This is a genomic window from Paenalicyclobacillus cellulosilyticus (genome assembly GCF_014647315.1).
Lineage (GTDB): Bacteria > Bacillota > Bacilli > Alicyclobacillales > Alicyclobacillaceae > Alicyclobacillus_J > Alicyclobacillus_J cellulosilyticus.
Map to the genome: position 1 here is coordinate 1 of NZ_BMOY01000013.1, position 57,671 is coordinate 57,671.

The window sequence follows — 57,671 nt, forward strand, 5'->3', positions numbered from 1 at the left end:
CGGCGGGGGCCGGTGCGCCATCCGCGGGGACCGGTGCGCCCGCACCTGCGGCAGGCGCTTCGGCGCGCGCGGCGTCGGCTCCGCCCTCCGTGCCGCCGCTTGCCGCGGAGCCGCCGCGGGAGGAGCGGGTGCGCATGTCGCGCCGGCGCCTCACCATCGCCCGCCGCTTGGTGGAAGCGCAGCATACCGCCGCCATGCTCACCACGTTCAACGAGATCGACATGAGCGCGGTCATCGAAATCCGCAAGCGCCGGCGGGATGCCTTTAAGGAGAAGTACGGGGTGAGCCTTGGCTTCATGTCGTTTTTCACCAAGGCGGTCGTCGGTGCGCTCAAGCAGTTCCCGCGGCTCAACGCCGAAATCGACGGCGAGGACATGATCATCAAGCACTACTACGACATCGGCATCGCGGTGGCGACCGAAAACGGCCTGGTTGTGCCTGTGGTGCGCAACGCAGACCGGCTCACGTTCGCGGAGATTGAACAGGAGATTGACCGCCTGGCGAAGAAGGCGCGGGCCAATGAACTGACCCTTGCCGATCTCGCCGGGGGCACGTTCACCATCACCAACGGCGGGGTGTTCGGGTCCCTGTTCTCGACGCCCATCCTCAACGCACCGCAGGTGGGCATCCTCGGCATGCACAAGATCCAGGAGCGCCCGGTCGCCGTCAACGGACAGGTCGAGATCCGGCCGATGATGTACGTGGCGTTGTCGTACGACCACCGCATTGTCGACGGGGCGGAGGCGGTCAGCTTCCTGGCGAAGGTGAAGGAGCTGATTGAGAATCCGGAGACGCTGTTGCTCGAAGGTTGACCGCTGCCGCGACGCCGGCGGTTGCAGCGCGCAGCTGCTCTAGGGCGCGCTGCACTTCCGCAATCACGCTCTGGTACTGTGCTCTGTCCCACGCGTTGTACGACGGGTGCGGCACGCCGTGGATGACCTGCCAGCGCGGCCCCATGACCCCCGCAAGCCGGAAGAACTTCTGGGCGAACCGGCCGCACGGCACGACCACGCACGGCCGTTCCGCCAGCGCCAGCAGCTTGTCCCGCAGGTACTCGACCATCGCCGCCTGGACGGCGTTGAGCAGCGGATCGCGGTAGTCGTCGCGCTGGTTGTCCTCCCGGATGCGGGCCAAGGCGGAAAGCCAGTCGCCGTACTGCTCGTGGACCGACCGGTCCCTGTAGGCCGCGGGTTGCAACGGGATGTTGGAGACGTTCATGAGGCCGATGCAGTCGAGGCTCGGCCGGTTTTTTTGCTCGAGGAGGTTCTTTTTCACCAACAGCCCGACCGGGAACTTGGCGTACGCCTCGCCGAACAGGTGTTTGGACATGGTCGCGCCGGACGCGCCGGCCACCGGCGCGCGGTACTTGAGCTCTTGCACATGGGGCGATTCAAGCAGAAAGATGAGCCGGGACTTAGGCCCAATGAGGTCAGGGACCTCGTACGACTGCATCAGGTGCTGGCGCACCTCGACAAACAGAGACTTCAAGTCTTCCGCCGCGCGTGCGCGGCCGTCTTGGACTGCCATGCCGTGTACCTCCCGTTCAACGACATTGTAGCAGACGACGCCGCGGCGTGTGCGGTTTTTTGGGTGACCGCGCGCAGTGTTTCTGCGCGTTGCGGTCTGCGGTGAGCCGTGCTATCGTAATCATGGAGCCGCGCGGCGGGTTGCCCCGGCGCGGCACCGCACCACCCCATCGTACGGGAGCTCGCGGAAGCGGGCTGAGAGGATAGCTAATCCGCTATCGACCGTCGCACCTGATCTGGGTAATGCCAGCGAAGGGAACGCACATGCCAATGGCTACACCTTGTGTGCACGGGCGTGTCGCTGTAGCGGATGCTTGCGGCGGCAGCCTATCCCTCCCTGCTCGCGGTCTGTCCAGGTCCCAGGTGCAAAACACGACCTAGGGAGGACGGATCCGAATGTCTCACTCCACGCGCGACGTATCCCCGTCTTCGGCAGCGTTTGCATCCACTATCCCGGCCGACACCGCGGACGCACCGCACCTGTCCGTCGGCGTCGAAGACCGGTTGCCACCATGGCGTACCCTGTTGCATGGGATCCAGCACGTGCTCGTCTCCAACTGTTGGCTCGATCCGGTGTTCGTCGCGGCGATGATTGGCCTGCCGGCGGCCATCGCCTCCAACATGGTGAACGCCATCTTCATCGCGGCCGGCATCGTCACCTTGACGCAGGCGACCCGTCTCGCCCGCCTGCCGATTGTGCAAGGCCCGTCGGCGGCGTTTGACGCCCTGATGATCGCCGCCGGCAAGGCGAACAACCTGGCTGCGGCGGCCGGCGGCATTTTGGTGAGCGGCGCCATCATCTTCCTGCTCGCGGTTGCAGGCGTCATCCACCGGTTGCGCCGCCTGTTCACCCCCGTCGTCTCGGGCAGCGTCATCACGGTGGTGGGCCTTGCGCTCTCCGGCTTCACCCTGTCCGAGTTTCTCGGCGGATCGCCGGGGACGCCCGGCTTTCTGTCGGCGCAAACCCTCGCCATGTCCGTCCCGACGGCGCTCGTCGTGCTCTTGTTGTCGCTGTTCGGCCGCGGGGCCTGGCGTTCGTATGCATTCCTCATCGCCCTCGTCGCGGGGGATGTCATCGGTGCCCTGCTCGGCCGCACCCACTTCAACGCGGTGGCCGGCAAGGGATGGCTCGGCTTGCCGCGCGTGTTCCCGTACGGTTGGCCACAGTGGCACTGGGCGACATTCGTGACGTTTTTCATCGCGTACATCGTCGCGGTGATTGAGGCGCTCGGCGTCTATCAGGCGGCCGCCGAGATGACCGGGGTGGATCTCGACGCCCGCCGCATCCGCAACGGGTTTGCGGGCGAAGCGGTCGGGTCGCTGCTCTCGACGGCCATCGGCGGCTTTCCCACCACCGCTTATGCGCAGAACGTGGGGCTGTTGCGCATCACCGGCGTCGGATCGCGCCATCCGGTGGTCGTCGCCGGCGTCCTGTTTCTCATCCTCGGCCTGGTGCCCAAGGTGGGGGCGGTGCTGGCCGCCACGCCCGATCCGGTCGTCGGCGGGGTGTTTCTGCCGGCGGCGGCGTCGCTTGTCTACTCGGGGATCTCCATCCTCTTGCGCATGGAGCGGACGGAGGTCAACTACACCATTGCCGGCTTGAGCATTCTGTTGGCTGTGGCCCTGCCGCAGAGCGTGGCGGGCATGTCCGGGGCGGCCGCACAACTGTTGTCCAACAGCGTCCTGGTCGGTGCCGTGACGGCCATCGGGCTGCAGGTGCTCTTGGTCTACGTGCCGCGGGCACTCGGTTGGCGAGGGGGGAAGGGCGGTGCGTCCCGAGTCGCAGCGCGTGGTTGACGAGGTGCTGGCGTACATGCATCGCTTCGCGGGTGAAACGAGTCTTTCCGCTGTCTGCGACGAGGCGTTCGATGCATTGGCGCGGCGCATCTTCGCGTATCAATTCGAACACAACCCCCTCTACCGCCGCTATTGCCAGGCACGGCGGCGCACGCCCCATACCGTGCGGCGTTGGCAGGACATCCCGCCCGTGCCCATCCAGGCGTTCAAGGAGGGCGTGATGTCGGTCGAACCGCCGGAGGAGGCGGTGGCGGTGTTCATGACCAGCGGCACCACCCGCCCGGACCGGCGCGGACGCAACTTCCATCCGTCGCTTGCGGTGTGGGAGGCGTCGATGCGGACCGGCTTCCGGCGCTTCGTGCTCCCAGAGTCCGCCGTCCCGGGCGGGCGGATGACGATGTTCGTCCTCTCGCCGGGGGACGACGAGATGCCCAACTCCTCGCTCGCCCACTACTTCACGGTGGCCGTGCAGACGTTCGGCCGCGCGGACAGCCGCTTCTTCTTCCGCGCCGGCCGGTTGGACGTCGATGCGTTCCTGGACGCCGTCGCGGCAGCGCACGCGGCGGCGCAGCCGGTGATGGTGCTCGGGGCCACCTTCGCCTATGCCCACGTCGTCGACGCCCTGCGCGCGCGGGGCGTGCGGGCCGTGCTGCCGCCGGGGAGCCTCGTGTTCGACACGGGCGGCATGAAGGGGCATGGCCGCGAGCTTCGCCGCGAAGCGTTTCACGCCTGGATGGCAGAGTGGTTCGGGGTGACGGCGGATCGCTGCATCAACATGTACGGGATGACGGAATTGAGCTCCCAGTTGTACGACCAAACCCTTTGCACGAACGGCACGGTGCGTGACAAGACCGGCCCGGCCTGGGTGCGCACGCTCATCCTCCATCCGGATACGCTTGTGCCGCTGCCGGAGGGGGAGACGGGCGTCATCGCCCATTACGATCTCGCCAACTGGAACGCGGCGGTGGCCATCCTCACGGAAGACCTCGGCGTGCGCACGCCGCACGGTTTCGAACTCATCGGCCGCATTGCGGGCAGCGAGGCGCGCGGGTGTTCGGCGGCCATCGACGAGGTCCTGCAGGCGGCGCGGGAGACGGCGGGGGATGTTCGTGGCTGAGGGACGCGCAGGCTGGCTTGCCGCCGAGGGGGTCATCCGCCTGCCCTTGTGGGTGGTGCCGCCCGGCGTGGATCTGACACCCGGGCGCACGGTGGCCGTGTCCCTGCCTGGATCCGGGGCGGGAGGGGATGCGCCTGTGCGCGTCGAACTGGTGTATCCGGAGGTCACGCCCGCCGCGATGGCTGGTTTGGCGGCTGCCGTGCGCAAAGCCTGTGCCGCGTCGCTGGCGCGGCTGAAGACGGCCGAGGTGGTCGATTGGATTGACGCGGCGGTCGCCCGTTGGCTCGACCCGGATTACCTGCCGCGCCAGTGGGCGGAACGGCTGCTGCCTCTGCTCACCGGATACGACGCGGAGACGGTGCGGCTGGAATTGAAGCGCTTGTTGCGCACCTTTCGCCGCAAAGAGCTGTGGCGGTTCCTCGACGCCGACTTTGCGAATCCGGATGTGCTCGACGCGTTCCGGCCCGGACCGGCGGGGGGATGGGTGCGCGCCTTGGGGCCGCGTCTCTTGGTCCACTACCTGTCCGGCAACGTGCCCGGGCTTTCGGTGTGGAGCCTGGTGATGGGCTTGTTGGTCAAGGCAGGAACCATTGCCAAGCCGGCGTCGGGCGAGCCGCTCATGGCCGTCTTGTTCGCGCGCACCCTCGCCGACATCCGCCCGGACCTCGCCGGGGCACTCGCCGTCGTGCCTTGGCGCGGCGGGGACGAGGCGGTGGAAGCGCCGCTGTTGGCGCAGGCGGACGCGGTGGTGGCATACGGTTCCGATCAGGCGGTCGCCGCGATTGCCCGGCGGGTCCCGCCGCACGCGCGCTTTCTCCGCTACGGCCATCGGATCAGTTTCGCCGTGATCGGCCGCGAAGCGTTGGCACCCGACCGGTACGCCGACACCTGCCACCGCCTGGCGGACGACATCTGCGTCTACGATCAACAAAGCTGCATGTCGCCGCAGGTGGTGTTCGTCGAGCGCGGCGGGGCGGTGGCGCCGGCGGCGTTCGCGGCGCTGCTCGCCGCGGAGATGGAACGATACCAGGTGCGGCGGCCGCGCGGTCCTGTCGCGGCGGAAGAGGCGCTCGCCATCCAGTCGTTTCGCGGTGCGTTTGCGTTTTCCGGTGCGGAGGGCACGCGCGTCTTCGCGAGCACGGACGACACGGCATGGACGGTGGTGTACCACGAGGAACCTGGTTTCGCACCCACCCCGCTCAACCGGAGCGTCCACGTCCATGCGTGCGACGATGTCGTGACCGCGGTGGAGGCTGCGGCGCCGTACCGCCCGTACCTGCAATCGGTTGGGGTGGCCATTCATCCTGCGCGGCTCTTTCCCCTCGCCGAGCGGCTTGCGGAGCTCGGTGTCAGCCGGATTGCGGCGGTGGGGGAGATGACGCGGGCGATGGCCGGATGGCACCACGATGGGCGGCCCAATTTGGCGGACTTGGTGCGGTTTGTGGATATCGAGCCGTCGGCAGAACGATGGGCAGAAAGGCTGGATGCGGATGTCGAATGGGACGGTGCATGATAAGATGGCGCACGAAGCCACGGAGATGGCGCATGAGCCGGGGATGGCGCATGAGCCCACAGTGCAGTCCGCAACGAGTCAAGGTTTTATGGCGCCGGGATTGCGCGGCAAGGTTGTGTTGGTGACCGGAGCGAGCCGCGGCATCGGGCGCGCGGTCGCGTTGGCGTTCGCGGCGCACGGCGCGTTCGTCGCCGTCAACTACCTGTCGCGCGCCGATCTCGCCGCCGCCGTGGTGGACGAAGCACGCCGCCTCGGCGGGGACGGCATGGCGGTGCAGGCGGACGTCCGGCAACGGCACGCCGTGGCCCGCATGGTGGCCGAGGTGGTGGCGGCGGCCGGGCGGATCGACGTCGTGGTCAACAACGCCCTCACCAACTACCGGTTTGATCCGAAACAACGCCAACTGGCCTGGGAGACGGGATGGCCGCAGGTGGAGGCCCAGGTGGCGGCGAGCCTTGGCGCGGTGGTGCATATGGCGGAGGCGGTGCTGCCGTATATGCAGGCACAGGCGAGCGGGCGCATCATCCATATCGTCAGCAACCTGGTGGACTTTCCGCTGGTGCCGTACCACGATTACACGGCGGCGAAGGCGGCCGTCGTCGGGTACTCGCGGTCGCTCGCGGCGGAGGTCGGCCGGTTTGGCATCACCGTCAACTGTGTGGCGCCGGGTTTGACGGTGCCGACCGACGCCAGCCGTCCGACGAAGGAAGACGTGCGGGAACAGGTGATCCGCCTGACGCCCATGGGCCGCCTGGTCACCCCGGACGACGTGGCGGGCGCGGTGTTGTTTCTCGCCTCCGACTGGGCCAGGATGGTGACCGGCCAGTGCCTGCGCGTCGACGGCGGATTGGTGATGCGGGACTAGCCCCGTCGTGTCCCGGCGCGTCGCTTCTATGCGTTCTTCACAATCACTGACTCCAACACGTCCGAGACGTCCTCGCAGCGGTCGGTCACGTCCTCCAGGATCTCGTACAGTTCTTTGTATTTGATGATGGTGACGGCGTCCCGGGTTTCCGCGAACAGTTCGCGCAACGAGTGGCGCAACAGCTGGTCCCCGTGTTTCTCCAATTCGTTGAGCTTGCGCGTATGCTGCTGGATGTCGAGGAGCTTGCGGGCGCGCAGCTTGTCCATGGCGGCCAGGATCTCGGCGGCCGATTCGCGGATGGTGGCTGCAAACTCTTTCATCACCGGCGTGGCGCTCGGGATTTGGTACAGGTCGAAGCGGACGGTGCACGCTTCCAACCCGTCGACGATGTCGTCCAGTTTCACCGCGAGTTGGAGGAAGTCTTCCCGCTCGAGCGGCGTGATGTACGTGCTGTTGAGCAGCGTGACCAACTCCGCAATCAGGGTGTCCCCTTTGGTCTCGTGCTCCTTCACCGCTTTGGCCAACGCGGCGGCGTGCGAGAGGTCGGCGAGGTTTTGCTCGAACAGGACCGCGGTCTGGCGCAGGTTGTCCGCAATCCGCACCAAGTAGTCGAACAATTGATCGCTCCGCTTTGCCACGGCAGACGGCTCCTTTCCCCACGGCTGGAGGTGCATCCAAGGTCTACAGTATACTGGTCTTTATCGGAGAAGTCATGTGGAGGGGACGCGGGTGGACAGCCGTGCGCAGGCCATCACCGACATGACCTTGGTCGACCTGGTCTCTGCAGTCAAAGCGCGTCACATCTCGCCCGTGGAAGTGGTGGCGGCGGTGTTGCGCCGCATCGAGGCGTGGCAACCGCGGGTGAACGCGTTCATCACCGTCTGCGCAGAGGCGGCCGTCGCCAAGGCCAGGGTGCTCGAGCAGCAACTGATGCGGGGCGGCGCCCACGGCGCTCTGTTCGGCGCGCCGGTGGCGGTCAAGGACATCGTCTACACTCGCGGCGTGCGCACGACGATGGGATCGCGCTGGTATGAAGACTTCATCCCGGACGACGATGCGGCGGTGGTTGAGCGCATCCGGGCCGCGGGCGGCATCGTCATCGGCAAGGTGAACACGCATGAGCTGGCGTACGGGCCGACGGGCGACTGTTCATGGTTTGGGCCGGCGCGCAACCCGCATGACCCCGCGCGGATGACGGGCGGGTCGAGCAGCGGATCGGCCGCGGCGGTGGCGGCCGGGCTGTGCCATGCTGCGGTCGGGACGGATACGGGGGGCTCCATCCGCATCCCGTCCGCGCTGTGCGGGGTGGTGGGCATGAAACCTACGTTCGGCCGCGTGAGCACCTACGGTGTCCATCCGCTGGCGCCGTCGCTCGATCACGTCGGTCCGCTGACCCAGTCGGTCTTGGACAACGCGGTCTTCCTCAGCGTGTTGGCCGGGTACGACCGGCGGGATGGGCAGAGTGCCCGCCGGCCGCCGGAAGACTTCACCCGCGGCGTGGGTCGGCCGGTGGCAGGTTGGCGCGTGGGATTGCCGGAAGGCGAATGGTTCGAGTGCCTGCACCCTGATGTGGCGGGTGCGGTGGACCGGGTGGTGCGGATACTGCAAGACCTGGGCGCCCGCGCGGTCCCGGTGGCGTTGCCGCCGCTTGCCGAGATGGTGTGGGCGCTGGATGTGGTGCAGCGGGCGGAGGTGTTCGACCGGTACGAATCCGTGCTTGCGGCGCGCGGCAGTGACCTTCATCCCGAGGTCCGTGCGCGCATGGAACAGAGCGCCCACCCGCGCGGCTATGAATACGTACGTGCCAAGCGTATGCAAGAGGTGTTCACGGCGGCAGTGGAAGAGGTGTTCGCTGCGGTCGACGTCCTTCTCATGCCGGCGGTGGCGGTGCCGGCGCAGCCGCTGGGTGCGCGGGAGGTGGAACTTTGCGGCGAACGACGGCCGCTTGTGGCGACGCTTTTGCTGCGCACCCGTCCATTCAATCTCACCGGGCATCCGGCATTGGCGCAGCCGTGCGGATGGACGGCGGACGGACTGCCCGTGGCCGTACAGTGGGTGGGCCCGCGTTTTGGCGAAGCAAGGTTGTACCAAGTGGCGCACGCTGTGGAACAAGCGTTGCCCCAACATGGACGGAGGTTGCCGTCATGCCTGGACCTGCCGACACCATGACGGTGCTCATCGTGGACGACGAACCGGCCATCCAGACCTTGGTCGCTTACAATTTCACACGCGCCGGGTTTGTCGCCGAGACGGAAGCGGATGGTCTCCGCGCGTACGAGCGGATCCGGGAGGAACCGAACAAGTATCGGATCGTCATCCTTGACGTGATGCTGCCCGGCCTTGACGGCATGGAGGTGTGCCGCCGCCTGCGCCAGGACCGCATCTACGTGCCCATCATTCTGTTGACCGCGCGGGACGAGGAGATTGACCGTATCTTGGGCTTGGAGATTGGCGCCGACGACTACGTGACCAAGCCGTTCAGCCCGCGTGAGCTCGTGGCCCGCGCCAAAGCGGTGCTGCGCCGGGTGGAGGCGCCACCGGAACAGGCATCGCCCCGGGATGAGTTGGTCATCGGCGAGGTGCGCATGGACTTGGCCCGCCACGAGGTATGGGTGCGAGGGCGGCGGATCAACCTGACGCCGAAGGAGTACGAGTTGTTGCAGTATTTCATGTCGAATCCGGACCGGGTGCTCACGCGGGACCAGCTGCTCGACCGCATCTGGGGGTACACGGTCGCCACCGACACCAGGATGGTCGACGTGCACGTGTCGCACCTGCGGGAGAAAATTGAGGCGGATCCCAAGTCGCCCGTCTACCTGCGCACGGTGCGCGGGGTCGGGTACAAATTCAGCTCGGCGGGCCCGGACGGCGACTGAGCGGGGGATGAGGCATGGGGGTTTGGGTGGCGCTGTGCGCCGGCGCGGCGTTGGGGGCGCTGGCTGCAGGGGCGGCGTGGTACGGGGTGTGTCGCGTTCAACGCGGTGCTTTCGCGGCGGCGCTCACGGCGCTCTGGGCTGCGACGGGCGGCCAGGCGCGCGAAGACGGAGCCGTCTCCGGCGGGCGGGCGTTTTCGAACCGGTTCGCATGGCTGCGGATGGGTGCGCGCGCGCGGCGGTTGGCGGAGTTGGCGGCCGCCGCGCAAGAGCAGGTGGACAGCCTGCGGCGGGAAAGGGACGTATTGGTCGAGATCCTGCAGCGCATGACCACCGGGGTGGTATACCTGGATGCCCACGGCCAGGTGCGCTTGATCAATCATGCGGCGGAACGCATGTTCCGGCGGCCGGCGGCCCAGTGCGTCGGCGCGGAGCACTGGGCGGCCATCGGCCATTACACGCTGTGCACCATGGTCGACCGGGCGCTTTTGTTCGGCGAGCCATGGCAAGGGGAGCTCCAGCTGCGGGACGACCTGCGGGTGATGGCGCACGTGGTGCCGCTGACGCTCGATGCTTCTCCGCACCCCCTGGCCCGCCATGCGCTCGTCCTCGTCAATGACGTCTCGCAATGGCATCGGCTGGAGCGGATGCGCAGCGACTTCGTCGCCAACGTGTCGCATGAACTGAAGACACCGATTACCGCCATCCGCGGCTTTGTGGAGACACTGTTGGAGGGAGACGTGGATCCGGAAGCGGAACAGGAATTCCTGCGTGTCATCCTCGACGAGGCGGTGCGGATGGAAGCGCTCGTCGCCGACTTGCTCACCCTCTCCAAGCTGGAGGCGGAGGACGCACGGGTGCAACTCGAACCGGTGCCGCTCGCGGAAGTGGTGCAATCGGCGCTCGTCCGCGTCCAAGGCGAGGCGGCGCGGCGGGGGCTCGCGGTGCGTGCGGAAGGCGTCGAAGGGATCACGGTGTGGGCGGACGAGGGCCAGTTGCTGCAGGTGTTGCTCAACCTGCTCACCAACGCCATCCACTATACACCGGCCGGCGGCGAGGTGCGGGTGTACGCGGAGCGGTTGGTCGACCGGGTGAAGGTCCACGTGGTCGACACGGGCATCGGGATTGCCCCGGAGCACCTGCCGCGGATCTTCGAGCGGTTTTACCGGGTCGACAAGGACCGCAGCCGCCTGACCGGCGGTACAGGGCTTGGGCTGGCCATCGTCAAGCACATCGTCTCGCTCCACGGCGGCGAGGTGGGGGTGGCGAGCGAGCCGGGGAAAGGGTCGGATTTTTGGTTCACCCTCGCGGCGCTGGACCCGGCGTGAAGCGCCACATGCTTCCGACCTGTCGCTCGCGGCTCCGTCTCAGCCGCGCGGCGCCGTCACCGGTGTTGGGTGTACACCTCCGCCTTGATCCAGCTGCGGATCTGGGCCAATTCTTCCGCGGTGAGTTCTGGTGCGCCGGCCGCGCCGAGGTTCTCCTGGAGTTGTTCGATCCGGCTCGCGCCCGGGATGACGGTCGCCACCGCCGGGTGTGCCAGGGCGTAGCGGAGAGCCGTCTGCGCAAGCGTCCGGTTGGGCAGGGTCAATCCCTGCAGCCGTTCCACCAAACGCAGAATTTCCTCTGGCGTGTGCCCGAGATACGCGGGCACATCCACGTCCGGCTGCAAGGTGCGCGCGGACAAAAGACCGCGTGCGACCGGGCCGCGGGCGATGACCGCGATGCCGTGACGGGCCAACAGGTCGAGCATCTCTTCCTCCGGTCGTCTGTCGAGGATGCTGTATTGCATCATCACGCTGACCATCCGGGATTTTGCCACCCAGGTGCGGATGACGTTCGGCCGGATGGAGGAAATGCCGTACCAGCGAATGACGCCCGCTTGTTTCAGTTCCTCAAACGCCTCGATGGTCTCGTCCACAGGGTCGTCGATGGTTCCGCCATGCAGCTGGTAGAGATCGATATAGTCGGTGCCAAGCCGGCGCAGGCTCTCGTACACCGCCTGTTTGATATACGCCTTGGACGGGTCCCAGTCCCAACCGCTGCCGTCCGGCCGCCAACGGTTGCCCACCTTCGTCGCCAGGATCACTTTGTCGCGCCGGTCCTTGAACGCCCGGCCGACCACCTCTTCGTTACGGCCGTGTTGGTAGAGATCGGCGGTGTCGAAGAAGTTGACGCCCGCATCGAACGCGGCGTGCAGGATGCGGATGGCTTCCGCCTCGTCTGCGGGCAATGACATGCAACCCAGGCCAATTTCGCTCACGTACAGGTCGCTCGGGCCGAGTTTGCGGTACTTCATCACGGATCGCCTCGCTCTCAGGGGCATTGTACCATAGGATGGCCATGGGATGAGGATGGACAAGTCATGGCCCGACGGTGACGAGGGTGCCGTACGTGGTGTGTTGCCAAACAGCCTGCGCTTGCGCGACAGGCAGTTCGACGCAGCCAAGGCTCTGTGGATACCCGTACTCTTTCCGAACGAAGCCGTGGATGGCACAGCCGCGGTAGAAATAGCTCACCCAAGGGACGCCTTCGTCCCGGTAGGAGGTGCCGTCCGGGGTGTAGCCCGTCATGGTTTGGGCACGGTAACGCAGGTAGATGGGCCACGTACCTTGCGGCGTCGGGGCGGCCGGGATGCCGGTGTTGGCAGGGCTCTTGTCCAACCAGCGGCCAGCTTCCCAGAGGGAGAGGGTTTGCGGCAGGTGAAGGGAAACGTAAACGTACGCATATGGGCGCCGAACCTGGCGCTGATGCGCCAAGTCGTCGGCCAGTGCACCCCAGACCAACGGTCCGGCCAGTCCGTCGACGGCGAGGCCGTGACTTGCCTCAAACGTCATCACCGCGCCTTGCACCATGACGGAATATTCGCCGGGAGACCACAAACGGCGCAGGGAGGCAGGCACGTTCGCGTACCGCCAACGGAATTGCCCGGGCAGCGGCGCCGCGATGGTTCGCAACTGCGCTGCGGCCGTCTCCGGTTCGGGGGCGGAGGGTGTAAAGGAAACGGGCAAATAGCCGAGTTCCGCCAACGCCTGTTGCAGGCGCAGGACGGCTGGCGAACGCTCACCCGGGTGCAGGACGGGGACGGGGGTGGCGGCTGGGGCGGGAAATCCCGCAGCGAAGAAAAACAGGGAACCAGCAAACAGGGAACCTGCAAACAGGGAACCAGCGCAAAACGATGCATGAATGCGAGACGCGCGCAGTCTGACAGGCATCGACGGAACCCCCGTTTCGTTCCAAGCGCGGCAAACACTCAATCTCCATACGTATGCACCGTCATGTGCGAGGATGACGGCGCTGTGCCGGCAGGGGAACAGGGCGGCGTGGCGAATCTTTTGCAGAGGTTCATCACCAGGGAACGCAGGAGAAGGAGTGACGCGGATGCAAGCGCTTTTAGGGATTGATGTCGGCACTTCCGGAGTGAAGGTGGTGCTGTTTGACGAGGCTGGCCAGCCGCTCGCCGGTGCGCTGCGGGATTACCCTCTCTATCAACCGGCTCCCGGGTTTACGGAACAGCAGCCGGAGGAGTGGTGGGCGGCGACGGTCGCCGCCATCCGCCACGTGATGGCGGCCTCCGGAGTCCGCCCGGAGGACGTGGCCGCCGTCGGATTCTCGGGACAGATGCACGGGTTGGTCTTGCTCGACGGGCAGGGTCAGGTCATCCGGCCGGCCATCCTGTGGAACGACCAGCGGACGAAGGCGCAGGCCGACTGGATTGCGGCCCACGTCGGGGTCGAGCGGTCCATCGCGTGGACGGCCAATCCGCCGCTGCCCAACTTCACCGCCACCAAACTGCTCTGGGTGCGTGAACACGAGCCGGACCATTACCAACGCATCGCCCACGTGCTGCTGCCCAAGGACTATATCCGCTTCCGGCTCACCGGCGAGCTGGCGTGCGATGTGTCGGACGCCTCGGGGACGCTGTTTTTCGATGTCGCAGCGCGCCGGTGGTCGGACGAGATGTTGCAGGCGCTCGGTGTCCCGGCCGCTTGGCTGCCGCCCGTCCACGAATCGCATGAGGTGGTCGGCCGTGTGTCACCCGAGGCGGCGGCTGCGACCGGCCTTGCGACGAGCACCTTGGTGGTGGCCGGCGCGGGTGATCAGGCGGCGGGTGCGGTAGGCAACGGGATCGTGGAACCAGGCGCCGTCTCGGCCACCATCGGCACTTCGGGGGTCGTCTTCGCGTTCACCGACACCATTCTCAAGGACCCGCTCGGACGGTTGCACACGTTCTGCCACGCGGTCCCGGGCGCCTGGCACGTCATGGGGGTCACCCAGGCGGCGGGCGGATCGATGCAGTGGCTGCGCAATCAGTTGGGACAACTGGAGACGGCGGCCGCGGGATTGCTCGGCATCGACGCGTACGAACTGTTGACCCAAGAGGCGGCCCAGGCACCGGCGGGATCGGAGGGGTTGTTGTTCCTCCCTTATCTGAACGGCGAGCGAACACCCCACCTGAACCCGGCGGCCAAAGGGGTCTTCTTCGGTCTCACCAGCCGCCACCAACGGGCGCACCTGATCCGGTCGGTGATGGAGGGTGTGGCTTACAGCCTGCAGGACTGCCTGGCGCTGATTGAGGGGCTCGGCATTCCGGTCGGTGAGATCCGTGCTTCGGGCGGCGGGGCGCGCAGCCCGTTGTGGCGGTCCATCCTCGCCAACGTGTTCGGCAGGGCGGTGACCACCATCCACGCCAATGAAGGGCCGGCGTTTGGGGCGGCGCTTCTGGCCGGTGTCGGCGCCGGGATCTATCCATCCGTTCAGGAGGCGTGCCGGCGGTTTGTCCGCACCGTGGGTGCCGTCGAGCCGGACCCGCAGGCGGTGGCGGTATACGCCGCGTACGGTGAAATCTACCGCAGTTTGTACCAGGCGTTGCAGGGCGAGTTTCGCAAGGTGGACGACTTGGTGCGCCGTTTTCACGGCTGATGTGCGATGGCGCCGCGGCGAGCGCCGCGGCGCGAGGGGGGGAACGCGGGTGGAAATGCAAGGCTTCATGGGGCGGCTGTACGACATCATGGACTGGTTCACCCGCCTGCTCTGGCTGCAGGTGCTGTGGATGGCATTCAGCCTGCTCGGGTTGGTCGTGTTCGGGCTTGCGCCTGCGACGGCCGGGATGTTCGCCGTCGCCCGCAAGTGGGTGCAGGGGCAGACGGACGTCGGGGTATTCCGCACGTTTTGGAGCTCGTACCGGCGGGAGTTCATCCCCGCCAACCTGCTCCTGTACCTGATGGCAGCCATCGGGGGCGTGTTGGCGGTGGATCTGTGGTTCTTCCGCCACCACCAAGGCCTATGGTACGCGGTCATGAACCTGGCGGTGCTGTGCGTCCTCCTGGCGTACTGCGTGGTGTTGGTGTACCTGTTCCCAGCGTTCGTGCACTACCAAACGCGGTTGCTCGGCTATCTGCGGATTGCGTTTGCCCTCGGCATGGTCCAGCCGTTGCGCACCATCTTGCTGCTTGTCGCCTTGTTCGTCATGGTGACCATGGTGCGCGGGCTCATCCCCGCGTTCAGCATCAGCACATGGGCGGTCATCATCATGTGGGTGGCCTATGGCGCCATGCGGAAGGTGGAGGCGCGCGCGGTCGGATCGCCGGAAGCGGCCGGGGCCCCGGTTGACCGGGAGCACGGCGGCGCACAGGACGGCACTTGACGTTCTCCCCAGCCCTAAAGGGCGGGGATTCTTTCTCGCTTATCGCGAGCTACACGAGCACGCAGGTGCGGACGCCACCGCACGCCCGTGGGGGACGCCATCACCCCAACTACTGGGCCTTGGCCCAGATACTTGCGCCGTATGTTGATTGCTCCGACACCATCTCGGTGAAAACGGAACCCACAGACCGAACAGGTATACTCTCGCCCTCGGGGTTTGTAGCGACTTCCGCATCGCGGGCATTCCTGGGAGGTGTATGCCTCATCCTGGATAACCACCCGCATCCCAAGCTGTTCGGCTTTGTAGGTGATCAGCCAGCGAACCATCCCTGTTACCATCTGGTGAATTCGCTGGTTGGCTGCAGGCCCGTATTCCACACGCCTCCGGAGATCCCGCACATCGCCAATCACCACCGTCTGCACGCCTCTCTCGTGGAGCGTGGAGACCAAAGCGGTGGTCTGCTTGTGCAGAATATCCCGGATTTGATGTCCGAGTTTGCGCAGTTGCTTCCGTTTGCTTCGCTGCAGCTTTCGCCAGCGGCGAGACCCCTTCCGCATCCGCGACAGCTTCGCGGCAAGACGGGCTTTGAGTTTGTTCTGATACTGTCGTTTAGCCCGAAGTTCCCGCCCATTGTATATGAGCGTTTGCGCCCCGTCGTGGACCACGGCCAGATGAATCTCTCCCAGGTCTACCCCGGCTACGCCTCCTTCCGCTACGGGATCTGCCGCCGGTCGGGAGTACACGGCCCGCAGTTCATAATCCGTGCCCGTCCGTCCAACCCAGTTCGACCAAAACAGGGGTTTCCCAGGCCCATGGCACGACCAGCGGAGCATTTCCGCGCCCGTTGGAGAGGATGAGATTTCCATTCTGAACCCGGATCGCGGACGATTTCCACTGGACTCGAAAGTAGCGCCGCAGACGAAACGGTGGTTTGGCTTGTGGATCTGTTTTCCGACGCTCGCGCCAAGATTTGAGAGCGGCATAGAAACTTTGCACCACTGCATCCGCGCTGTGGGCGTGAAGTTGGTACGACGTGTGCCATCGCATCATGGATGACGGCTTTAACCAGACACCGCGCTTGCGAACGGTGCGCCAGAAATCCACGACGACACGGGGATACAAACCTCCAGCCGCTCGCGCCAGGGTATCGAGTTGCGGAGTGGGGGTCAAGCGCAGTCGCCGCACCTCATACCGATTTTTGGTTTTCGATGTACTGTTTGATGACAGCAAGCGGCGCACCCCTACGGTGGAGACAAAGTAAGTGTTGGTCCACAACGACGGCAACCGATTCCTAAGCCACGGAAATTCTTGACGCAGGATTCTCGACGACCGACCTTTCATTTATTTAACCAATCGGTGGATACCAAACTGCGGATCCACTTCCACAAGCAAATGTACGTGGTCCGGCATGACCTCCATTTCGATGATTTCAGCACGGCGTTCATCCGCTACGGCTCGGAGAATTTCCTTGAGCCGTTCATCTATACCGTCCACCAGAACCTTTCGGCGATACTTCGGGCACCAAACAACGTGGTATTTGCATGAATACACAACGTTTCGATTGGATTTGTACTTCATGGAAATATTATATCTCACAAAGATATCTAATCAAAAAGACTAGGCCGCCTTATCCCCAGGGCTGAAGCCTGGGGCTTGCGGCGGCCGTGCTTTGGTCATCGTAAAAAACCGGGTGTATTCGTTTCGAATCGTATCCAAATCGGCGTGCGGGCTCGCAGACGCGGCGCAGACGCGCGTGCGGGTTTGTCTGCTTCGGCTGCGCGCGTGGGGATGCGAAGGCGCTTTCCGCTATACTGGCGCTGGGGAGGTGCCGGAAAGGCACCTGGCGCAGCGCCGGATTCTCTGCGGCGGGCAGGACCGGCGTGCGCGGACGCAACAAGGAGGAGAGCCGGTGGCGGAGCGCATCGGATTCGGCATCATCGGCGGCGGCGTCATCAGCCGCACGCACGCGGACGCAATCCTCAAGACGGAGGGCGCGCGCCTGGTCGCGGTCGCGGACATCGTGGAGGCAAAAGGCCGGGCCATGGCGGAAGTATACGGAATTTTATGGTACCGCGACTACCAGGAGATGTTGGCACGCCCCGACATCCAGGTGGTCACCATCGCGACGCCGAGCGGTCTGCATGCCCAGATGGCCATCGACGCGGCGCGCGCAGGCAAGCACGTGGTGGTGGAGAAACCGCTCGACGTCCAATTGGACAAGGCGGACGCCGTGATTGCGGCCTGCCGCAGGGCGGGCGTGAAGTTGGCGGTCATCTCCCAGCACCGGTTCGACGCCGCCACACAGGCGGTGAAGCGGTTGTTGGATGCAGGGCGGCTCGGCCGGTTGGTGCTGGGCGAGGCCCAGATGTACTGGTACCGTTCGCAAGGGTATTACGACAGCGGCGCGTGGCGGGGGACGTGGGCGCTCGACGGCGGCGGGGCCCTGATGAACCAGTCCATCCACAATGTGGACGTGCTGCAGTACCTCATGGGGCCCGTCGAGGAAGTGTACGCACACACCGGGACGTTTGCGCACGAACGGATTGAGGTGGAGGACGCGGCCGTGGCCACGCTGCGCTTCCGCAACGGTGCCTTGGGCACCATCGTCGCCACGACGGCGGCCTACCCTGGGCTGCCGGTGCGGATCACCGTCGTCGGCAGCGAGGGCACCGCGGTCATCGAAAACGACACGCTCGCCCATGTGTACGTGAAGCCGGCAGCCGGTGACCACCCGTACGGCGATCCAGCCGCCGTCGATCTGCGCGACGACCCCGGGGTCATGCCGCCCGAACTGGCCGCGCGGTTTGACGGCACGCACCGGGTACAGTTCCAGGACATGGTGGACGCCATCCGGGAGGGACGCGATCCGCTCGTGGACGGGGAAGAGGGGCGCAAGCCGCTGGAGATCATCCTCGCCATCTACGAGTCGGCGCGGATGGGCCGGCCGGTGCGGCTGCCGTTGCGACGCCCGGCGGAGGAGGGAGTGCGCGTTGGCGAATCTGTTTGACTTGCACGGCAAGGTGGCGGTCGTCCTCGGCGGCACCAGCACGCTCGGCGGCGCCATCGCCGCAGGCCTCGCCGCGCATGGCGCCAAGGTGGCGGTGGCCGGGCGCAACCGGGGAAAGGCGGAAGCGGTGGTTGCGCGCATCCGGGAAGGCGGCGGGGAAGCCGAGGTGTTCCTCACACAGCCCACCGACAAACAGGCGCTGGCCGAGCTGGCGTCGGCGGTGCAGGCGTGGGCCGACGGTTGCGACATCCTTGTCAACTCGGTGGGCACCAACTCCTCGACACCCTTTTTCGAACTCACGATGGATGAGTGGGACCACATCATGGCCGTGAACCTCAAGAGCGTCGTCCTCGCCTGCCAGGTGTTCGGCGCCCTGATGATGGAACAGGGGCGCGGCGGCAGCATCATCAACATCTCCTCCGTCTCTTCCGATCCGCCCTTGTCCAAGGTGTTCACCTACTCGGCTTCCAAGGCCGGGGTCAACAGCGTGACCAAGTACCTGGCGCGCGAGTGGGCGCCGTACGGCATCCGCGTCAACGCCATCATCCCCGGGTTTTTCCCGGCGGAGCAGAACCGCAGCATCCTCACGCCGGAACGGACGGAGGCCATCTTGCGCCACACGCCGATGGGCCGCTTCGGCAGCCCGGAGGAGCTGCAGGGCACGGCGGTGTGGCTCGCATCGGAGCGGGCGTCGGGGTTTGTCACGGGCGCGCTCATCCGCGTCGACGGCGGTTTCGGCGCCATGACCATTTGACCGCGGTGCGGGGACGGAGTGGCGCAAGAGGCCTGCCGCCTGCGCTTCCCGCCGCGCCTGCCATGCACCGCACATAAGGAGGAACCGACGGTGAAACTGGCCTATTCCAATCTCGCCTGCCCGGAGTGGCCGCTGGACGAGGTGATGCGCCGCGCCGCGGCGTACGGCTACGCGGGCGTCGAACTGCGGCTGTACGAAGGGGAGGTCATCCCGGCGCGGCTGCCGGAAGGTGTCGTGCAAGCCATCCGCGCCGCCGCGACAGCGGCGGGCGTGACCATCCTCGGCATCGGGGCGTCCACCCGCTTCGCGATGGCAGATCCCGGGGAACGCCGCCGCCAGGAGGACGAACTGCGCGCGTATCTCGATCTCGCCGCCCGCCTGGGGGCTCGGTTCGTCCGCACCTTCGGCGGCCAGATGGAGGGGGATGCGGCAGACTGCATCGCCCGTCTCGCGGAGTCGCTGGCGCGCGTGGCCGAGGCGGCGGACGCGGCCGGGGTCGACATCCTGCTCGAGACGCACGACGACTTCTCGCCCTCGGCACGGGTCCGCGACGCGCTGGCCGCGGCGCGCCATCCGCGCCTCGGTGCGCTGTGGGACGTGCACCACCCGTACCGCATGGGGGAGACGCCGGCGGAGACGATGGCGAACCTATCTCCCTGGCTGCGCCACGTGCACATCAAAGACGCACGCCGCCGCGGTGACGGCTGGGACTTGGTGCCACTCGGCGCAGGCGAGGTCCCGGTGCGGGAGATCCTGCGGGCATTGCGCGCCGCCGGTTACAGTGGATGGTTGTCGGTCGAGTGGGAGCGCAAGTGGCACCCGGAGCTGCAACCGGCCGAGGAGGCGCTGCCGCAGCATATCACGGTGCTGAGGGCGCTGTGGGAGGAGACCGGCGGCGAAGCCACCGGCGGCGTATAAGACGGGGGTTCAGCCGGCGGTTGAGCCGAAACCTCAAGGTGGAGGAAGACCATGAGCGTATTGGAAGCGTTGTTGCGCGACATCCCGCTGCCGCGGGTGGTGAAGGTGAGGCAGACCTTCCCGGCTCCGCGCGTCGCCGATGTGCCTGCGGCGGTGCGGGCGGCGCTCGCACGGCCGGGGCTGTTGGACAGAGTCCGCCCGGGGATGTCGGTCGCGATTGCCGTCGGCAGCCGCGGCATCCGCCACATCGACGTGGTGACGCGGGAGGTGGTGGCAGCGGTCCGGGCGCAAGGCGGCGACCCGTTCCTCGTACCGGCGATGGGCAGCCACGGCGGCGCCACGGCGGCGGGCCAGACGGAGGTGCTCGCCCACTTGGGCATCACGGAAGCCACGGCCGGCGCGCCCATCCGGGCGACGATGGACGTGGTGCAGGTTGGGCGATTGGACAACGGCCTGCCCGTCTACGTCGACGCGTACGCCGCCCGGGCGGACGGGATCGTCGTCATCAACCGGGTCAAGCCGCACACCGCGTTTCGCGGGCGGTTTGAGAGCGGCTTGATGAAGATGCTGGCGATCGGTCTCGGCAAGCAGAAGGGCGCGGAAGCGTGCCATCAGCTCGGTTTCGGCCGCATGGCGGAGCACGTCCCGGCGATGGGGCGGATCATCCTCGCGCGGCTGCCGGTGTTGTTCGGCGTGGCGCTCGTCGAGAACGCGTACGACGAGACGGCGCGGGTGGCGGCGTTGGCGGCGGACGAGATCGAACAGGAGGAGCCGGCCCTGCTCGAGGAAGCGAAGGCTTTGCTGCCGCGGCTGCCGTTCGATGAGATGGACGTCCTCGTGATTCACGAGATCGGCAAGGACATCAGCGGGGACGGCATGGACCCGAACATCACCGGGCGCTACCCGACGCCGTACGCGAGCGGCGGCCCGCGCGTCGAAAAGATGGTCGTCCTCGACGTGACGGACGCTTCCCAGGGCAATGCGAACGGCGTCGGGACCGCCGATTTCACCACCCAACGCCTGGTGGACAAGATGGACCGGACCGCCACGTACGCCAACGGCCTGACGTCCACCGTGGTCGGACCGACCAAGATTCCCATGACGCTCCCTTGCGATCGCGACGCCATCCGCGCGGCCGTCAAGACGTGCAACCGGCTCGACCTCGACCGGGTGCGCCTGGTGTATATCCGCAACACGTTGCACCTCGGGGAGCTGTACATCTCGGAGAGCCTGCTCGCGGAGACGCCGCGCACGCAGATGGAAGTGGTCGGCACGCCCGCTCCCATCCCGTTCGACGCGCATGGTAACATAACCTTATCTTGGTGAACCGCCATCTTGGCGCACGGCGCGCGAACGGAAAGGGGATGGGCATGGCGAACGTGGGCATGGCGAACGTGATGGTCATCGGCAGCATCAACATGGACGTGGTGAACCGGGTGCACCGGCACCCGCGGCCCGGGGAGACGGTGCACGGCCTCGGCACGTCGTACCACCCGGGCGGCAAGGGGGCCAACCAGGCGGTGGCGGCCGCCCGCGCCGACGCGCGCGTGACCATGGTCGGGGCGGTCGGCACCGACGGGTTCGGCGACGAGCTCATCACGAACCTCCAGCGCGCTGGTGTGGACACCGCCGCCGTGTTGCGCAAGGAGGGCACGTCGGGGTTGGCGTTCATCGACGTGGACGACGCGGGGGAGAATCTCATCATCCTCTCCGCGGGTGCCAACGGCAAACTCAGCCCGTCCGACCTTGTGGCCGCGCGGCCGCTTTTTGCCGGCGCCGACATCGTGTTGCTGCAAAACGAGATCCCCTGGGAAACCACCCGCGCCGCCATCGCGGCGGCACACGACGCGGGCGTGCGGGTCTGCCTCAACCCGGCCCCGGCGTTTGCGGTTCCTGCCGACGTGTTGCCGTTGTTGCATCTCCTCGCCGTCAATGAGACGGAGGCCGAGGCGGTCTCCGGCGTCAAGGTCACGGACGACGCACGCGCCGCCGAGGCGGCGGCGCAATTGGTGGCCGCCGGTGCAGAAGCGGTGTTGCTCACGCTCGGCGGGGACGGCGTCTTGTATCGGGACCGCGGCGGGCGGAGCATCCGCTTGCCGGCGTATCCGGTGGACGTGGTCGATACCACGGGGGCGGGCGATACGTTCATCGGCGCATTCGCGGCCGAATGGGTGCGCACCGGCGACGTGGCGGCCGCGCTGCATTTCGCCGCCGCTGCGGCTGCCATCTCGGTCACGCGGCCGGGTGCGCAGGCGTCCATCCCGGCGCGCGCGGAGATTGAGGCGTTTTTGGCGGTACAGCGCGGCGGCCGAACGTGATCGGCAGCCGCAGCCGAACGTGATCGGGAGAAGGGGGTGATTTCCGTGCGAGGGCTGCCATGGCACTGGAATGCCCGGCTTGCCGGCCATCCTTGGCCCACGCGCGAACGTGCGCCGCGGTGGCTTCATGCACGCGACGCGTTTGTCCTTCTCCTGCCGCTGTTCGGCGCGTTCATTGCACGCTGGCCCGTCCATTATCCACCACCCGTCGGCTTCTGGCAGGGGTTGGTGCTGCAATGTGTCTTGTTGCCGACGCTGTTCATCATCCAGTTCGCCCATCCCGGCTGGCGGGCGCTCGGCTTCACCACGCGGGGGATGGTGCAGTCGCTCTTGCTCGGCGCGTTGTACTGCTTGATCTACATCCTCCTCCTGCTGGTCTCTTCCCGCTACGGCTTGCACACACCTCATTTCGATGAAGCGCGCCGCTTCCTCGGCACACCGCTCGTCCTCGCCTTGTACTTTCCGTTCTGGGGCCTGTTGGAAAGCGTCTGGATGGCGTACGCCATTGCGGCGTTCCACGGCTGGTTGAGCCCGCGCGGCGACCAGGTACGCTGGCGGGACGTGATCGCGGCAGGCGTGTGGTTCGGCATCCTGCATGCCTTGGTGCAGGTGATCCTGTACCGTGCCCCGTTTCTGCCGAGCCTCTCCTACGTGCTGGTTGGCGTACTGATGGTGGTGGCCGGGAGCATACGTAAAGCGACGCGAAACGCCTGGGGCATGGTGTTGTTCTGGTGTGTGACGAATTTCTGATGGCACGCGCGGGATGTCGAGAACCGGCCGCGGTAGCGTGGACCTCGCGTGCGGCGTAACGGGTGATGCACATGGCGTATCCTCGTCTTCAACGCGACGTGGTATTGAGAGCAAGTTCCGGCTGCGGCGTGCACCTGGCGGGGAACGGTCCGGTGCGCGTGCTCCAGATTGGCGAAGGGAGGTTCTTGCGCGGTTTTTTCGACTGGATGATCCACGCGTGCCGCAAGCAGGGCCTGTTCGACGGCAGCATCGCCGTCACCCAGCCCAGGCCGGGGGGAGCTGAGGTACTGCGGGCCTTGCAGGCACAAGATGGGTTGTACACGCTGGTGGTACGCGGCCTGGAAGACGGCACCCCGGTGGAGCGAAGCGAAGTGATTGCGGTCTTCTCCACCATCCTCAACCCGTTCGAGCAGTGGGCGGAATTCTTGGCGTTGGCGGAGGACCCCCATCTCCAGTTCGTCGTCTCGAACACGACGGAGGCGGGGTTGGTGTACGAGCCCGTGCCCGTCCCGGAAACGGCGTGCCCCGCGTCCTTTCCCGCCCGCCTGACCTGGTTCCTGTACCGCCGCTTCAGGCACTTTCAAGGCGCGGCCGACAAGGGGCTCATCTGTCTGCCGTGCGAGTTGGTGGAGGGCAACGGCGACCGCTTGCGGGAATACGTGGTGCGGCACAGCGCCGACTGGGGCTTGCCGGATGCGTTTGTCTGTTGGCTCAAGCAGCACAACCGTTTTTTGAATTCGTTGGTGGACCGCATTGTGACCGCCTGCCCTTCGGCGGAGGCGGAGGCGTGGCGGCGCCGGCTCGGCTATGAGGATGACTTTCTGACCGTCGCCGAACCGTATTATCTCTGGGTGATTCAGGGCGACGAGGCGGTGGAGCGGGTGCTCCCGTTTCGCGCCGCCGGCCTGAACGTGCACGTCGTGGCGGATCTCACACCTTATCAGCTGCGCAAGGTCCGTATCCTCAACGGGGCGCACACCCTGATGGCCCCGGTGGGTATCCTGAGCGGCCTCACGCACGTGCGCGAGGTCATGGCCGACGCCGAACTGGCCGCCCATGTGCGATCCGCCATCGACGACGAGGTCATCCCGACGCTGCCGCTTGACCAGGCTGAGACGAAGCAGTACGCAGCGACCGTCTGGGAGCGGTTCGCCAACCCGTTCCTCGAGCACCGCCTGCTCGACATCGCGATGAACAGTATCAGCAAGTTTCGCGTCCGGGTGTTGCCCTCGCTGCGAGCGTATGTGGAACGCAAGGGCGCCTTGCCCCCGCGCATCGTGCGGTCGTTCGCTGCGCTCATTCGGTTGTACAAGGTACGCCGCGCGGAGGATGGCGCGGCGGGCTACGCAGGTATCACCTGGCGGGGCACGCCTTACGTCCTGCGCGATGACCCGGAGGTGCTCGCGCGGTTTCACCAGGCGTGGTGTGCGTTCGAGCGGCGGGAGATCGCCCTTCGGGACATGGTGCGCAGTCTCCTCGCCCAGCCGGAGCTGTGGGGAGAGGACCTTGGCGGCGTGGAAGGGCTGGTCGACGCTTTGTGCAGGGAGCTGCAGGACATGGAGCATCAACAGGATCTCTCTATACCCATCTCGCTCCGATGATTTGGTGAGTTACAGATATTCAATTTTGCCCGCCGTGGCCAACCATCCGGTGTTGCGACCAATAAGGCACTCAACGTTGTAAATATCATCTTCAAAGGCTCGCAGGTAATGCCTCCTGTTCTCTTCGTCTAATGGGATTTTGTTTAGACTCCAACGAACAGCTGTCAACCGTATCTTGTGCCGAATCTTTGCTGGAATGAGAGGTTTGACTAATCGGGTGAATGCGTTCGATGAAGTTGCCCATTGATACAAAGGACCACGAGGTATTCCGGTTACGTTAAAACGCATCGATGTGTCAATAGGGACGTCTTCCCTGACGCCGAGGAAAGAGAATATTTGTCTAAGAACCTTTGCGGGTTGGCGCTTGAAGTCGTCGTAGAGAATCACCATAACACGGTCTTTCCCGAATATTTCAAAGTATCTTTGGAGGGACGGGAAATACGTGCTGCCCTGTCGATACATCCAAAGTGGCTGGTAGTCGTTTTTCAGCCGTTGCGGCTCTGCCTGCCATCCCTCCGCAAAACTCAGCGTCTCACGGCCATCACGTATAAGATGCATATAAGCGCTGTATGCACGGTCAACCGGATGTCGAAGGATGACAATGAATTTTGGATCGTCGGCCCACCGAGCGATGCGCTCGGCCGATTTAGGATAAAAGAGGTAGCCGACAGACGATTCCCCTACAGCTGACTCACCTTGTACATTATCGAACAATGCGAGATATTCTGCCTCAGTGCGTATGAGATTCGACATATAAACTTCGTCCCCGGGTCCCTGAAACCTTTCTGGCATGTCGGGGATTGCAAAAAAATGGGTCTCTTTACGAGGTGCCATGTAAATATCGGGGTGTTGACACAGATATTGATTTAGTGAAGTCGTTCCGCATTTGGCTGCCCCGATGATGAAAAAGTTGGGTTTGCGTTTCATGACCGTACACCACCTTCCTCTTTGAGTTTATTTGAGTGGCAAAGTTGGATGGTGTACATTTCATGAAAGAGTCTTGGAATTGGACGATTCATTATGTAAATGTGTGGGGAATCTTTGATTGCGATGCAAAAAGAGCCTTACTTCTCAGACTGCGTTCTCGATCGTGTCAGTGAGCGGTATGAAGTTTTCGGGGCTTAAGTAGGGTCTGCTGAACGAGCGTAAAACCCGCTGCCGACAGGGATGTTTGGCCTCAGTACACTCCCATTCGCGACCAGCTTCAGAATTCTCGCGTTTTCTTCCTCGTTCTCATCCATGAATCAACCCGTGCATTTTGACTCTCGAAATGATTCCTGGGATAATCCGAAGACAAATCGAATATCCGAATTATGTTGCATCGCCGAATTCCCGAGAGGGAAACGGGGGACCCACCATGTTTGGGGTGAATCGCCTGAAAAGCATCTCAGGCGTAGGGTAATCTCTTAAGCCCGAACCCGTCAGCTAACTCCGTAGGCGTTTAAGAGAATGATTGGACCGGGTGTCTGCATTCCTCTTGCGTCGAGTGGATCCCCTGTTGGTCAAAAATGGCCGACAGGGGTTTTTTGCAACCTCCACTGCTTAATATCGTTTGACGTCCACTTACGAACCTGGAGTCATTTCTAACGACAGTGGTTGTTCCCCTTTAGGCGAACATTCCACGGCACATAAGCCTACTCTTTCGGAGGTGATTTCCCGGTGCTGGAATATGAACACGTGAGCAAAAGATATACGGATGGAACTGTAGCTGTGGAAGATTTTACTTTGCAGATTACAAAAGGGGAATTCGTTGTTCTAATTGGCCCCTCTGGCTGTGGGAAATCAACCACCCTGCGCATGACGAATCGATTGATCGAGCCAACAAGCGGCACCATCTATTTAGAAGGCCATGATTACCGTACCATACATCCTGTTGTATTGCGGCGGCGACTGGGATATGTGATTCAACAAATTGGTCTCATGCCTCATTTGACCATCGCGGACAACATCACTTTCGTCTTAAAACTCATGGGTGCGTCCAAAGCAGAGCGTTGGCGTCGTGCCGAACAGTTGTTGGCGCTCGCCAACATGGACACCTCGTATTTAAATAAATATCCTCGTGAACTCAGTGGCGGCCAACAGCAACGTGTCGGCGTTCTTCGTGCCTTGGCGCATGATCCTGAACTTATCCTGATGGACGAACCTTTCGGCGCGTTGGACCCTATTACACGCCAACAATTGCAAGATGAACTGAAACGCCTGCAAAGGGCGATGCATAAGACCATCCTCTTCGTTACCCATGATATGGACGAGGCTCTAAGATTGGCGGACCGCATCGTGATGATGCGAGATGGCAGGATTGTGCAGGTTGATTCGCCCGAGCGGTTGCTGCGCACTCCTGCGGATGAATTTGTCGCCCACTTCATAGGGCCTCATCGGATGCTTCAACATGCCGGAGAAATCCGTGTCAAGGAAGTGATGCTCGCGTCAGCTGTCACCATCCCTGCAGATCACGGTTTGGCTCAGGCTTTGGAACTCATGCGGCACAAGAAGGTGAATTCATTGTTCGTCACTGACGACGATCGGCGCTTTGTAGGCATTGTACTTCTACCTGAAGTGCAGGCCGCGTTGCGATTCCGTGAAGAGTGCCGAGTCGGTGCCCTTGCCGCCCGATCCGATGCGGCTGTATCCATCGAAGTCAGCGTAATGAATGCAATACGACAAATGCTCTCCTATCGTCTTGACGCGATTCCAGTGGTCGATAGCGATGGAATCGTCGTAGGTGTGGTGACTCGAAGCACCCTCGCCCATGTATTGGATGGTATCGTGATGCCATGTGATGGGGCTGTCCACATGGAATCTCCCGGATCTGGTTGCGTCACCGCGCAACTTTCACCTTGAGGAAACATCATCCAAGTCTTATGAAGGAGGCAAAAACCTTGTCTTTGCTGTACGATACCTGGATGTATTTCGTGGAACACGGTGCAGAGGTGTGGCAGTACATTCTGCAACAGCTATATCTCGTCGCGATCCCGGTTTGCGTCGCGATCATAGTGGCAATCCCGGTAACCATCTTAGCCACACGAGTAAAACACTTGTATCCACTAATCATGGGATTCAGCAACGGCGTTCAGACCATTCCAAGCATGGCTCTATTGGTCCTTATGATCACCATCGGCCTTGGTATCGGGATGCTGCCCGCCGTGATCGCCTTGTTTGTGTACGCACTGATGCCCATTGTGCGAAATACGTACGTAGGTATCAAGGGCGTCCCTGAGGAGGTAAAGGATGCTGCCATCGGAATGGGAACGACGAAATGGCAGCTTCTGGTCATGGTAGAGTTGCCTTTGGCGATCAAGGTTATCATTGCGGGCGTGCGCTCGGCGCTTGTTTCCACCATCGGGTTTGCTACTTTGGCCGCCCTCATCGGGGCTGGTGGACTTGGTGCCCTCATCCTTCAAGGCTTGGGCATGGCGGACAATGCCATCGTCCTTGCTGGGACCATTCCAGCCGTCGTGATGGCATTCCTGGCGGAATTTATCATGGGGCGGTTAGAACATTGGCTGACACCACGCGGTCTACGTGACTAATCCGTGATGCAAAACCGACGAGAAAACCACGTTGTCAGATGAACCTCGCAAAGGAGGCCTTAACAATGGGAAACTCTACCCATGGTATGGGATATTATACCAAATTATTTTTGATGGTCGCAGGGACAATGATGGCTCTATCCGGGTGCGGCTTGGCGCTGGGTACGGGGAACACGCCCGGTGAAAAACAAAATCCGTCTATGACAACTCACAAAGCCACTCGCATCACCATCGCAGCACAAGACTTCTCTGAACCGCTCATCGATGACTATATTTTAGCAGAGTATATTCAGGCAAAGACCCCGCTGAAGGTTACTGTAAAATCGACGTCAGGTGCTTCAGGCTTGCTGCACTCGATGATGCTCAAAAACAACATTCAAATGTTTGTCGGTTACGACGGAACCGAATTTACCGGTCCACTTGGCCAGTCTTACACGGGGAAGTTCAAAGGGCGGCCTGACCTTGTTTCGCAGTATGTTGTACGGGAGGAAAAGAAGCGGTGGAACATTTGGGTATCCCCGGCGTTGGGATACGAAGACACGTATGCGCTGGCCGTACTGGCTGAGACGGCCAAGAAGGATCATCTCTCGACCGTCTCCAGCGCGGTTCACTACGCGAAAAATTGGGTGTTAGCCACGGATAACACGTTTCAAGTACGCAAAGGAGATGGTCTCACCGACTTCGAACAGACATATGGCATCCACTTCAAGCAAGTGAGGGCAATGACGTATGACCTGATGTACCCGGCGCTCGCAAAAGGTGCGGTCGACGCTGCCATGGTGTATTCCACGGATGGACGTTTAAAGAAGCTCCATGAGGTTCCACTGACGGATGATAAGGCATTTTTTCCGCCGTATCATGCGGTGGTTTTGATCAATGGAGATGTGGAGAGTGCTTGGCATCTTGGTCAAATCTTGAAACCGCTATGGGGTGCCATCTCTACCGCGGAACAGACGAGCATGAATTACGAAGTGGATGTATTAAAGAAGGATCCGAAGGTGGTAGCGCACGAGTTCCTAATAAAACATGGATTTTTGAAAGATTAATAAAATTTTCAAAGATGACATTTAACGTGAATGTATGTGTAAAGATTTTGCTTTATGGTATCCATGCCATACTTTAACGCCACGGGAGCGTCAACCTCCTGCCGTCCGCGCGCCAGCATGGTACAATGTCACTTTGGGCGACTGTCACGTCAGCCGCTTAGGGCGGGAACCTGACGCGGCCCCACAGGCCGCAAGGAGCGGATGCATCTTGCCATGGTACGACGGGCTGGCCATCGCCCGGGTGAACGGATGAGACCACAACTGTTGCTCTGGGACATCGACGGCACCATCCTGCGCGCCAAAGGCGCAGGCCGGCGGGCCATGAACCAAGCGTTCGCCGAGACGTTCGGCATCGAAGGTGCGTTTGACGACGTCGTGATGCACGGGCGGATCGATCTCGATTTTATCGCCGAGGTGTTTGCCGACCACGAGGTCGACAAGCGCAAGCTGGAGGACTTCTTATTCGCGTACTACCGGGCGCTGCAGAAAGAGGCGACGCCGGAGAACATGGAGCTGTTGCCCGGCGTGGTGGACGTCCTCCAAGAGGCGGAGCGCCGAGGGTACCTTTACAACGCGCTCGGCACCGGCAACGTCGAGGTGGGGGCGCGGATCAAGCTGGACGCCTTCGATTTGAACCACTTCTTCCCGGTCGGCGGCTTCTGCGAGCGCCCGGCCCACCGCTACGAGGTGCTCGACAACGCCATCGAGCAGGCGAAGGCGTATTATGGGATTGAGTTCGCACCGCGGGACGTCATCGTCATCGGCGACACGGTGCGCGACATCGAGGCGGCGCGCAAGCTGAAGGTGCGCGTGGTGGCCGTGGCCACGGGCGGATCGCGCTATGAGGAATTGGCGGCGCACCAGCCGGATTTGCTCCTCCCGGACCTGCTCGAACAAGCGCGTTTGTTCGCGTGGATTGAGGAGCACGCCAGTGCGTGAAGGGCGGATTGCCCGGGCGGGCGCCGGCTCCGGATGCCCTTGGTGCGGGCTTTTTGAGCCGGTCGCCGGGCGAACCGCCCTTTCGCTGTCCGGGGCCGGTGTTCATTCTTCGTAGATCATCTTGATGGTCATGCCGCCGTCGACGACGAGGTTGGTGCCGGTGATGAACCCGGCTTCCGGCCCGGCGAGGAACAGGCAGGCGGCCGCGATGTCTTCCGGCCGGCCGACGCGGCCCGCGGGGTGTTGCGCGTGATCCTCCGGCCGCAGCACCGGCGTCTGGCGCGCGCTTGACTTTTTCCAGTCGGACACCTCAATCCACCCTGGGCTGATGGCGTTCACCCTGACGTCCGGCCCGAGCGTGACGGCGAGCGCGTGGGTGAGCGCCAGGATGCCGCCTTTCGAGGCCGAGTACGGCTCGGTGTGGGGCTCCGACATCAGCGCCCGCGTGGACGCGATGTTGATGATGACGCCGGGTTTCGCCTGCACCAACGCCGGGGCGGCGTATTTGGCCATCATGTACGGCCCGCGCAGGTTGACCGCGATGACCCGGTCCCATTCCGCCATCGGGCGGTCCCACAGCGTCCCGCGCGATCCGATGCCGGCGTTGTTCACGACGATGTGGATGGCGGAAAATGTGTCCCACGTGGTCTGGATCAGGCGCCGGACGTCCGCCTCCTCGGCGACATCGGTGGGCACGAAACGGGCGTCAGGCTGGATTTCGCGCAACCGGGCCTCGTGTTCCAAACCTGCTTCGGCGTCGATGTCCGCGATGACCACTTTGGCGCCTTCGCGGGCAAACGCGGTGCTGATGGCCATGCCGATGCCCTGGGCGCCGCCGGTGACGATGACGACTTTGTCTGCGAATTTCAAACCGTTCCCTCCCTGTCGGCAACGCGGTAGCGCCGCGCGTGGGTCGTCGGACCCCGTTTGTGTCCATTGTACCAAGGCAGGTGCTGCCGTGGCGGCGCGGGGCGGGAGAGAGGAGGCACGCGGACCTGGTGCTGCGACGTCGTAATCCGGTGCGGACAGGCCACCGGCGCCGCCCGGCGGCAGGATTGGCGATGCTGGCCCTGGCGCTCGTGGTGGCCGCGGTGCTGGAGGTCTCCCTCGGCCCGGTGACCATTCCGTTCATGCAGGTGCTGCCCAAGACCGTGGCGTACCTGCGCGGGGACCACAGCACCGCGGCGGTGGTGATGGGTGCCATTCGTTGGCCGCGGCTGTGTGTCGCCGTCCTGGTGGGTGCCGGTCTGGCGGCGACCGGCGCCGTCCTGCAAGCCGTGTTTCGCAACGCGATGGCCGATCCCGGCGTGATCGGCGTTTCGGCGGGCGGATCGCTCGGGGCGGTGCTCGTCATCACCGCAGGGGGTGCATCCGTCCATGCGTGGGCGGTACCGGGCGGCGCATTCGCCGCTGCGCTCACCGCCATGGCGGTGGTGTACCGGCTGGGGACCATCGGCGGGCGCACGGCGGTGCATACCTTGCTGCTCGCGGGGGTCGCGGTGGGATCGTTGTGCAGCGCGCTGGTGACGCTCGTGCTGTCGCTGACGCCCCTCGAGACGATGCAGCAGATCTTATTCTGGCTCATGGGCGGGTTGGACGGCAGCACCTGGATGAGCGCGGCCTGGCTCGCGGTGAGCGTCGCGGCGGGGATGGCCATCTACATGGCGCACGCGGACGCCCTTGATGTGATGTCCATCGGGGAAGAGCAGGCGGAAGGGGTTGGCGTCCCTTTGCAGCGCGTGAAACGCGTGTTGTTCGTCACTGCGGCGGTGGTCGTCGGGGTGTGCGTCAGCATCAGCGGTGTCATCAGTTTTGTCGGGCTCATCGTGCCGCACTTGGTACGTTTGTGGCTCGGACCGCGCCATCGGTCGCTCGTGCCGGCTTCGGCGCTCGGCGGCGCGGTCTTGGTGGTGGCGGCCGACATCGTGGCCCGCATGGCCCTCAGGCCGGTGGAGCTCAACATCGGGGTCGTCACCTCCTGCCTGGGCGCGCCGTTTTTCCTCTACCTGTTGCGGCGCCACGCGGTCTCGCCGTGGAGGTCGGCCTGATGCCGGAATTGCGGATGGAGGGCGTCTCGTTCCACAACGTATTGCGCGACATCACCGTGGCGTGGTCCGGCGGGTCGCTCATCGGGCTCATCGGCCCCAACGGCGCCGGCAAGTCGACCCTGATGCGGCTTGCCGCCGGCATCTGGGTGCCCACGGGCGGCCGGGTCACCCTCGACAGCCGGGACGTCCACCGCCTCAATCCGCTGCAGCGGGCGCGCCACTTGACCTACCTGCCGCAACAGACGTTCCACGACGTCGCCTATACCGTGCGCGAATTCGTCGCGATGGGCCGGTTCGCGCACAGAAAGCATTGGCAGGAACGGGTGCACGCATTACGTGCCGCCGGCCGGCGGGCTGCCGTCCAGGGCCGCGGCCCGGGCGGCGCATCCGGCACATCGCGCCAGCTTGTCGAGGACGCCATTGCAGCGATGGAGTTGGCACCGCTCGCCGACGTGCCGCTCGCTCAGTTGTCCGGCGGCGAACGCCAGCGGGCAGCCATTGCCCGCTGTCTGGCGCAGGGGTGCGACACGTGGCTCCTGGATGAACCCATCTCCAACCTCGATCCGTATTACCAGTGGGACATCCTGCGCCGCTTGCGCGCCATGGCGGAAGACGGGCGCCTGATTGTGATCGCCATCCACCATCTGGAGTTGGCCGCCCAGTTTTGCACCGAACTCACCCTCCTGCACCACCGCACGGTGTTCGCCCACGGCAGCCCGGAGGAGGTTTTGCGCGAAGACGTCCTGGCCGCGGCGTTCCGGCTTCCTATCCGCACATTCCGGGACCCGCACACCGGCGTCCTGCGGGTCAGCCTCCCGCCGCGGCCTGCGCGGTGAAGCGCGAACCGTGCGCTGATCCGGCGCGGCGGGCAGCCGGCGCAGGAGTCATTCAGCGCTGCGGGCAGCCGGTGCGGCGGGCGAGGACCATGGCCAGGGTGGTGCGCCTGTGCCATCCGGACAGGCCGCCGTCCCGGGGTCAGTGTCCGGCCCAGGCGTGCCATACGCTGGTCGTTGGTCCGGGCGGGAAGACGATGTAGAGCAGGAGGAACACCGCCAAGCCCGTGGCGGCCGTGATGAACCACGTGACCACCGTCCACGGCCCCCACTTGCGGTGGACGGCGAACCGCTGCTTGGCCGCATAACGCAGCGTGATGATGCCGAGTACGGCGGCCACCGTGGCGAGGACGGAGTGGATCTGCAGGAACACCTGGTACGGCTGGCGCCATCCCTCCGGTCCGCCGAACGTGGTATCGCCGACCAACACGGTCTTCGCCACGTAGCTGACGAAAAACAGCGCGGCCAGGACGGAACCGGTGATCATCAGCCGCCGGTGCACCTCGACCCGTCCGCGCCGGATGTACACCCATCCCACGGCCATGACGGCGGCGCTCGCAAGGATAAAGAATTCGTTCAAATACGCCAGGGCCAAAAGCAAGAGGAACCCTCCCCTGTCTCACACGCATTATCATGATTCTACCAATGGGCTCCCCTTTTGAACAAACACCTCAGGGTCTGCGGTTGTGCCTGCGGTTCCCGACGGATCGCGCACGAGGTATGCATGTGGATGCGTTCGGTGCGGATGGCTGGTATGATGGACTGCGGATACATGGCCGCGTGTCCATACGCTCCATCCCGGACGCATTGCGGCACAACACCCTTGGCTGTGCAAAGGAGTGAGAGAGGAACATGGCGGAGCTCCGGTACAACCCGCTTTTGCGCGACTGGACGATGGTCGCGTCCCACCGGCAACAGCGGCCGCTCATGCCCACCGACTACTGCCCGTTCTGCCCTGGCTCGGGCAAGGTGCCGGACGACTACGAGGTGTTGGCGTACGACAACGACTTTCCGGCGTTGTCCCCCAACCCGCCCGCCCCGGACGACGTCGCCACCGAACTGTACAAAGTGGCGCCGGCGTACGGGAAGTGTGAAGTCATCCTCTATTCCCCGGACCACAAGGCGTCCATGTCGACGCTGCCGGTGCGCCACATCCGCAAAGTGGTGGATCTGTGGGCGGACAGGTTCAACGCGCTCGCGGCCGACGCGCAGCACAAGTACGTCCTCATCTTCGAGAACAGAGGCCCGGAGGTCGGCGTCACGATGCCGCACCCGCACGGCCAGATCTACGCCTATCCCTACATCCCGCTCAAGTTGCAGGTCGAGTTGGCCAGCTGCGAACAGCATCATCGCGAGACGGGCCGGTGCTTGCTCTGCGACATGAACCGGGAAGAGATCCGGTTCCAGCGGCGGATGATTGTCGAAACGGACGATTTCATCGCGTACCTGCCCTTTTTCACCGATTACCCGTACGGTGTGTTCATCGTGAGCAAGGCCCACAAGACGGGACTGCCGGATTTTACGGCCGACGAGCGCAACGACCTGGCGAAGATGCTCAAGCTCGTCACCGCGGGCATGGATCGCTTGTTCGACCGGGAGTTTCCCTACATGATGGTCCTGCACCAGCGGCCGGTGAACGGGCCGGACGTGAGCCCGTACTACCATTTCCACATCGAGTTCTACCCGCCCCTGCGCGATCGCGATAAAATCAAATATCTGGCGTCGTCGGAGACGGGGGCGTGGGCGCCGTGCAACACGGCCGCGGTGGAGCAGACCGCGGAACAGCTGCGGTCGGCGGTCATTCGCGCGAAAGGAGAGATCCACATTGACGGCTGACACAGGGTGGTTGCCCGCAGAAGGCCTGCGCGCGGCGCTGGCGCGCTTCCTGGCGTTTTCCCCGGGCAGTGCCGGCGACGTGCGGGTGTTTTTCGCGCCCGGCCGGGTGAACCTCATCGGCGAGCACATCGATTACAACGGGGGCGACGTCTTCCCGGCCGCGCTGAAACTGGGGACCTGGGCGTTCGTCCGCCCGCGCCGGGACAGGACGCTTCGCTTTGCGTCCACTTCGTTTCCGCAGGAAGTGACGGTTTCCCTCGACGACCTGCACTTCGATCCGGCGGACGACTACGCCAACTACCCGAAGGGCGTGGCCTGGGCGTTGCAACAGGACGGGCACCAGCTCCAGGGCGTGGACGTGCTGTATTACGGCAATCTGCCCAACGGGGCCGGCCTGTCGAGTTCGGCGTCCATTGAACTCGCGACGGCGGTGGCGTTCAACGAACTGGCGGAGCTCGGCTTGGACGGCGTGCAGATGGCGCGCATCGGCCAGCGGGCGGAAAACCAGTTCGTCGGCGTCCACTGCGGCATCATGGACCAGTTCGCCGTCGCGATGGGCAAGGAACAGGCGGCCATCTTGCTCGATTGTGCCACCCTCAGCTACCGTCATGTGCCGTTTGACGCGGGAGAGTACCGGATCGTCATCGCCAACACGAACAAGCGGCGCGGCCTGGCGGATTCGAAGTACAACGAGCGGCGGGCGGAGTGTGAGGCGGCGCTCAGGCAGTTGCAGGCATGGCGGCCGGATCTGAAATTCCTGGCGCAGCTGCCGCTCGAAGCGTGGCCGGAGGCGGAGGCCCGCTTGGCCAATCCGGTGCTGCGCAAGCGGGCGCGCCACGTGGTCACGGAGCAGGCGCGCGTGCACCAGGCGGCCGCGTGCTTGGCGGAAGGGCGGCTGGCGGAGTTCGGCCGCTTGCTCAATGCGTCGCACGTCTCGCTGCGCGATGACTACGAGGTGACCGGGCCGGAGCTGGACGCATTGGCCGAAGCCGCCTGGGAGGCCGAGGGGTGCATCGGATCCAGGATGACGGGCGCGGGCTTCGGCGGCTGCACGGTGAGCTTGGTGCACCGGGACGCCATCGATGCGTTCGCGGCGCAGGTGGCGGAACGTTACCGGCGGGCGGTGGGGCTCGAAGCGTCGTTATACGTCAGCGACATCGGCGACGGGGCGCGAGAGGTCACCGCCGAGGTGCGCACGGTGTGCCAGGGCTAATCGCGTCACTTCTCGCTCCGGGCCGCCGGGCGGGAAGCGGGAAGCGGAGGTGGCATCATGCCGTCTAGGTTGGATGTGGCTCGCCTGGCGGGCGTCTCGCCGTCCACCGTCTCGCGCGTGCTCAACAACAGCGGGTATGTATCGGAAGACGTGCGCAAGCGGGTCATGCAGGCCATCGAAGAGCTGAACTACATCCCGAACCGGGTGGCCCAGAGCCTGCGCAAGCAGAGAAGCCGGCAGATTGCGTGCATCGCGCCGTCCATCGGCAATCTGTTCTACCATGAGATCCTGGCGGGCATTCAGGAGACGGCCGAAGCGCGGGATTACACGTTCTCCCTGTACAGTTCGTCGTCCGACAAACGGACGTACCTGCGCGTGATCCACGAAGGGTTTTACGACGGCGTGATCCTTTTGTCGCCGTTTGACGTGGAGCGGGTGATGAAGCTGGAGGACATCGCGGCCCACATCCCGCTCTGCCTGTACTGCGACCGCAAGCGCAGTCCGGGCATCCCGCACGTGTATGTCGATCTGCGCCAGGCGATGCGGCGAACGGTCGCCCATCTGGCCGACATGGGCCACCGGAACATTCTCTTTTTGGGATACGAGTTCATATCACCCGACGAAAACCCGCGCTACCAGGGCTATGTGGACGCGTTGACCGAGAAGGGATGGCCCGTGCAACCTGAGCTCTGCCGCTTCATCCCGGACTTTCAAGACACGGCTTCCGTCGGCTACCAGGTGGTGAAAGAGTCGCTTGCGCTCGGCCTGAGGTTCACGGCGGTCGCGGCATCCAACGACCTGCTCGCCATCGGCGCCATCCGTGCGTTGCTGGAGAGCGGCAGGCGCGTGCCCGAGGACGTGTCGGTGACCGGGGTGGACGACATCGAGATCGCGCATCTCATCAAGCCGTCGCTGACCACGGTGCGCATTCCCAAGCGGGAGATTGGCAACACCTTGATGCACATGCTGCTCGAACAGATTGACCGGGAGCTTTCTGCCGGGAGGATGGTGGAGTTTCCGACCGAACTCATCATCCGGGAGTCTGTACGCGCGGTGGCGTCATCGCCGGCGGGCGGATCTGCGGACTCGTCCTGACCGGTTGGTCGTGTTCGCAAAGGAGGCGTGGGGATGGCGAGCGTGTTTTGGAAGGGTGCGGACGTGTCGTTTCTCGACGAAATCGAGGAGAAAGGGGGACGGTACTTCTTCGGCGACACGGCGGCGGATGCTTTGGCCATCTGCAAAGAACTGGGGTTCAATTGCATCCGGCTTCGCCTTTGGAACGATCCGGAACACGGCTACTGCGGGCCCGCGCGCACCCTGGCGATGGCCAGGCGCGTGCACGCGATGGGGATGCAGCTCATGATTGACTTTCATTACTCTGACACATGGGCAGACCCCGGCAAACAGTTCAAACCCGCCGCGTGGCGCGAGCTGCCTTTCGACGCACTGGTGGACGCGGTGCACGAATTCACGCGCTCCTTCCTGCAGGCGATGGTGGATCAGGGGACACCGCCTGCCGCGGTGCAGATTGGGAACGAGGTCACGTACGGCATGCTGTGGGAGGACGGGCGCGTTCCCGGGCCGTCGGCCGCGGAACAACCCGCCGCGTGGGAGCGGTTCGCCCGGTTGCTGGCGGCCGGTTCATCCGCCTGCCGCAAGGTGCTGGGGCGAGCGGTCGACGTGGTGGTGCACATCGATCGCGGCGGGGACAACGCAGGCAGCCGTTTTTTCCTTGACCATCTGCTGCCGTACGACGTGGACTTCGACACGTTGGGGCTGTCGTTCTATCCTTGGTGGCACGGGACGCTGGCGCAATTTGAGGCCAACGTCTGTGACCTGGCGACGCGGTATGCCAAGGACATCGCGCTGGTGGAGACGGCGTACCCATGGGCGGACAATGACGTGATCCATGGGAATCCCTGGGCGGATGACGACGTGCCCATCGCGGGCCAGGCGGAAGTCCGGCCGTCCGTCGAAGGGCAGCGTGCGTTTCTCGCCTCGGTGTTTCGCATCATGCGCAACCTCCCGGGCGACCGCGGCAAGGGTGTGTTCTATTGGGAGCCGGCGTGGATCCCGGTGCACGGCCAGGTGACGGGCTGGCATTACAACGGTTTGTTCGATCTCGGCGGCCGCGTGCTCCCGTCGGCGACGGTGGTTGCGGACGCTTGAACGCTTGGCGGCGGTCTGTGCCTTGGCATGCGGCGCGCTGGTTGAAGGGGCGCAGAAATTTTTTCCCGGGTGATGATAACCCTTTCAATTTTCGTGATCGCTCTGCTATAATGGAGGCATCTGATGTGGATTCGAATCCACAAGGCGTGGCGCATGACGTTACGGTATGTGAGTTTTCTCTTGCTGGATGGTTGCCGCCGCGCTGTGAATTCGAATTCAGTCAGCAGCCTGAAGGGGCCGCGCGCAGAGAGGCCTACGGAAATCGGATGGAGGGGACCAGAGGATGCAGAAGGGGAAGCTCCAGAAAGCGGCGCTGGCGTCCGTCGTCGTCGCCGGGACGCTCGCGACCAGCCTGCCGAGCGCATTCGCGCAGGCGAAAAAACGGGACGACATCCCGTCCGGCATCACGCTGCACGTGTTGTCGTACTGGCAGTCGCAGGAGTTGGCGGTCATCAAGAAGCTGGCGGCGGAGTGGGGCAAAGCGCACGGAGATACCGTCATCGTGACCCAGAACACCGCAACCAGCAACGGGCGGACGCCGAACTTCGCGAACTGGGCAACCCAGGTGCGCGCCGGGGTGGGACCCGATGTGGCCATCGCCATGCCGCAGGACAACCTGGGCACGTTCCAACAGGAGGGCTTGTTGGCTCCGGCCACGTTGATGAATCCGAAGGACTACCCGGCTCCCATCGCGGAAGGTGTCCGCATCGACGGCAAGTACTGGGGGTATCCGGTCGCGGCCCAGAGCGTGGCGCTGTTGTACAACAAGGCGAAGATCAAGACCCCGCCGAAGACATGGCAAGAGTTTGTCGCGGACGCGAACAAGTACGGGTTTGCGATGCCGCAGGAGCAGTTCTACTATGACTACGTATTCATCGGCGGCATGGGCGGTTACATCTTCGGTAAAAAGAACGGGAAGCTGGATCCGAACGACATCGGGCTCGCCACGCCGGGGGCCATCGCGGGCTTCCAACTCTTGCGCGATATGAACGCCAAGTACCACTGGATGAATCCGAGCGTCAACCAGAGCATCGCCTTGTCGGAGTTTGACAACGGCAAAGTGGGGATGTACATCAGTGGTCCGTGGGATGTGACGAGCGCGCAGAGCAACAAGATCCAGGTGGGTGTCGCGCCGATTCCTACCCTGCCCAACGGCAAGCCGGGCACACCGCTCATCAGCATCCTGACCACCATCGTCAATCCGAAGTCGAAGTACCTGGCCGCGGCGGAGTCGTTGGCCCAGTACCTGTCGAACGAAAAGGCGCAGCTTGAGTACTACAAGGCGAACAAGGACCTGCCGGCGCTCAAGAGCTTGCAGAAGAACAAGGTCATCCTCGCGGATCCGATTGCGACCGGGTTCGTGCAACAGCTCAATACGGCTGTACCCATGCCGAACATCCCGCAGATGTCGGCGGTGTGGAGTGCCCAGAACATCATCACGTCCATCATCAAAGGGACCATCTCACCGAAGGACGGCGCGCAACAGTTCGTGAAGAACATCCAGACGGCCATCAAGTTGGCGCAAGGGTAAGACGCGAACCGTGGTGTCCGTGGGGGGTGAGCCTCCACGGACACCTTATGATCTGGGGGTTTGGCCATGCGGGCGTCGCAATCGACTCGGTCGAGGGTGCAGTGGAGCGCGTATGTGTACATCTCCCCTGCACTTCTCACCATGTGTGTCTTGAGTTTCTTGCCAATGGCATTCACCATTTATATTTCGTTCACCAACTGGAATCAAATGCACTTTTTGCATTATCAATTCGTCGGACTGCAGAACTACATCACGCTGTTTTCACCGAGCACCGCGTCGCTCGTGGCGTTTGTCCCGACCTTGGTGTGGACGGTGGTGTTCGCGTTCGTCTCGACCACGGTCAACTACCTCGTCGGCTTGTTCCTCGCGGTGTTGGTCAACGACAAGGCGTTGCCCGAGGCGAGGCTTTATCGCACCCTGCTCATCATCCCGTGGGCTGTGCCGGGGCTCATCTCCATTTTGTGCTGGCAGGGGCTTCTGAACGAAAACTACGGGCAGATCAACGCCCTTTTGCATTTGTTCGGCATCGGTCCGGTGCCGTGGCTGGACAACCCGTTCTGGGCGCGGGTCAGCGTCATCCTGGTGAACCTGTGGCTGTCGTTTCCATATTTCATGACGGTCTGTCTTGGCGCGCTGCAGTCCATCAGCACGGAGCAGTACGACGCGGCCGTCATCGACGGGACGACCGCCTGGCAGCGGTTCATCTACATCACGTTTCCGAACGTGTGGCGCGTGAGCATTCCCATGCTGATTCCGGCTTACTCGGCCGCGTTCAACAACTTCAACATCATTTATCTGTTGACCGGAGGCGGGCCCAACCGGGTTGAAACCCAGTTTGCGGGGTATACCGACATCCTGGCGTCCGCCGCGTACAAACTGGCGCTGCAATTCAACCGGTACGACCTGAGTGCGGCCATTTCGGTCATCCTGTTCTTCATCGTCGGGATCATGAGCCTCATCAACATGCGCTTCACGAATGCGTTCAAGGCGGTGGATTGAATGAGCAGAGCACGCCGAGCGTATAAACCGGGTGAGCGGCTGCGGGTATGGAGCATCCGGCTGGTGCTGTGGGTGGTCATTGTGATGGCACTGTTGCCGCTCGTCTACGTGGTGACGGCATCATTCAGCCCGACGCAGACGTTTTTCTCTCCTTCCGTCATCCCGCAGCACCCGACGCTGGACAATTACCGCGCGGTGTTCCAGTCTGGATTCATGCGCTGGGTGTGGAACAGCACCGAGGTGGCGGTGGTGGTGTCGGCGGCCCAACTGGTCATGACGTCCACCGCGGCGTACGCGTTCTCGCGTTTGCGGTTCATCGGCAGGAAGTACGGCCTGATGACTCTGCTTCTGTTGCAGATGTTCCCGAACTCCATGGCGATTGCCGCCATCTATGCGGTGCTCGCCCGCTTGGGGATTCTCGACCGGCTGTGGGTGTACGCATTGCTCCTCATTGGTGGCAGCGCATTCAACATTTGGCTGATGAAAGGGTACTTTGACACCATCCCGCGCGAGCTGGATGAGTCGGCGTACGTGGATGGTGCCGGCCACTTCCAGATCTTTTGGCGGATTGTGCTGCCGCTCGCCCGTCCGATGCTGGCCGTGGTGTTCTTCCTGACCATCATCGGGATGTACAGCGAATACATTCTCGCCGGGACCGTTCTGCAATCGCCGGACAACTATACGCTGGGGCTGGGGATGTTCACGCTCATCAGCGGCCAGTTCGCGCAGAACTGGGGCATTTTCGCGGCCGGGTCCCTCATGGCGGCGGTGCCGCTGTCCGTCGCGTTCGCCATCCTGAACCCCATGATGGCACGCGGCCTCACGGCGGGCGCCACCAAAGGATGACAAGACGGGCGCTCGTGTTATCCCGCGCCGCCACCTTGGGCGCCGCAGCTTGTCGTGCAATCAAGAAAAAGAGGTGAGTGACGTGGGTCAGAAGTTTCCCCCCATCCATCCGCAACTCCCGCGATTTCTGCACGGGGCGGACTACAACCCCGATCAATGGCTCAACCGGCCGGACATCCTCGACGAGGACATCCGCCTGATGAAGCTGGCCAAGTGCAACGTGATGTCGGTCGGGATCTTCTCGTGGGCTGCGCTGGAGCCGGAGGAAGGGGTATTTCGTTTCGAATGGCTGGATCGCGTCCTGGACAGGTTGGCGGAAAATGGGATCTACGTGTTCTTGGCCACTCCGAGCGGCGCCCGGCCGGCCTGGATGTCGCAAAAGTACCCGGAGGTGCTGCGCGTCGGCGCCAACCGGGTGCGCATCCTGCACGGGCTTCGGCACAACCACTGCTACACCTCGCCCGTCTATCGGGAGAAGGTGCGGATCATCAACACCAAGCTGGCGGAGCGGTACGCGTATCATCCGGCCGTGATTGGGTGGCACATCTCCAACGAGTACGGCGGCGAGTGTCACTGTGACCTCTGCCAGGCGGCGTTCCGGACGTGGTTGAAGCAAAAGTACAAGACGCTCGACGCGTTGAACGAGGCTTGGTGGACCGCGTTCTGGAGCCACACGTTCACCGACTGGGATCAGATTGAGTCGCCCGCGCCGCACGGAGAGCACCTCATCCACGGCATGAACCTGGACTGGAAACGGTTTGTCACCGACCAGACCGTCGATTTCTGCCGGCACGAGATTGCGCCGCTCAAGGCGGTGCGGCCGGATTTGCCCGTGACCACCAACATGATGGAGGCGTACGAGGGGCTGAATTACTGGAAGTTCGCCGACGTTCTCGACGTCATCTCGTGGGATTCGTATCCGCGCTGGCACGAAGCGGGGGACGATTGCAGCGGCCAGGCGTCGTGGGTGGCGATGATCCACGACATCAAGCGCGCCATGAAGGGCGGGCGCCCGTTCATGCTGATGGAGAGCACCCCGTCGACGACGAACTGGCAACCCGTGAGCAAGCTGAAGCGGCCGGGGATGCACCTGTTGGCCTCGCTGCAGGCGGTCGCTCACGGCGCGGATACGGTGCAGTACTTCCAGTGGCGCAAGAGCCGCGGTGCGAGCGAGAAGTTCCACGGTGCCGTGGTGGATCACTGCGGGCACGAACACACGCGCGTGTTTCAAGAGGTCAAACAGGTGGGGGAGGTGTTGGAGAAGCTGGCGGAAGTCGTCGGGACGAGCGTCCAGCCGGAGGTCGCGATCGTCTTCGATTGGGAAAACCGCTGGGCGGTCAAGGATGCGCAGGGTCCGCGCAACGCCGGCATTCACTACGAGGAGACGGTGCACGCGCATTACCGTGCGTTCTGGAGCATGGGCATCCCGGTGGACGTGGTGGATATGGACGCCGATTTTTCGAAGTACAAGTTGGTCGTGGCGCCCATGCTGTACATGGTCCGCGGGGACGCCGGCCGGCGGCTGGAGGCGTTCGTCGCGGCGGGCGGGGTGCTCGTCGCCACCTACTGGTCGGGCATCGTCGACGAACACGACCTGTGCTTCCTCGGCGGCTTCCCCGGCCCGCTGCGCCGGGTGCTCGGCATCTGGAGCGAGGAGATCGACGCCTTGTACGATCACGACCGCAACCGGTTGGTCATGGCGCCGGACAACGCGCTGGGGCTGGCGGGCGAGTACGAGGTGCGCGAGCTGTGCGATTTGATCCATCTCGAGGGTGCGGAGGCGCTGGCGTTCTACGGGGACGACTTTTACGCCGGACGGCCGGCGCTGACCGTGAACCGGTTTGGCCGCGGTGCGGCGTATTATCTCGCGGCACGCGCGCGGGAGCCGTTTTATGCCGATTTCTACCGGCAGCTCGTCGCGCAGCACGGCATACACCGTGTGTTGGACGCCGAATTGCCGCCGGGCGTCACGGCGCAGTTGCGCACCGACGGGGACCAGGACTACGTGTTTGTGATGAACTTTCGCGCCACGCCGCAACAGGTCGTGCTGGGGACGGGATCGTTCACCGACGTGGTGGCGGGTACCGAGGTCCGGGGCACCTTGCACCTGCCCGGCTTCGGTGTATGCGTGCTGCGGCGGGCGAACGACGGTGCTTTCCGCCCGCCGGCTGGGGCGAGCGAACAATCCCTGCTCCATGTTTGAGGAAGGGGATGGGATGATGCGCAGACGCATGTGGATACGGCCAAGGCACCGACGTATGCGCCGCGCGACGCACTGGCTGCGAACGACCGCAGGGTCGCTCGCCGCGCTCGGCGCACTGGCCGGCGCGACCGCGGCTCCGGCCGTGCATGCACAGCCGGCACAAAAGCCGGGGTTGCCCCCAGGGCTCGATGTGGCCATCGGGCGTCCGGTCACTGTTGGCGGGACGGTCCGCCGTGATCCTTCCGACGTGTCGTCCGTGGACGACGGGGACGCTTCGACCGTCTGGCAGCCGGGTGCCGCGAAGGTGAGTGTCACCGTGGACTTGCAGGCACCGCAGCGTGTTTCCGGTTGCGGCGTCACCTGGGCCGGTGCGGCCGCGGGCGCCAGGTTTTCGGTCACGGTGTCCACGGATGGCAAGACGTGGCATGCCCTGCCCGGTCTCGCGGGGCAGGGCACGCCGGTGGCAGGCATCATCCAGTACGCCGATTGCCCGCAGCCTGGCGTTCAGGCCAGGTACGTCCGGCTGTCCGTGTGGACGGCCAAAGGCCGCATCCCCGGCATCGCCGAGTTCCGCGTGTTCTCCCCGTCCGCCCAGGCGGCCTCCGCCATGATGTTGGGCGACGACCTGTCGACCATGGCCCAGGAAGAGGCCATCGGGACGAAGTACAGCGCCGACGGCAAGACACAGCCGCTGCTCGCCATCCTGAAGGCAGGCGGTACGAACTATGTACGCCTGCGGTTGTGGGTGAATCCTCCCGGGGGGAACAACAACCTCACCCAGGACTTGAAGATGGCGCGGGAGATCAAAACGTACGGGATGAGACTGTTCCTCGACATCCATTATTCCGATTTCTGGGCGGATCCTGGCAAGCAGAACATTCCCGCAGCCTGGCGCGGGCAGTCGCTCCCGGCACTCGCGAAGACAGTGAAGTCGTATACGCAAAGCGTGATGGAGGCGTTTGCCAAGCAAGGGACGCCGGTCGACATGGTGTCCATCGGCAACGAGATCACGGATGGCATCCTGTGGCCTGTGGGCCAGTTGAACCTGCCGGACGGTACGCAGCAGTGGAGCCAGCTCGCGGCGTTGCTCAACGCCGGCATCGCCGGCGCGCGGGCCGGCAACCCGAAAGGGCATCCGCTCAAGGTGATGCTGCATATCGATCGCGGCGGGGACAACGCGGGCGCAGAGTGGTTTTTCGACAACATCATGCAGGCCGGGGTCAAAGGCTTCGACGTCATCGGCCTCTCCTATTACCCATGGTTCCATGGCACCCTGGCGGCGTTTCGTGACAACATCCGGGCGCTGGCGCAACGGTACCACAAACCGATTGTCGTCGCGGAGACGCAGTACCCGTGGACGACGGCCAACGCGGACGGGACACCCAACCAGGTGGACGCGACAACCCCGCTGTTGCCGGGTTACCCGGCGACGCCCGACGGTCAGGCGTCGTTCGTGCGGGACATCGTCTCGCTGGTCGCCGCACTGCCGAACCACCTCGGCCTCGGCGTGTTTTACTGGGAGCCGGCTTGGTTGCCGGGGGTCGGTTGGGAACCCGGGGCAGGTACGAGTGCCGATAATCTGACGGAGTTTGATTGGCAAGGCCGGGCGCTGCCGGCGGTGGACGCTTATCAGATTGGGCCTGCCACGCGTTCTGGTTCATGATTCTCCCCTTCGCAACTTCGTCTTATGTTCCTTATGCTCCTGGGATATGGAAAGGCAAAACGATAAACTTCGAATGAAAGGGTCATAGGCTGCCAAATCATGCATCTGCGCGTAGCCGCCATCAGGGGATGGTGGCTACGCAGAAAGGATCATGGATGAAGCGAACTGCATGGTTACACCCATATGCCAGGATGTACCCGCCGAGACCCTCTTGCATAAATCCCGCGCGATATGTTATTTTGAAAGCGCATTAGTAAAACGATTCAACCACCGATGTGCTAGGATGGTGTTATGGTCAGAATCAAAGATATCGCGAAACTGGCAAACGTATCGCCTGCGACGGTTTCCATGGTGATCAACAACCGGGGGAATATCAGTGAAGCGACGCGGAAAAAAGTTTTAAAGATCATTGAGGAATTGAATTACCAACCCAATAATGTGGCCAGGAGTTTGAAGACCAACCGGACCAGAACCATCGGCGTGATCGTGGAAGACATCACGGTGTTCAGTTCACCGGAGATCATTCATGGGATTAATGAAAGCGCTGACGAACACGGGATGTCGATTTTGCTGACCAATCTGCGGGTGCATCGATTAATCGGGAACAATTTTGAGAACTTTGATCGATGCAAACAGAGTGTGATGAATGCGGTCGAGGAACTGCTCAGCCGTCAGGTCGACGGGATGATTTACATAGGGATTCACAACCGCGATTTGACGGGATTGATCAACATCCCGAAACCTGTGGTATTCACATACTGCAGCGCTTCCGGGGAGAATCAGTATTCCGTCAACTACGATGATGAATTGGCTGCATTCGAAGCGACGGAGTACCTGATTCAACGTGGGCATGAAAAGATTGCGTTAATCAGCGGGTTAATCGATTCAATCCCATCGCATGACCGGTTCACGGGGTATTACAGGGCCATACGTGAACATGGGTTGCCTTTCAACCCGGTTTACGTAAAAACGGGAGATTGGGAGTTTGAATCCGGTTACGTCATGGCAAAGGAATTGCTCGCCTTGGCGGACAAGCCCACAGCCATTCTAGCCATGAACGATTTGATGGCAGGGGGGGTGCTGGAAGCATGCCGGGAATGCGGGGTCCGGGTTCCGGAAGACCTGTCGGTCGTGGGATTCGACAACCGGGAAATCAGTTTTTATTTCATCCCCAAGTTGACCACGATGGGATTGCCGTTGAATGAGCTTGGCAGAAAGTCGGTGGAGATATTGGTGCGTGCCATTGAAGGCGAGCCCATTCCGGAAAAAAGCGTGAAGTTGAAGTGCAACCTCGTGGAACGGCAATCGGTGATGCCGGTCCGGGATGGCTTGGCCATTCAATGAACTCAAAGCAGCAAACGTGAGGCACGCCTTGATGGGGGGTGGGAACGGGGGGGTTACCGTAGCCGTGTCGGATGTCTCGGGATGTGTTCTCAACCAGACTTTTGAAACACACGGGGGAGGAAGAAAGGAATGAAAAATGGCGTTTGGAAAAAGACAAGCCTCGTGCTGGGGGCTGCGAGTGCTGCATCGCTCGTTGCAGGTCTCGCCATTCCTGCGATGAATGCTGCGGCCAAAAAGAAAGACGCGCAGGTCACCATTAACTTTGCCATGTGGGGACCGGTGAACCCGAAGTATAACTTCATTACAGCGTTTGAGCACAAGTATCCCAACATCCATGTGAACCTGACGGAGATCCCGGAAACGAACTATTCGCAAAAACTGAACACCATGGTCATGACCAACACGGCGCCGGACGTCATGTTGGTTTGGGAGGCGGACATCCGGAGGTTCGCCCAAAACGGGTACATCGACAAACTCGACAGCTACATCAAAAATGATAAGTCGTTGCAGCCGAGCAACTTTTTGCCCGCCTTCCGGCAACTGGATCAATTGAACGGCGGGACGTATGGTCTGCCTTGGTGCTACGCGACACATCTTTTGTTCTACAACGTGGATATGTTCAAAAAAGCGGGTGTCAAGTTCCCGAATGCCAACTGGACATGGCAAGATTATGAGAATGCGGCGAAAAAGCTGACCATCGTCAAGAACGGGCAGACCGTGCAATGGGGCTCGGCGCCGATTGGTTTCCCGGGCGTATGGTATTCGCTCATCGGTTCGGCGGGGGATCAGATTGTCAACAGCAAGGGTCAGCTTGTGATTGGCAACGGCGCCATTCGCGCCATGGAATGGCAGAACAAGCTGACCAACCAGTTGAAGGTGGAGCCGCAGCCGGCGGCCAAGAACAGCGCGGTCGATCTGTTTGCCGCGGGCAAGGCAGCGATGATTTTGAACGGCAGCTGGATGATCTCGCAATACAACAGCATCAAGAACTTCAAATGGGACATCGCGCCGCTGCCGCATGACAAAGTGAAGTACGACGATCTCCACACGGCGTTCTTTACGATTTACAGCAAGAGCGCGCACAAAGATGCGGCCTGGAAGTTTATCCAGTTCTGCATGAGCCCGGAAGGCCAGAAGTTGATTGAAGAAGGCACGAATAATCCTTCTGCGGAGCTCAGTCTCAGCAAGTACAACTGGTATAAGAATGCAGGGCCGAACGGGCCGACGAACTGGAATGCGTTCACCGAAGCTGGGAAGTACGCACGCCTGGGTTATGTGTTGCTCCCGCCCGGCTTGACGACGTACTTGACGAATGAATTCAATGCCTCGCTCTTGGGGCAGATTTCGCCGCAGCAAGTGGTGAAGCAAGGGCTGGCGCAAGCGAAACAGATGAATGGATAAACACCGCGGGCGTGGATGCCTCTCCGGAGCAGAAACGGCCATGACCCAGAGGCATTGGTTCTGGCCATGGCCGTTTCTCATCTTTGCATTGTGAACAGAGGCGAACGCGAATCCGGGAATCCGAACAATGCGGGTTCAAGGTTCGGAGGTGATTGCGATGGGTCAATCCGGGGCGCTCACCGCGGATCGACTGCGTCCACTGGTTGAATCGCATGGGCAACGAAAGAAAAAATGGAAGACCAATTTGGTGGCGTATGCGTTCTTATCACCATGGATCATTGGCTTCATTCTGTTTTCCGGTGTACCGATCCTCGCATCGTTCGTATTAAGCCTGACGCACTGGGACATGATCAGTCCGCCTCGTTTTGTCGGCTTGGAGAATTACCAACTTCTCTTCAGCCAGGATTCGGGCTTCTGGAAATCGCTGTACGTGACGCTTGAGTTCACCGTCTTGAGTGTCGTGGTCACCGTGATCTGGGCGTTGATCATGGCGCTTTTGTTGAACAAGCGGGTGAAGGGGATCGGGATATTTCAATTTTTTTACTTTGTGCCTGCGGTTTTACCAAGCGTGGCCATGGCCTTTGTCTTTCAGCTGATTTTTAACCAACAGATTGGGGTATTTAACTACATCTTGTCTTGGTTCGGGGTAAAAAACGGCCCCAACTGGTTGATGGATCAATCTTTGGTCATCCCCACGATTGTGTTTATTTCCATATACACGTACACGACGGGGCAAATGATGCTCATCTTCAACGCAAGTCTGAAGGAGGTACCCAAGGAGCTGTACGAAGCGGCGGAAATCGACGGGGCAAGCGCATGGCAGAAGTTTCGTCATGTCACGTTCCCGTCCATCTCACCGGTCTTGTTGTTTAACCTGGTGATGGCGACGGTCGGCACCTTGAACGGGTCGTTTTCATTGATTTACCCCCTCACGGGTGGCGGACCGGGGGACGCGACGAACGTGCTCAGTCTCGCGATCTTTACAAGCGCCTTCCAGAACTTCCAGATGGGATACGCATCCGCGTTGTCGACCATCTTGTTTATCTTGGTTGCCCTGATCTCCTATCTTCAGTTTGCACTGTCGAAGAGATGGGTTTCTTATGAAAGCTGAGAGGGGCCGTCGTTATGAACAAGAAGGTCATTGTCCAATCAGGCAATTACTTGCTGTTGTCTCTGGTCGCATTGATCATGTTCTTTCCGGTCATATGGATCATATCGTGTTCGTTAAAATCATTGAATGACATCAGCAGTTATCCGCCGCAGCTCATTCCGTTGCATCCGCAATTCAGCAACTACTTGCAGATTCTCAAAGGGAGCCATCTCCTGATTTATTTGCGGAATACATTGATCTTAATCGTCGGCAACACCGTGGGTACGCTCATTTCCAGCAGCATTGTGGCGTATCCGTTGGCCAGGATGGAGTTCACCGGGAAAAGAGTGGTCTTCGCGTTGATTTTGGCAACCATGATGGTGCCGAGCACCGCAACCATCATCCCTCAGTTCATCATGTTCGGGAAGTTTGGTTGGTTGAACACGTTGTACCCGTTGATTGTCCCGGCCTTCTTCGCCTATCCGTACAATGTGTTTTTGTTCAGGCAGTTTTATCGTACCATCCCTAAAAGCGTCGACGAAGCCGCGATGATTGACGGTTGTAATCATTGGCAGTTGTTTACCCGTATCATCGCGCCGTTGTCGAGGCCCATTTTCATTACCATCGGCGTGTTGTCATCCGTATTCTGGTGGAATGAGTTGTTCACGCCGTTGATCTACATTAACAATGAGTTGCTGAAACCGTTGACCGTCGGCGCGCTGACATATTTCACAACACAATTTACGACGTTGTACAACTTGGAGATGGCGATGGCGGTGTTTATGATTGTGCCACCCATGCTTTTGTATCTTTTTGCACAAAGGTATCTTGTCGAAGGTATTAAGACAACGGGTGGTAAAGGATGAATGGCCTGAATTGCATAAGATGGAAGGCTATACAATTTGAACAACTTGATTAAGGACGGTGATGCGACCGGTTGAAAGGGTAAGTGCGTACTCCGGTTGACGTGTATCATCGTGGTTATCGTTTGTTGAGGTGTGAGCGGTAAAAGGACTGGCGAAACTCCGTGGGTGTGATGTGCTCATGTAGCTTAAACAGCTTCATGAAGTATTTCTCATCGTTCATCCCCAGTTCCGCCGCAATCTCCTTGATCGTTTTATCCGTTTCACATAACAGTTTTTTCGCGCGGGCGATTTTCACCACATGGATGTATTCCACGGGACCAATGCCTAATTCTCGTTTGAATAGCCTTGACAGGTAGTCCCGGTTGTAGTGGAAGCGCTCCGCCAGCTCTGTGACGGTGATGGGTCGATCTGCATGCATGCGAATCCATTCCAACATGATATTGAATCGGCGATTGGGGCGAATGGGTTTTTGTTGTACCAGATACTGTTGCGAGATCTCAATCAGCAAGCAAGTCAACCAATAATTTGTGGCTTGCGCAGTGTAATAATGCGCATTGGCCACATCGAGCAGTTGATGAAACACTACATGCACCCGCTCAGGGCTTCTTGGGTGAAAGATTTCAGGGAGAATGATGAAGTTTGCAAGTCGATTGGATGGCTCATCAGAATGGGCGTGTGCGGTATGCCAATTCCATACGGACATAGGTGTTGACTGAATGTCGAAATCGTCTTGGCAGAGAAAGTGACACCAGAAAAATGAAAGGCCGGGTTCGCATGTCTTATAACCGCCATGAGTGTGATGAGGGAACAGTACTGCAGCGGTGCCAGGCCCGATGACATGTTCCACTCCGTCCTGATGAATGTACAGTTCGCCTTTGATGCCGAAGATGATCACGAACGTATCGAGGCAGCGGGTGGTGTGCGTCCAGGGTTCCTCAGTCATAAACTGTCCTGCTGATACAAATCGGAATGGTTGACGTGCAGACGCATAGAGGTGCAACATGTCGCTCACCCCCCGTCGTGGAACAGATTTCTTTGAACAGATTTCTTTGTTCCTTCTGTTCGAATCTATCTCCTTACATTCGTGTAAACCAGACAAATTCCTTCTTTTTGGCTGGATGAAGAAGTCGGTTCTGTCCACCCAAGCGCGCACCTCGCCACCGACAGGGGTCTGTACACCGTGTTATGTTCAAGTTGTTTCTTGCCCCTAAGAACGTCCCGGATTCAATAAGGGACAAGGCTGTGCCTCAGGTGAGCGATGGACGGCAGGGTTTTGGATTTCATTTGATGTCGACAGAGTGGAAGGTGGTTGTTCCGATGAAGCGTTTGCTCCCCGTTTCCTTGCAGAACGTACACCTGGAAGACGATTTCTGGGCGCCCCGGCAACAACTTGTACGCGATGTGGTGGTCCCCTACCAGTGGAAGGCCCTCAATGACGAGTTGCCGGATGTGGAACCCAGTCACACCGTCGCCAATCTCAAGATTGCGGCCGGCGAGATGGAAGGCACCTTTCACGGGATGGTGTTTCAGGACAGCGACCTCTACAAGTGGTTGGAAACAGTTGGTTACGTCCTCGCCATCCGGCCCAATCCTGAGCTCGAAGCGTTGGCGGATGGCGTAATTGACCTGCTGGCCCGGGCGCAACAGCCGGACGGCTACTTGAATTCCTACTTCACGGTGGCCAGGCCGGATGCCCGCTGGACCAACCTCCGGGACGATCACGAATTGTACTGCGCGGGCCACCTCATGGAGGCGGCGGTGGCGTACTACCAGGCGACCGGTAAACCAAAGATCCTGGACATCGTCCGGCGTCTGGCCGAACACATCGATCGCGTCCTCGGGCCGGAGCCGGGGAAGAAGCGTGGTTACTGCGGACATCCCGAGATTGAGCTGGCGTTGATGAAGCTCCACCGGCTCACCGGGGATGAACTGTACCTGCGGCTGGCGAAGTATTTTGTGGATGAACGCGGGCGCGAACCGTTGTACTTCGCGCTGGAGGCCGAAGCGCGCGGGGAAAAACGCGTTCGTCCCTACAATTTCAAGTACTCTCAGTCGCATCAGCCGGTGCGCGAGCAGACGAGTGCGGAAGGCCACGCGGTACGTGCGGTGTATCTCTACAGCGGCATGGCGGACGTGGCGGCGGAAACGGATGACGAGGCCTTGTTGGCGGCGTGCCGCAGGCTGTGGGAAGACATCGTCTCGCGGCGGATGTATGTCACGGGGGGCATCGGATCGTCTGCCTATGAAGAGGCGTTCACCGTGCCGTACGACCTGCCCAACGACCGGGCGTACGCGGAGACGTGCGCGGCCATTGGTCTCGTGTTTTTCTCGCACCGCATGTTGCAGCTTGAGGCGGACGCAAAGTACGCGGACGTGATGGAACGCGCGCTTTACAACGGCGTGCTCAGCGGGATGTCGCTCGACGGACAGCGCTACTTCTACGTCAATCCGCTTGAAGTGTGGCCGGAGGTCGCGGAACACCGTGAGGACATGCACGCGGTGCGCACCACGCGCCAGCCGTGGTTTGGCTGCGCATGTTGCCCGCCCAATATCGCGCGCCTCCTCGCTTCCCTGGGCGGTTACATCTACTCGGTGGATCCGGATACAAACACCGCGTTTGTGCATCTGTACATCGGCAGCCAGGCGGCCGTCTCGCTGGCCGGGCAGGATGTACGGCTCATCCAGCGTACAAGGTACCCGTGGGACGGCGAGGTGCAATTGCAGGTGTCGGCTTCTGCGCAGGCCGAGTTCGCCATCGCGTTGCGCGTCCCGGGCTGGGCGCGCCGTGTGGAGGTACGGGTCAACGGCCAGCCGGTCGCAAGCTCCTGGGAGAGCAAGGGATATGTATACATCCGCCGTGTCTGGCGTGACGGGGATACCGTGACGTTGTCCATCCCGATGCCGGTGGAGGAGGTGTTTGCCCATCCCGAGGTGCGGATGAATGCCGGGAAGCTGGCCTTGCAGCGCGGGCCCATTGTTTATTGTCTCGAAGAGGTGGACAACGGGCGCAACCTGCAATCCATTGTGATAAGGCCGGGTCAGACGTGGACGGCGCAATACGAGGAAGGATTGTTGGGTGGCGTCGTCACCCTGCAGGGCAGCGGCTGGCGCGACGTGATCCGTCCGCAGGGGGAGGCTGTCCCACGCGAATTCGGACACGGGCAACCTCTGTATGCCTTCCAGCGCTGCGCTCGGGAGGAAACCAAGGTAAAAGCCATCCCGTATTACGCCTGGTGCAATCGGACGCCCGGTGAGATGACGGTTTGGGTGCGGTATGAATCTTGAGCGGGCGTAACGTACGCCGCCACGTGGATGCGGCAAGTTGCCACGTTGTACACGATGCTTGAATCATCTTGTGTCACGCGTATGCTCGACAGATGCTCACATCTTCGACGCTGGATCACGCCCCGCGATCCACAAGGATGCGCGGGGCAACCTGTCTTCACCCGCGTTCCTCTCGCAGTTGGCTTGGCGGTGGGTTAAAATATTAGCCATCACATGTTTGATTGAGACTGTGGCTCACGCGGGAGGGGCAGCATGGACATCCATGTTTCGGAAGAATGGTTGCCGGTATTCGAGGCATTGGCAAGCCGGGTACGCCTGCAGATCATCCAAGCTTTGGCCGAGCAGCCGATGAACATCCGTGAGCTGGCAGAACGCTTGGGATTAAGCAGCGCCATCATGACGATGCACGTGCGCAAGCTGGAGACCGCAGGCATCATCCGGACGGAAATGATTCCCAGTCGGGGTGGCATACAAAAGCGTTGCATTTTAAACGTGGACACGATTCGCATTTCGTTTCCGAACAGCGCGGAGGAAGCACGGGAGTACTATCGTGTCGACGTACCGGTGGGGTACTACACCGACTTCGACGTCCAGCCCACCTGCGGTCTCGCGTCCGTGGAAAAGATCATCGGCCAGTTCGATGATCCCCGGTACTTTTCGGATCCGGAACGTGTGCGCGCAAACATCCTGTGGTTTGGCCAAGGGTACATCGAGTACAAATTCCCCAATCACATGCTGCCCAGCCAGGTGCTTGAAGAGATTGAGATCTCGCTGGAGATTGGATCGGAGGCGCCCAAGGCGAACGAAAACTGGCCTTCCGACATCACCTTTTACTTAAATGGTGTGCGGCTCGGGACGTGGACGAGCCCCGGCGATTTCGCCGACCGGCGCGGCACCTACACACCTGCTTGGTGGCCGGATGAGATTAATCAATACGGCTTGCTGAAAGTGTTGCGCATCAATCGTGAGGGGAGTTTCATCGACGGGATTCAGTTGTCTTCGGTGACGGTGGATGACTTGCCGTTGGGATTGCACTGGACGCTCAGGTTGTCCGTGGAGGAAGACGCACAGCATGTCGGTGGACTGACGATATATGGGGCTGGATTTGGGAATTATAACCAGGATATCGTGTTTAAGGCGTATTATAGTCAGAAGTCAGTACGGCAAACTCATCAGTCAGGGATAGTCATTGCGAGCTCTTGACGAAAATTCTTTGGTCATGTTAGTTATCGGAAAGTATACATTGGGTTAAATTGAAAAATACGTCCACAATTACATGATGTTGGATAATACATCCGCTTCAGCAAAACATAATTCTTGCATGGTGAGTATCTAGATTAAGGTTTAATGACGAGGATTCGGATAGAGTGTTAGTTTACTGCTTGAGGAGTCAGTATTATTTCTATATTGACATGCAAGATAACCCTATGTAAAATAACCACATAGAGAGATTAATTAATCAGTTATATTATTAACGATTGTTTGGGGGTATGTTATTGGGAACGATTGTTGAATGTGGGTGCAAATGAGGCCTTAAATAATTAAGGTGGTTTATGGAGGATGATCGAACGTGAAGATGAAAAAGGGACTTAGACAACAGATGAAATCGGCTTCATTATTGTTCGGAACCGCTGTGGTTACTGTGGGAATTGCCTCAGGATCTTCTGGTGTCCATGCCAATACCTTGAATTCGGGTGGAGTATGGACCCAGGTGGCTCAATTGGGATGGCCTGCTCCTCCGACTTGGCAGGGAAACCCTGCTGCCAATGGTGGTGTGGGTTATGATGCATGGGTATATTGTTTCGAGGGGTTGTTTCAATACGCGCGTCCGACAGGGAAGATTTACTATCGGATGGCTCAATCTGTGGATAACAGCAATCCAGCACAAACTGTTGTGCACTTGTATCACAACATTCGGTGGAGTGATGGAGCGCCATTTACATCGAAGGATGTGTGGGGGTTCTATATTTTGAATTGGGGTGCAGAGGTTACCAAGTATTTGAAATCAATAGAAACCCCTGATCCTTATACAGTGATTTTCAAATGGGCTAATCCAAAACTTGATCCTAAGTTCAAAATGTATTATTTGGCGGAAGATTATCAGTGGATCCCTTACCATTTGGCAAAGAAGTGGATTGATCAGGATGCTGCTCTCTTTGCAAAGCTTCAACCAGATACGAATCCTCATGATCAAGGACTTTACGCTTACCAATTAAAGCAGACACCTCAGTTTCTCTCAGCTACAGGTAAGGTCTGGCAAGATTTCAATTCACATTACCATCCGAAGACAACAATCTGCACTGGGCCGTATGTTGTAAGCAAAGTCACCTCATCTGATATGTACTTGAAACCGAACCCGTATTACTACAAGAAGTCGGCAATCAAGTTCAAAGAAATTCATTTGATGAATGTTCCTGACGGAACGCAACAGCTTGCGCTATTGCGATCTGGGAAGCTGTCATGGATGGATGCTACACCACCTAAGGACATCTTAACCAGCATTCTGGCATCCAATAAGAATTTAGTTCACTACATTTGGCCGGACAATGTGACAGTAGGGTTCGTGTTTAACCAAAGACATTCTCCGTTCCAAAATGAGACTTTTAGAAAGGCGATCGTTTATGCACTCGATAGAAAAAAGATTCGAGAGGTCGCTAACTACTACGGGATAGACACCGAATATGCTGGGTTAGGTATCCTACCGTGGCAAATTAATAAGTATATTACGAATGACGTATTGAAGAAATTTACTAAGTATCCATATGACCCAAAAAAGGCGGCTCGTCTCTTAGAGAGCATAGGATGGAAAAAGGGTCCTGACGGAATTTGGCGCGATCCGAATGGCAAGAGTTATAACTTTATCATTGCCGGTCCTTCCAATTGGGAACCGTATATTACACCGGCGGGTGAGTTGGTTGCTGAACAACTAACAGCGTTCGGTTTGCCAACACAGTTTAAGTCTGTCGATCAGAGTTTGTATTGGTCGAACGCCGTAAACGGAACATACGATATGGTGTTCGATTTTCCTGAGTGGGAATGGTTGATGGATCCTTGGTCTGCGATGATGACGTTGTATAATAATGGGCGACCCTTCCAGGAGGCGGGGCTACCAAAGGATCGCAAGGGAGTTGCGTTGTTTATTGCTAGTGGCTATGACGGTCAAAGCATAAACGTAAATCAACTACTTGCAAAGATGCCGTACATGACTGAATCGCAACGTCGCCATGCGATTGATGAAATTGCTTATGCGACCAATGAAAACGCTTGGTATGTAAATCTGTGGGGAAACACCGCCGGTGAATGGTTAAACACTGCCTATGTAAAGGGATTGCCTAAAGGATTACCGTGGCAGAATGCCTTTAGTAAGTACAATCGTAACCTCCCAATGCCGCCTGCGGACTTACTTCAGGACATTGCGGATATCAGCGAATGGTTTGCTGGCGGGCAGCACTTTGTCAATGGAAAGCTAGGCCCGAACTAACAGTTGGGATGTTCTTTTTTGGGTGGCTGGGGTCAATTCCCTGGCCACCAACATCCTATCGGCAAATGTATGTGATGGATAAATTGAGCAGAAAGCTCTGTCGGTAGAGATATACAATATTATTATTTCATTTTCTTTGGTGTTTATCAGGATGAAGCTAGGCTGGCAATTACAAATAAGATTTTGGGGTGATAGAGTTGTCGACCAGGGTGATTTTGAAAAGGTTGTTAATAGCGTTTATTACATTGATGCTCTCGGTGATTCTTTCCTTCTACATGTTGCACAAGACTCCTGGAAATGTATGGTTGGTACAGGCTCAGCAAATGGCTCAACAATTAGGTATATCTTTGCCGGAGGCTTATCGACGCATACAGTTGCTGTATCATATCAATCCTAACGAACCCTTATATAAGCAGTTTTTGAGTTATGTCCAAGGCTTATTGCATGGGAATCTCGGAACGTCGATGGTGAATCAGCAAGTGACAGTCAATCAAGTGATAGCGGCCGGCGTGCCGTGGACACTATTTGTGGCTAGTATTGCACTGTTAACGAGTTTTGTCATTGGGAACTGGATCGGTGTACGCATGGCTTGGAAACGCAACTCCTGGCTGGATCCCCTCATGACCGTTTTTAACGTTATTTCACATGCTGTTCCATCATTC

The 57,671-nt window shown here is 61.3% G+C and carries 49 protein-coding genes, 1 pseudogene and 2 riboswitches (1 of these 52 running past the window's edge); of the genes and pseudogenes, 40 read left to right on the forward strand and 10 right to left on the reverse strand.

Annotation, left to right across the window (positions count from 1 at the left end):
- Positions 1 to 812: dihydrolipoyllysine-residue succinyltransferase (gene sucB / locus IEX97_RS05555; RefSeq protein WP_188881638.1), on the forward strand; the 812-nt coding region annotated here is incomplete at its 5' end.
- On the opposite strand, the gene IEX97_RS05560 is transcribed toward sucB, so the two are convergent.
- Complete coding sequence (locus IEX97_RS05560; RefSeq protein WP_188881639.1) at positions 748 to 1,527, reverse strand: uracil-DNA glycosylase family protein; 780 nt, start codon at positions 1,525 to 1,527, stop codon at positions 748 to 750. The two genes, sucB and IEX97_RS05560, sit on opposite strands and share 65 nt — an antisense overlap.
- Before the next feature lie 163 nt (positions 1,528 to 1,690).
- A riboswitch (TPP riboswitch) is annotated at positions 1,691 to 1,801 on the forward strand.
- Positions 1,802 to 1,922: 121 nt separating this feature from the next.
- Between IEX97_RS05560 and IEX97_RS05565 the strand changes: the two genes are divergently transcribed.
- From IEX97_RS05565 to IEX97_RS05580, 4 genes are read left to right on the forward strand one after another with little or no spacing between them, the layout of a single operon-like run.
- Positions 1,923 to 3,323 carry a solute carrier family 23 protein gene (locus tag IEX97_RS05565; RefSeq protein ID WP_188881641.1) on the forward strand — a complete coding sequence of 467 codons (1,401 nt, stop codon included), beginning with the start codon at positions 1,923 to 1,925 and terminating at the stop codon, positions 3,321 to 3,323.
- On the forward strand, positions 3,295 to 4,440 hold the full coding sequence (locus IEX97_RS05570; RefSeq protein ID WP_229776453.1) for a LuxE/PaaK family acyltransferase: 1,146 nt from the start codon (positions 3,295 to 3,297) through the stop codon (positions 4,438 to 4,440). The genes IEX97_RS05565 and IEX97_RS05570 overlap by 29 nt, the downstream gene beginning before the upstream one ends.
- Positions 4,427 to 5,953 (forward strand): acyl-CoA reductase, encoded by a 1,527-nt coding sequence (locus tag IEX97_RS05575; protein WP_188881642.1) that lies wholly within the window; start codon positions 4,427 to 4,429, stop codon positions 5,951 to 5,953. The genes IEX97_RS05570 and IEX97_RS05575 overlap by 14 nt, the downstream gene beginning before the upstream one ends.
- The gene (locus IEX97_RS05580; protein WP_229776455.1) at positions 5,925 to 6,818 is read left to right on the forward strand and encodes an SDR family oxidoreductase; all 894 of its coding nucleotides are present in this window, start codon (positions 5,925 to 5,927) and stop codon (positions 6,816 to 6,818) included. Before IEX97_RS05575 ends, IEX97_RS05580 begins: the two co-directional genes overlap by 29 nt.
- Positions 6,819 to 6,844: 26 nt before the next feature.
- On the opposite strand, the gene IEX97_RS05585 is transcribed toward IEX97_RS05580, so the two are convergent.
- A complete protein-coding gene (locus IEX97_RS05585; RefSeq protein ID WP_188881644.1) occupies positions 6,845 to 7,456 on the reverse strand; it encodes a DUF47 domain-containing protein in 612 nt (203 codons plus the stop codon).
- A gap of 91 nt (positions 7,457 to 7,547) precedes the next feature.
- Between IEX97_RS05585 and IEX97_RS05590 the strand changes: the two genes are divergently transcribed.
- The 3 genes from IEX97_RS05590 to IEX97_RS05600 are packed head-to-tail and all read left to right on the forward strand — an operon-like array spanning position 7,548 to position 11,019.
- The gene (locus tag IEX97_RS05590; protein WP_188881645.1) at positions 7,548 to 8,987 is read left to right on the forward strand and encodes an amidase; all 1,440 of its coding nucleotides are present in this window, start codon (positions 7,548 to 7,550) and stop codon (positions 8,985 to 8,987) included.
- Positions 8,963 to 9,694, forward strand: a complete 732-nt coding sequence (locus IEX97_RS05595) for a response regulator transcription factor (protein ID WP_308426187.1) — start codon at positions 8,963 to 8,965, stop codon at positions 9,692 to 9,694. Before IEX97_RS05590 ends, IEX97_RS05595 begins: the two co-directional genes overlap by 25 nt.
- Before the next feature lie 14 nt (positions 9,695 to 9,708).
- Complete coding sequence (locus IEX97_RS05600) at positions 9,709 to 11,019, forward strand: ATP-binding protein (protein WP_229776457.1); 1,311 nt, start codon at positions 9,709 to 9,711, stop codon at positions 11,017 to 11,019.
- 56 nt (positions 11,020 to 11,075) lie between these two features.
- Here the strand turns inward: IEX97_RS05600 and IEX97_RS05605 are convergent, their stop codons facing one another.
- Both IEX97_RS05605 and IEX97_RS05610 read right to left on the reverse strand, forming a co-directional pair.
- A complete protein-coding gene (locus tag IEX97_RS05605) occupies positions 11,076 to 11,990 on the reverse strand; it encodes an aldo/keto reductase (protein WP_188881646.1) in 915 nt (304 codons plus the stop codon).
- Between the two features lie 64 nt (positions 11,991 to 12,054).
- Positions 12,055 to 12,906 carry a L,D-transpeptidase family protein gene (locus IEX97_RS05610; RefSeq protein WP_188881647.1) on the reverse strand — a complete coding sequence of 284 codons (852 nt, stop codon included), beginning with the start codon at positions 12,904 to 12,906 and terminating at the stop codon, positions 12,055 to 12,057.
- A gap of 166 nt (positions 12,907 to 13,072) precedes the next feature.
- Here IEX97_RS05610 and xylB point away from each other — a divergent pair, with 166 nt between their 5' ends.
- Together xylB and IEX97_RS05620 are read left to right on the forward strand one after the other, a co-directional pair.
- Positions 13,073 to 14,614 (forward strand): xylulokinase, encoded by a 1,542-nt coding sequence (xylB, locus tag IEX97_RS05615; RefSeq protein ID WP_188881648.1) that lies wholly within the window; start codon positions 13,073 to 13,075, stop codon positions 14,612 to 14,614.
- A 55-nt stretch (positions 14,615 to 14,669) separates the two neighbouring features.
- Positions 14,670 to 15,338: a YesL family protein gene (locus IEX97_RS05620; protein ID WP_229776470.1), complete on the forward strand. Its 669-nt coding sequence runs from the start codon at positions 14,670 to 14,672 to the stop codon at positions 15,336 to 15,338.
- Between the two features lie 14 nt (positions 15,339 to 15,352).
- On the opposite strand, the gene IEX97_RS05625 is transcribed toward IEX97_RS05620, so the two are convergent.
- Together IEX97_RS05625 and tnpA are read right to left on the reverse strand one after the other, a co-directional pair.
- Positions 15,353 to 16,342 carry an RNA-guided endonuclease InsQ/TnpB family protein gene (locus IEX97_RS05625; RefSeq protein WP_308426188.1) on the reverse strand — a complete coding sequence of 330 codons (990 nt, stop codon included), beginning with the start codon at positions 16,340 to 16,342 and terminating at the stop codon, positions 15,353 to 15,355.
- A 182-nt stretch (positions 16,343 to 16,524) separates the two neighbouring features.
- Positions 16,525 to 16,916 (reverse strand): annotated as a pseudogene (gene tnpA / locus IEX97_RS05630) (IS200/IS605 family transposase).
- A gap of 331 nt (positions 16,917 to 17,247) precedes the next feature.
- On the opposite strand from tnpA, the gene IEX97_RS05635 reads away from it, so the two are divergent.
- The 7 genes from IEX97_RS05635 (at position 17,248) to IEX97_RS05665 (ending at position 24,686) form a co-directional block, all read left to right on the forward strand.
- Positions 17,248 to 18,345, forward strand: a complete 1,098-nt coding sequence (locus tag IEX97_RS05635) for a Gfo/Idh/MocA family protein (protein ID WP_229776459.1) — start codon at positions 17,248 to 17,250, stop codon at positions 18,343 to 18,345.
- Positions 18,329 to 19,099 (forward strand): SDR family oxidoreductase, encoded by a 771-nt coding sequence (locus tag IEX97_RS05640; protein ID WP_188881650.1) that lies wholly within the window; start codon positions 18,329 to 18,331, stop codon positions 19,097 to 19,099. The genes IEX97_RS05635 and IEX97_RS05640 overlap by 17 nt, the downstream gene beginning before the upstream one ends.
- 90 nt (positions 19,100 to 19,189) lie before the next feature.
- Positions 19,190 to 20,017 (forward strand): sugar phosphate isomerase/epimerase family protein, encoded by an 828-nt coding sequence (locus IEX97_RS05645; RefSeq protein WP_188881651.1) that lies wholly within the window; start codon positions 19,190 to 19,192, stop codon positions 20,015 to 20,017.
- A gap of 51 nt (positions 20,018 to 20,068) precedes the next feature.
- Complete coding sequence (locus IEX97_RS05650) at positions 20,069 to 21,343, forward strand: nickel pincer cofactor-dependent isomerase, group 22 (protein WP_188881652.1); 1,275 nt, start codon at positions 20,069 to 20,071, stop codon at positions 21,341 to 21,343.
- A 44-nt stretch (positions 21,344 to 21,387) separates the two neighbouring features.
- Positions 21,388 to 22,335 carry a ribokinase gene (gene rbsK / locus IEX97_RS05655; protein WP_229776460.1) on the forward strand — a complete coding sequence of 316 codons (948 nt, stop codon included), beginning with the start codon at positions 21,388 to 21,390 and terminating at the stop codon, positions 22,333 to 22,335.
- Positions 22,336 to 22,380: 45 nt separating this feature from the next.
- Positions 22,381 to 23,085, forward strand: a complete 705-nt coding sequence (locus IEX97_RS05660; protein WP_188881653.1) for a hypothetical protein — start codon at positions 22,381 to 22,383, stop codon at positions 23,083 to 23,085.
- Positions 23,086 to 23,156: 71 nt separating this feature from the next.
- Positions 23,157 to 24,686 carry a tagaturonate reductase gene (locus IEX97_RS05665; protein ID WP_188881655.1) on the forward strand — a complete coding sequence of 510 codons (1,530 nt, stop codon included), beginning with the start codon at positions 23,157 to 23,159 and terminating at the stop codon, positions 24,684 to 24,686.
- A 9-nt stretch (positions 24,687 to 24,695) separates the two neighbouring features.
- Here IEX97_RS05665 and IEX97_RS05670 read toward each other — a convergent pair whose 3' ends face one another.
- Entirely contained in the window at positions 24,696 to 25,613 is a 918-nt protein-coding gene (locus IEX97_RS05670) for a sulfotransferase family protein (protein ID WP_188881656.1), read from the reverse strand.
- A gap of 385 nt (positions 25,614 to 25,998) precedes the next feature.
- A riboswitch (cyclic di-AMP (ydaO/yuaA leader) is annotated at positions 25,999 to 26,141 on the forward strand.
- 204 nt (positions 26,142 to 26,345) lie between these two features.
- On the opposite strand from IEX97_RS05670, the gene IEX97_RS05675 reads away from it, so the two are divergent.
- The 4 genes from IEX97_RS05675 (at position 26,346) to IEX97_RS05690 (ending at position 30,201) form a co-directional block, all read left to right on the forward strand.
- A complete protein-coding gene (locus IEX97_RS05675) occupies positions 26,346 to 27,527 on the forward strand; it encodes a betaine/proline/choline family ABC transporter ATP-binding protein (protein WP_188881657.1) in 1,182 nt (393 codons plus the stop codon).
- A 38-nt stretch (positions 27,528 to 27,565) separates the two neighbouring features.
- Positions 27,566 to 28,216: an ABC transporter permease gene (locus IEX97_RS05680; RefSeq protein ID WP_188881658.1), complete on the forward strand. Its 651-nt coding sequence runs from the start codon at positions 27,566 to 27,568 to the stop codon at positions 28,214 to 28,216.
- 65 nt (positions 28,217 to 28,281) lie between these two features.
- The gene (locus IEX97_RS05685; RefSeq protein WP_188881659.1) at positions 28,282 to 29,262 is read left to right on the forward strand and encodes a glycine betaine ABC transporter substrate-binding protein; all 981 of its coding nucleotides are present in this window, start codon (positions 28,282 to 28,284) and stop codon (positions 29,260 to 29,262) included.
- Between the two features lie 213 nt (positions 29,263 to 29,475).
- Positions 29,476 to 30,201, forward strand: a complete 726-nt coding sequence (locus IEX97_RS05690; protein ID WP_229776462.1) for an HAD family hydrolase — start codon at positions 29,476 to 29,478, stop codon at positions 30,199 to 30,201.
- Between the two features lie 102 nt (positions 30,202 to 30,303).
- Here the strand turns inward: IEX97_RS05690 and IEX97_RS05695 are convergent, their stop codons facing one another.
- Positions 30,304 to 31,071, reverse strand: coding sequence for a glucose 1-dehydrogenase (locus IEX97_RS05695; RefSeq protein WP_188881660.1), 768 nt, complete (start codon positions 31,069 to 31,071; stop codon positions 30,304 to 30,306).
- A gap of 128 nt (positions 31,072 to 31,199) precedes the next feature.
- Here IEX97_RS05695 and IEX97_RS05700 point away from each other — a divergent pair, with 128 nt between their 5' ends.
- Together IEX97_RS05700 and IEX97_RS05705 are read left to right on the forward strand one after the other, a co-directional pair.
- Complete coding sequence (locus IEX97_RS05700) at positions 31,200 to 32,249, forward strand: FecCD family ABC transporter permease (protein WP_229776464.1); 1,050 nt, start codon at positions 31,200 to 31,202, stop codon at positions 32,247 to 32,249.
- Positions 32,249 to 33,085, forward strand: a complete 837-nt coding sequence (locus IEX97_RS05705; protein WP_188881661.1) for an ABC transporter ATP-binding protein — start codon at positions 32,249 to 32,251, stop codon at positions 33,083 to 33,085. Before IEX97_RS05700 ends, IEX97_RS05705 begins: the two co-directional genes overlap by 1 nt.
- A gap of 139 nt (positions 33,086 to 33,224) precedes the next feature.
- Here IEX97_RS05705 and IEX97_RS05710 read toward each other — a convergent pair whose 3' ends face one another.
- Positions 33,225 to 33,683 carry a DUF420 domain-containing protein gene (locus tag IEX97_RS05710; RefSeq protein WP_229776466.1) on the reverse strand — a complete coding sequence of 153 codons (459 nt, stop codon included), beginning with the start codon at positions 33,681 to 33,683 and terminating at the stop codon, positions 33,225 to 33,227.
- A 251-nt stretch (positions 33,684 to 33,934) separates the two neighbouring features.
- Here IEX97_RS05710 and galT point away from each other — a divergent pair, with 251 nt between their 5' ends.
- From galT to IEX97_RS05775, 13 genes are all read left to right on the forward strand, one after another.
- Entirely contained in the window at positions 33,935 to 34,918 is a 984-nt protein-coding gene (gene galT / locus IEX97_RS05715) for a galactose-1-phosphate uridylyltransferase (protein ID WP_188881662.1), read from the forward strand.
- Positions 34,919 to 34,955: 37 nt separating this feature from the next.
- Positions 34,956 to 36,131, forward strand: a complete 1,176-nt coding sequence (locus IEX97_RS05720; protein ID WP_229776475.1) for a galactokinase — start codon at positions 34,956 to 34,958, stop codon at positions 36,129 to 36,131.
- Positions 36,132 to 36,188: 57 nt separating this feature from the next.
- Entirely contained in the window at positions 36,189 to 37,226 is a 1,038-nt protein-coding gene (locus IEX97_RS05725) for a LacI family DNA-binding transcriptional regulator (protein WP_188881663.1), read from the forward strand.
- Positions 37,227 to 37,259: 33 nt separating this feature from the next.
- The gene (locus tag IEX97_RS05730) at positions 37,260 to 38,300 is read left to right on the forward strand and encodes a glycoside hydrolase family 53 protein (RefSeq protein WP_188881665.1); all 1,041 of its coding nucleotides are present in this window, start codon (positions 37,260 to 37,262) and stop codon (positions 38,298 to 38,300) included.
- A 283-nt stretch (positions 38,301 to 38,583) separates the two neighbouring features.
- Positions 38,584 to 39,831, forward strand: coding sequence for a sugar ABC transporter substrate-binding protein (locus IEX97_RS05735; RefSeq protein WP_188881666.1), 1,248 nt, complete (start codon positions 38,584 to 38,586; stop codon positions 39,829 to 39,831).
- 165 nt (positions 39,832 to 39,996) lie between these two features.
- Complete coding sequence (locus IEX97_RS05740) at positions 39,997 to 40,830, forward strand: carbohydrate ABC transporter permease (protein ID WP_229776468.1); 834 nt, start codon at positions 39,997 to 39,999, stop codon at positions 40,828 to 40,830.
- Positions 40,831 to 41,676, forward strand: coding sequence for a sugar ABC transporter permease (locus IEX97_RS05745; protein ID WP_188881668.1), 846 nt, complete (start codon positions 40,831 to 40,833; stop codon positions 41,674 to 41,676).
- Between the two features lie 82 nt (positions 41,677 to 41,758).
- Positions 41,759 to 43,879, forward strand: coding sequence for a beta-galactosidase (locus tag IEX97_RS05750; RefSeq protein ID WP_188881670.1), 2,121 nt, complete (start codon positions 41,759 to 41,761; stop codon positions 43,877 to 43,879).
- Between the two features lie 16 nt (positions 43,880 to 43,895).
- The gene (locus IEX97_RS05755) at positions 43,896 to 45,542 is read left to right on the forward strand and encodes a glycosyl hydrolase 53 family protein (RefSeq protein ID WP_188881671.1); all 1,647 of its coding nucleotides are present in this window, start codon (positions 43,896 to 43,898) and stop codon (positions 45,540 to 45,542) included.
- Between the two features lie 291 nt (positions 45,543 to 45,833).
- The gene (locus IEX97_RS05760; RefSeq protein ID WP_188881672.1) at positions 45,834 to 46,886 is read left to right on the forward strand and encodes a LacI family DNA-binding transcriptional regulator; all 1,053 of its coding nucleotides are present in this window, start codon (positions 45,834 to 45,836) and stop codon (positions 46,884 to 46,886) included.
- A gap of 129 nt (positions 46,887 to 47,015) precedes the next feature.
- Positions 47,016 to 48,287 (forward strand): ABC transporter substrate-binding protein, encoded by a 1,272-nt coding sequence (locus IEX97_RS05765; protein WP_188881673.1) that lies wholly within the window; start codon positions 47,016 to 47,018, stop codon positions 48,285 to 48,287.
- Between the two features lie 157 nt (positions 48,288 to 48,444).
- Positions 48,445 to 49,398 carry a carbohydrate ABC transporter permease gene (locus IEX97_RS05770; protein ID WP_188881674.1) on the forward strand — a complete coding sequence of 318 codons (954 nt, stop codon included), beginning with the start codon at positions 48,445 to 48,447 and terminating at the stop codon, positions 49,396 to 49,398.
- A 14-nt stretch (positions 49,399 to 49,412) separates the two neighbouring features.
- Positions 49,413 to 50,243, forward strand: a complete 831-nt coding sequence (locus IEX97_RS05775; protein WP_188881675.1) for a carbohydrate ABC transporter permease — start codon at positions 49,413 to 49,415, stop codon at positions 50,241 to 50,243.
- Between the two features lie 115 nt (positions 50,244 to 50,358).
- Here the strand turns inward: IEX97_RS05775 and IEX97_RS05780 are convergent, their stop codons facing one another.
- Complete coding sequence (locus tag IEX97_RS05780) at positions 50,359 to 51,246, reverse strand: helix-turn-helix transcriptional regulator (protein WP_188881676.1); 888 nt, start codon at positions 51,244 to 51,246, stop codon at positions 50,359 to 50,361.
- Between the two features lie 314 nt (positions 51,247 to 51,560).
- Here IEX97_RS05780 and IEX97_RS05785 point away from each other — a divergent pair, with 314 nt between their 5' ends.
- From IEX97_RS05785 to IEX97_RS05800, 4 genes are all read left to right on the forward strand, one after another.
- Positions 51,561 to 53,528 carry a glycoside hydrolase family 127 protein gene (locus IEX97_RS05785; RefSeq protein WP_188881678.1) on the forward strand — a complete coding sequence of 656 codons (1,968 nt, stop codon included), beginning with the start codon at positions 51,561 to 51,563 and terminating at the stop codon, positions 53,526 to 53,528.
- Positions 53,529 to 53,780: 252 nt separating this feature from the next.
- Complete coding sequence (locus IEX97_RS05790) at positions 53,781 to 54,731, forward strand: ArsR/SmtB family transcription factor (RefSeq protein ID WP_188881680.1); 951 nt, start codon at positions 53,781 to 53,783, stop codon at positions 54,729 to 54,731.
- Between the two features lie 373 nt (positions 54,732 to 55,104).
- On the forward strand, positions 55,105 to 57,009 hold the full coding sequence (locus tag IEX97_RS05795; protein WP_229776477.1) for an ABC transporter substrate-binding protein: 1,905 nt from the start codon (positions 55,105 to 55,107) through the stop codon (positions 57,007 to 57,009).
- A 197-nt stretch (positions 57,010 to 57,206) separates the two neighbouring features.
- Positions 57,207 to 57,671: the 5' portion of an ABC transporter permease gene (locus tag IEX97_RS05800; protein WP_188881683.1), read on the forward strand. The gene runs 534 nt beyond the window's last position; 465 of the gene's 999 nt are visible here — the first part of the coding sequence; its start codon is at positions 57,207 to 57,209; its stop codon lies off the right edge, out of view.

Coding starts and splice junctions, on each gene's coding strand:
- IEX97_RS05580 (WP_229776455.1), top strand. CDS start 5,925: ATGCGGATGTCGAATGGGACGGTGCATGATAAGATGGCGCACGAAGCC.
- IEX97_RS05775 (WP_188881675.1), top strand. CDS start 49,413: ATGAACAAGAAGGTCATTGTCCAATCAGGCAATTACTTGCTGTTGTCT.
- IEX97_RS05670 (WP_188881656.1), bottom strand. CDS start 25,613: ATGAAACGCAAACCCAACTTTTTCATCATCGGGGCAGCCAAATGCGGA.
- IEX97_RS05770 (WP_188881674.1), top strand. CDS start 48,445: ATGGGTCAATCCGGGGCGCTCACCGCGGATCGACTGCGTCCACTGGTT.
- IEX97_RS05560 (WP_188881639.1), bottom strand. CDS start 1,527: ATGGCAGTCCAAGACGGCCGCGCACGCGCGGCGGAAGACTTGAAGTCT.
- IEX97_RS05705 (WP_188881661.1), top strand. CDS start 32,249: ATGCCGGAATTGCGGATGGAGGGCGTCTCGTTCCACAACGTATTGCGC.
- xylB (WP_188881648.1), top strand. CDS start 13,073: ATGCAAGCGCTTTTAGGGATTGATGTCGGCACTTCCGGAGTGAAGGTG.
- IEX97_RS05745 (WP_188881668.1), top strand. CDS start 40,831: ATGAGCAGAGCACGCCGAGCGTATAAACCGGGTGAGCGGCTGCGGGTA.
- IEX97_RS05735 (WP_188881666.1), top strand. CDS start 38,584: ATGCAGAAGGGGAAGCTCCAGAAAGCGGCGCTGGCGTCCGTCGTCGTC.
- IEX97_RS05610 (WP_188881647.1), bottom strand. CDS start 12,906: ATGCCTGTCAGACTGCGCGCGTCTCGCATTCATGCATCGTTTTGCGCT.
- IEX97_RS05620 (WP_229776470.1), top strand. CDS start 14,670: ATGCAAGGCTTCATGGGGCGGCTGTACGACATCATGGACTGGTTCACC.
- IEX97_RS05690 (WP_229776462.1), top strand. CDS start 29,476: ATGGTACGACGGGCTGGCCATCGCCCGGGTGAACGGATGAGACCACAA.
- IEX97_RS05755 (WP_188881671.1), top strand. CDS start 43,896: ATGCGCAGACGCATGTGGATACGGCCAAGGCACCGACGTATGCGCCGC.
- IEX97_RS05625 (WP_308426188.1), bottom strand. CDS start 16,342: ATGCAGTGGTGCAAAGTTTCTATGCCGCTCTCAAATCTTGGCGCGAGC.
- IEX97_RS05790 (WP_188881680.1), top strand. CDS start 53,781: ATGGACATCCATGTTTCGGAAGAATGGTTGCCGGTATTCGAGGCATTG.
- IEX97_RS05665 (WP_188881655.1), top strand. CDS start 23,157: ATGGCGTATCCTCGTCTTCAACGCGACGTGGTATTGAGAGCAAGTTCC.
- IEX97_RS05795 (WP_229776477.1), top strand. CDS start 55,105: ATGAAAAAGGGACTTAGACAACAGATGAAATCGGCTTCATTATTGTTC.
- IEX97_RS05650 (WP_188881652.1), top strand. CDS start 20,069: ATGAGCGTATTGGAAGCGTTGTTGCGCGACATCCCGCTGCCGCGGGTG.
- galT (WP_188881662.1), top strand. CDS start 33,935: ATGGCGGAGCTCCGGTACAACCCGCTTTTGCGCGACTGGACGATGGTC.
- IEX97_RS05565 (WP_188881641.1), top strand. CDS start 1,923: ATGTCTCACTCCACGCGCGACGTATCCCCGTCTTCGGCAGCGTTTGCA.
- IEX97_RS05685 (WP_188881659.1), top strand. CDS start 28,282: ATGGGAAACTCTACCCATGGTATGGGATATTATACCAAATTATTTTTG.
- rbsK (WP_229776460.1), top strand. CDS start 21,388: ATGGCGAACGTGGGCATGGCGAACGTGATGGTCATCGGCAGCATCAAC.
- IEX97_RS05725 (WP_188881663.1), top strand. CDS start 36,189: ATGCCGTCTAGGTTGGATGTGGCTCGCCTGGCGGGCGTCTCGCCGTCC.
- IEX97_RS05730 (WP_188881665.1), top strand. CDS start 37,260: ATGGCGAGCGTGTTTTGGAAGGGTGCGGACGTGTCGTTTCTCGACGAA.
- IEX97_RS05785 (WP_188881678.1), top strand. CDS start 51,561: ATGAAGCGTTTGCTCCCCGTTTCCTTGCAGAACGTACACCTGGAAGAC.
- IEX97_RS05575 (WP_188881642.1), top strand. CDS start 4,427: ATGTTCGTGGCTGAGGGACGCGCAGGCTGGCTTGCCGCCGAGGGGGTC.
- IEX97_RS05780 (WP_188881676.1), bottom strand. CDS start 51,246: ATGTTGCACCTCTATGCGTCTGCACGTCAACCATTCCGATTTGTATCA.
- IEX97_RS05760 (WP_188881672.1), top strand. CDS start 45,834: ATGGTCAGAATCAAAGATATCGCGAAACTGGCAAACGTATCGCCTGCG.
- IEX97_RS05595 (WP_308426187.1), top strand. CDS start 8,963: ATGCCTGGACCTGCCGACACCATGACGGTGCTCATCGTGGACGACGAA.
- IEX97_RS05740 (WP_229776468.1), top strand. CDS start 39,997: ATGGCATTCACCATTTATATTTCGTTCACCAACTGGAATCAAATGCAC.
- IEX97_RS05600 (WP_229776457.1), top strand. CDS start 9,709: ATGGGGGTTTGGGTGGCGCTGTGCGCCGGCGCGGCGTTGGGGGCGCTG.
- IEX97_RS05605 (WP_188881646.1), bottom strand. CDS start 11,990: ATGAAGTACCGCAAACTCGGCCCGAGCGACCTGTACGTGAGCGAAATT.
- IEX97_RS05765 (WP_188881673.1), top strand. CDS start 47,016: ATGAAAAATGGCGTTTGGAAAAAGACAAGCCTCGTGCTGGGGGCTGCG.